Below are 56,571 nucleotides of genomic sequence, written 5' to 3'. Positions count from 1 at the left end.
CGACTGGGTGCGGATGCGCGATCTCTACTCGGTCTACATGCTGTTCCTGGTTGTGGTCGCCGCACGCTATGGCTGGCGCGCGATCAGCGCCTTCCGCCATGGCGCCGACATCGACCAGCCCGGACATGGCGGAGCAGCCAAACCATGACCCTCGAATTCGCCGCCTGTCTGCTGACCCTGTTCTTCCTGGCCGGCATCGGCCTGCCCGTCGCCTATGCCATCCTGATTGCGGCCTTTGCCTATCTGGGCGTCAACGGCCAGGGTGTCGGCATTGCCGGCAAGGTGCTGATGGACGGGCTCTACCAGAGCTTCATCCTGCTTGCGGTGCCGCTGTTCATCGTCGCCGCCAACATCATGAATGCCGGCACCATCTCCGAACGGTTGCTGCAGTTTTGCGTCGCCGCGGTGGGCCGCTTCCGCGGCGGGCTCGGTCACGTCAACATCGTCGCCTCGCTGATCTTTTCCGGCATGTCGGGATCTGCAGTCGCTGACGCCGCCGGCATCGGCAAGATCATCATCGGCATGATGACCAAAAGCGGTCATTATACCCGTGGCTATGCCGCAGCCATCACCGCGGCTTCGGCCACCATCGGACCGATCATTCCGCCTTCGATCCCGATGGTGCTCTACGCACTGGTTTCCAACACCTCGATCGGCTTCCTGTTCCTCGGCGGCATCGTGCCGGGCCTGTTCATGGGCGCGGTGCTGATGGGGATGAACACTCTGATTTCGACGCGGCGGCAATTCGCCATCGAGGAACCGGTGCCGCTCGGGGACCTGCCGCGCCACACGGCCAACGCCTTCCCGGCGCTGCTGATGCCGGCAATCCTGCTTTACGGTATCTATGGCGGCGTTACCACGCCGACGGAAGCCGCGGCGGTCGCCGCAGCCTACGCGCTGCTCCTGGCAAGCCTGTTCTACAGGGCACTGTCCTTGCGTGCGCTCTACGGCATTCTGGTCGAAAGCGCCCGCTCCTCGGCCGCCGTCGGGCTGGTGATCGGCGGCGCGCTGATCCTCAATTACGTGGTCGCGTCGGAGAACATTCCCAACCTCGTCGCCCAGGCGCTGGTCGGGCTCGATGTCTCGCCGCTGGCCTTCCTGGTCGGCGTCAACGTGCTGTTCCTGCTGCTCGGCTGCGTGCTCGACGCGACGACCATCATCCTGGTGATCATTCCGCTGTTCCTGCCGACCTGCCGGGAGATGGGGATCGACCTGGTGCATTTCGGCGTCGTTGCCGTGGTCAACTGCATGATCGGCCTGATCACGCCGCCCTACGGCATCCTGCTGTTTGTCATCAACGCGGTGACGCAGATCCCGCTGCGCGAGATTATCGGCGAAATCTGGGCCTTTCTCGGCGTTCTGATCGCAGCACTCGCTTGCCTGATCCTGTTCCCCGGAATCGTGTTGTGGCTGCCGCGGGTGTTCGGGTATCCGGGATAAGACGAAGATACCCGGCGAGAGCCGGAGAAGAGTTTGGCCAGACCGTCACACAAAGACGGCCGAGGCTGATTGCAAAGTGGACATCAAGGGAGGAACCGATGTTTCGAAAGATTTTTACAACCACAGCCCTGGTCGCGATGATGACCGGTGCCTCATTTGCAGCCGATTTCCCCGAGCGGGAACTTCTCGGCGTCGTGATGTGGGGTGCGGGAGGTGCGACCGACACGGTTGCCCGCGCCGTCAACCCCGCGGCGGAAGAGGCGCTTGGCAAGCCCATCGTCGTGCTCAACAAATCCGGCGGTGCCGGGGCCATTTCGACAGCCTATGTCAACGCGGCGCCGTCTGACGGCTACACCTTCCTGTACGGCGCGGAAAATCCGCAACTGCACCCGGTCATGGGGGTCAGCGAGCTCGACTATTCCTCGTTCTACCCGGTCAACATACTGGGTCGTGGCGTTGCGGTTATCGTGGTGCCCGCCGATTCCAAGTACCAGACCATGACCGAGCTGATGGAAGACATCGCGGCCAATCCGGGTCAGGTGAAGATGGGATCGACCGGCCCCGGCGGTCTGCCCAGCACCATCGGCGCGCTGATCAAGAATTCGGCCGATTTCGAAGTCACCGCCATCCCGTTTGACGGAGAAGGCCCCGGCCTGACCGCGATGCTCGGCAATGAGGTCGACTTCATGCCGTCGGGCATTTCGGCTGCGGCCGAGCAGATCAAGGCCGGCAAGATGCGCGCGCTTGCCGTCGTCAACGGCACATCGGTCGAGACATTGCCTGACGTGCCACCAATCACCGAGGCCCTGCCCAGCATGGAGAAGTTCCTGCCCTGGGGCCCGTTCTATGGCGTCTTCGTCAAGAACGATGTTCCCGAGGACGTCAAGGCAACCCTGGTCTCAGCCTTCGACACCGCCGCCAGGAGCGAGGCATTCACGACGCTGATGGCCAACAAGGGCAACATCATCATGAACATCTCCGGCGACGAGGCATCCGATTTCGTCAAGAAATGGCAGCAGGTCACCGCCTGGGTGCTCCACGACACGGGTGCCGCCAAGGTGAACCCTGAAGAGCTCGGCATCCCGCGGCCCTGACCCTCAAACACCCTGCCCCGGCCTGGTCCGGGGCGGGGCATTCTCATCAGATCAAGGGCATCATTTATCACGGGAGGCATGAATGTCGGGTCAGTCAACGCGCCGGCCGGGAGAGCTGGCCTTCATCTGCCTGCTGACGCTGTTTTCCGCCGCCGCCCTGTGGCAGGCCTACGGCATTTCAGGCTTCAGCGGCCTTTCGCAACCGGGCGTGTTCCCGATGCTCGCGGCGGCGACCATGCTCGCCAGCTGCCTTTTCATCCTGGCCAGCACGCTTCGCACCCGGTCCAGCCGTGAACCAGGTGAAAGCGTCGTTTTCTGGCGCGACGTGCTGCCGGTGCGGCTTCTGGTGATCCTGGCGATGGTCGCGCTCTATCTCTACGCGATGCCGTGGCTCGGCTTCGTCATTGCCTCGGGCTTGTTCCTGTTTGCCAGCTTTGCCTATCTGTGGCGCAAGAATGCCCTGATTTCGCTGGCGCTTTCTGCCGGCAGCCTGGCTGCGGTCTATTTCCTGTTCAGGATCGTTTTCGAAGTGGTGCTGCCGCAAGGCAAACTGCTTCCCGCAGGGGTGTTCTAGCATGCTCGAGGCGTTTTCGAATTTCGGCATTTCCTGGCTGGATCCCTGGCTGCTGCTGCTGACGGCGTCCGGTACGCTGGCCGGAATCTATGTCGGTGCCATCCCAGGCCTGTCGGTGACGATGGCGACCTCGATCCTGATTTCGTTCACTTTCAAATGGCCGGTCAATGACGCTCTGGCGCTGATCGCCGGTGTCTTCATGGGCGGCGTTTACGGCGGGTCGCGCACGGCCATCCTGCTCAACATTCCCGGCGCACCGAGCGCGATTGCGACCGCGATCGACGGCTACCCGATGGCCAGGCGCGGCGAAGCCGGGGAAGCGATCGGGCTGACCACGGTGATGTCGGTGTTTGGCGGTTTTATCGGCATTGCCGCCCTGGCGATGTTTGCGCCGGTGATCTCCAGCTTCGCGCTGATGTTCAATTCCCGTGATTACCTTCTGCTCGGACTGATCGGCATTCTGCTGGTCGGAACCCTGTCGGGCGAGAGCTTTGCCAAGGGTGCTTTTGCCGGCGCGCTCGGCGTGCTGATCGGCATGGTCGGGCTTGACCCGATGACGGCGGAGGGCCGCTTCACCTTCGGCTCGATCTCGCTGATGGGCGGCATTCCCTACATCGCCGCGATGATCGGCTTTTTCGGCGTCGCCGAAGCGCTTGTGCAGCTGCAGACGCTCGATGTGCCGGCCATCAAGCAGAAGATCGACCGGGTGATCCCGCGGCTCTCCGACATCAAGCGCTATTTCTGGCTCGCGGTCCGCGCTTCCGGCATCGGCACGATCATCGGCGCGCTGCCCGGCACCGGCGGCGATATCGCGGCACTTCTGGCCTATGATGATGCGCGGCGCAGCGTCAAGGAGCCGGAGGTTCCGTTTGGCGAAGGCGCCAAGGAAGGCCTCGTCGCACCTGAAGCCGCCAACAATGCAGCCGTGGGCGGCGCGTTCATTCCAATGCTGACGCTCGGCATTCCGGGCGATGCGGTGACCGCCGTGATCATCGGCGCGCTGTTCATCCACGGGCTGAAGCCCGGCCCGCTGATGCTGGTGGAAACGCCGCATCTGTTCTGGTTCACCGTCGGCAATCTGGCGCTTGCCAACATCTTTCTGCTGATCTTCGGGCTGACCGGGACCCGGCTGTTCACCAAGATCGTCGAATGCCCCAAGGCGATCCTGATCCCGCTGATCATCGTGCTCTCGGCTGTCGGCACCTATGCCATCGAGAACAACCCGGTTCACATCTACTGGATGCTCTTGTTCGGCGTGCTGGGCTATTTCCTCAAGACCTACGGCTTCCAGGTCGGGCCGATCATTCTGGGGGTGATTCTCGGGCCGATGATGGATTCCAACTACCGGCGGGCGATGATCGGCGCGCGCGGTGACATCGGCGAATTCTTCTGGAATTTCGTCTCGCATCCGATCTCGCTGATCCTGTCGATCGCTTTCGTCCTGATGATCGTCTCGCAGACCCCGCTCTGGCCATGGCTGCGCAAGTCGATACGGAAGCAGAACTGACGATGAGACCGGTGCGGCCCGAAGAGGATGACTGACCCATGAAAACAGCCATCGCCACAGTCTCTATTGCCGGTGATCTGCGCGAGAAACTCGCGGCAATTGCCGAGGCGGGGTTTCACGGCGTCGAGATTTTCGAGAATGATTTCCTGGCCTATGACGGCAGCCCGCGCGATGTCGGCCAGATGGTGCGCGACCACGGCCTGGAGATCTCGCTGTTCCAGCCATTCCGCGATTTCGAGGGCATGCCTGAGCCGCAGCGAGCCAAGGTGTTTGATCGTGCCGAGCGCAAGTTCGACCTGATGGGCGAACTGGGCACCGACCTCATGCTGATCTGCTCGAATGTCTCGCCCGCCTCGCTCGGCGGCATCGACCGCGCCGCAAGGGATTTTCACGAGCTTGGCGAGCGCGCCGTCAAACGCGGTATCCGCGTCGGCTACGAAGCACTGGCCTGGGGCCGGCATGTCAATGATCACCGCGACGCCTGGGAAATCGTGCGGCGGGCGGACCATGCCAATGTCGGCATCATTCTCGATTCGTTTCACACGCTGGCGCGCAAGATCGATCCGGAGACGATCCGCTCGATCCCGGGCGACAAGATCTTCTTCGTGCAGCTTGCGGACGCGCCGAAGATCGACATGGACCTGCTCTACTGGAGCCGGCATTTCCGCAACATGCCGGGCGAAGGCGATCTGGACGTGCTCGGATTCATGCGCGCGGTTGCCGCCACCGGCTATGACGGGACTCTGTCGCTGGAAATCTTCAACGACCAGTTCCGAGGCGGATCGCCGAAATTCATCTCCGTCGACGGGCACCGTTCGCTGCTCTACCTGATGGACCGGGTGCGCCGCGCCGAACCGGACATCAGGATCGCACCCCCGGACATGCCCGACCGGATCGCGGTCAGCGGCGTCGAATTCGTCGAGTTCGCCGCCGACGAGGAGGAAGCCAGGGAGCTCGGCACATTGTTGCACAGGCTCGGCTTCGAGCGCGCGCGGCGGCATGTGTCCAAGGATGTCGATCTGTGGCGGCAGGGCGAGATCAACATCGTCATCAACACCGAACGGGACGGCTTTGCCCATGCCTCGCATGTGGTTCACGGCATGAATGTCTGCGACATCGGGCTCAGGGTCGAGAATGCGGCGGCCACCGTGGAACGGGCCAAGGCGCTGGATGCCGAACCCTTCGACCAGCCGGTCGGCCCGGGCGAGCTGAAGATTCCGGCGATCCGCGGGCTGGGCGGCGGGCTCATTCATTTCATCGACGAAGAGAGCGATCTGGCCGAGGTCTGGGACATCGAGTTCCGCCCGGTGACCGGTCAGCAGAGCGCCGCTAGTGTCGGGCTGACACGCATCGACCACGTCGCCCAGACCATGAATTACGAGGAGATGCTGACCTCGCTTCTGTTCTACACCTCGATCTTCGAGACCGGGAAAACCCCGATGGTCGATGTGGTCGACCCGGCAGGACTGGTGCGCAGTCAGGCAATCGAAAACGCGGACGGCTCGCTCCGGATCACGCTGAACGGGGCGGAAAACCGCCGTACCCTTGCAGGGCACTTCATCGCCGAGCGGTTCGGATCCGCCGTGCAGCACCTGGCCTTTGAAACCAGGGACATCTTCGCCACCGCCGCGGCACTTACCGCAAACGGGTTTCAGCCGCTTGAGATCTCGGCCAATTATTACGACGATCTCGAGGCCCGGTTCGATCTCGACAGCGCTTTCATCGAGCGGCTGAAACAGGCGCACGCGCTGTATGACCGCGACGAGCACGGCGAGTATTTCCAGCTCTATTCTCCCGGCTTCGGAGAGGGCTTCTTCTTCGAGATCGTCGAGCGGCGCGGCGGCTACCGCGGCTATGGTGCCGCCAATGCCCAGTTCCGCATCGCCGCGCAAAAGCGGCACATGCGGCCCAAGGGCATGCCGAGATTTTGAGGCTTGCGAAAGGCCGACGGGGTTCCGGTTACCGGCTGCGGCAGACTATGTGGAGGTGTACTGCCTGATCCGGGCAATGGTCCTTTCGATCACTTCGTGCGCCTGGGCCTCGGTTTCGGCCTCGCTGTAAACCCGGAGCTCCGGGGCATTGCCCGACGGACGCAGGTGGATGATTTCACCGCCTTCCAGCGTCACCCTGAGACCGTCCGTAAGATCGGTGTTTGCCACTGTGCCGAGCGGCTCGAAGAACGTGTCCCGCGCCGCGGCATCATTGGACAGCCCGGCAACCAGGGCCTGGCTGGTTGCGGTGGGGAAATTTTCGATCCGGTCACTGGCGGCGACCGGCAGCCTGAGATCGGAGACATGGGCCGACAGGGAGTGACCCGCGACACGCGCGGCGGCGAGAGCGCAGAGGATCGGCAAGGCACTGTCGCGTGTCGGCAGCGCGTCAAGTGCCACAGCACCCGCCTTGATGGGGTTGCCGGTCAGCACGCCGCCATTGGCCTCGAAGCCTATCACCCGCTGCCGGCCCTCGGCCAGCGCCTCAGTCATGCCGGCAATGACGAAGGGCGAGCCGACCCTGGTGCGGCTGACCTCGGCCTGGCAGCCGCGCTCGATGCCCGAATTCGAGGTCACCGGGGTCACGACCGCATCGGCACCGAGATAGCGCGCCACGATCAGCCCCAGCGCGTCGCCCCTGATCACCTGGCCTTTCTCGTCGACGACCAAAGGCCGGTCACCATCGCCATCGGCCGACACCAGCGCGTCGAGTTTTTCGGAATCGACCCAGCCTGCAGCCAGTCGCCGTGTCTCATCGGAGACCGCCTCGGTATCGACCGGAATGAAGACATCGGATTTGCCGAGCCGCACCACTTCGGCTTCAGCAGCCTCGAGAATGGCGGCCAGGCACCCGCTCGCCGCAGAGCTGTGCTCATAAAGACCAATGCGCATCCCGCGCAACAAGCCGTCGGGCGCAAAGCCGCGGTAGCGTTCAATGAAGCCGGTCGTGACTTCGCGTGAGCCGTCCCGCATCCGCCGCGGCGTCGCCTGAGCCCTGCGACACTCAGGTGCAAGGTCTGAAATCGCCGCCTCGTCAGTCTTGTCGATCTCGCCGTCCGGGCGGTAGAACTTGACCCCGTTTCGGTCGTCGGGAATGTGCGATCCGGTGACCATCAGCGCCGCCGCGCCCTCGCCCATGGCATGAAGCGCCAGCGCCGGGGTGGGCACAACACCGCAATCCACCGGCTCAAGCCCTTCCGTAAACAGCGCTGCGGCGCACTGGGCGGCAATCTCCGGGCTCGAGGCGCGCATGTCGCGGCCGATGAAGACAGCTGCGCCCTCACCCACAAAACCGGCGGATTTCAGGTGACGGGCAAAGGCGCGGGCATGCGCCGCCGCCGTACCGTCGGTCAGATCGCCGACAAGGCCGCGAAGCCCGCTGGTTCCGAATTTGGCAGCCATGTTCGCCTCTCCCCTAATTGAATGCAGCTGTTCCAACCGTACAACGCGCTACCGCAACGGGCAGCCCCCGCCTCGGTTGACGGTTACGGCAACAGCATTTCCTCATGCCTGAGATACTCCACCAGCGCGCAGAACACATGGTAGAACGTGCTTGTCGGCATGTGTTTGGAGATCACACGGCCGTGGGGGTCGATCTGATCGTACCAGCCGCCCGCGGCGGGAGTCGTCAGGTAGCGGTTGAAGATCACATCGAGCATGCGGATGAACAGGGTCTCGTCGCCCGGCAGGCCTTCCGCCCGTGCCAACAGCCCTGCTTTCAGCGCCTCGGTCTGGCACCAGAGCCGAGCCGTGCCGAGCATCGCCGATCCGTCGGGGGCCATTGAATCGCAGACCGCGTCGGTGCCGCGGGCATGGCCGAAAGCGTGGCTGGTGGCATAGAGTTTGCGGCAGTATTCCTTCAGTTCCGGCTGATCGGCAAAGCGAGCCTGGCGCAACAGGAGCCAGACCCACTCATAGTGGTGCCCCGGCTCGACACGGGACGGCTTGTCCTGACGCACCGACCAGTCGCGCTCGAAGTGCTCGGTGACGCTCCAGCTTTCGGGATTGAAGAACACCGAGGTAAACAGATCCACCGCCGTCTGGGCGCGGTCGAGAAAGGCGCGCTCACCGGTGACTTCGTACCAGGCCTGCATCGCCTCGAGGTAGTGCATGTGCGGATTGGCACGGCGGTAATCGAGCCGCAGGCTGGATTCGTAAAATCCGCCATTGGCGCGGTCGACCAGATGATCGTCCATATAGGCGATGGTGCGTTCGGCCCAGACCCGGGCCTCGGGCCATTTGGTCGCCTTCCACAGCCAGGCCAGCGCCAGCAGCACGAAACACTGGTCATAGGTATCGCGCTGCGGATCCTTGACCGTGCCGTCGGGGTTCCAGAGGTGGATCCATCCGCCATCAGGATGCCAGCCGGTCTCCGTCAGCGTGGTGAAGCAATGGGTAAGCAGCTCGCGCGCATCCCCGTCCCAGCCCAGCAGTTCCGCATTGGCAAAACAGTAGATCTGACGCGCCAGTACCCGGAGCCGCTTGTAGCCCAGATCGGCCGGGGTGCCGTCATGGTTGAGGGCCTCGAAAACCCCGCCATGCTGCCGGTCGACACCGGCACCGGCCCAGAGCGGCAAGGCGGTCTCGAACAGCCATTTGCGGATCACCCGCGGCGAGGGAACCGGACGACCCGAATGCGCCACGGCCAGCGGTGGCCATTCGCCGGTCTGTTTGACCTGGCCGGCGATGTCCTTGACCAGATGCGACTTGTCGCGATGAACGATCAGGAGCGCATCGGGCTGGGAGACCACGATGATGTTGTCGAGACCGGCGACGGCCAGGAGCCGGTCTTCGGAACGCAGATAGCTGTTGTTGACGTCGATGCTCAGCACATCGCCGAAGCGGGCATTGCCCTGAGCATCCAGCGGCGAACCGTCATGCAGCTGGTTCCACGAGCCCAGGTCGTTCCAGTCGAAGCTGGCGGCGACCACGCCGATGCTGGGCGCATTCTCCATCACCGCGTAATCGATCGAGATCTTCGGGCTGGCGGCAAAGGCCTCCTCATCCAGACGGTAGCATTTGCCCTCGACTTCGGCGCGCTCGACGGCCAGTTTTGCCTGGGCCCAGACCTCAGGCTGCTGCCGGGCGAGCTCCGCGCCCATTTCACCGGCGCGGAACATGAAGATGCCGGCATTCCAGAAAAACCGGCCCGAGCGCAAAAAGGTCTCGGCGGTCTCGAGATCGGGCTTTTCACGGAACCGCGACACGCCATAGACCGGCCCGTTGCCATCACCGCGCTCGATATAGCCATACTGGGTTTCAGGCCGGGTCGGCGCAATGCCGATGGTCATGATGCCGCCACGGGCCGACAGCGCCCGGGCGCCGGTCCGGACCACGTCATAAAAGGCGGCAGCGTCGGAAATCTGGTGATCGGACGGCAGCACCAGCACCATCCTGTCGGGATCGGTCTCGGCCAGGTCGGCGATCGCCGCCGCAATCGCCGCCGCCGTGTCGCGGATCAACGGCTCGAGCACATAGCGCTCGACCTCGACACTGCTGGTCTCGCCCTGCTCTGTCAGCAGCGCCTCGAAGGCGATCCCGCCGACAACACGGGTCGGCAGGTAACGCAGACCCTCCCCCCTGTGGTCGACGCGCTCGAGCGTGTTGGTCAGCAGGGTCTTGTCGTTGACCAGCTTGTGGAACTGCTTCGGCTTTGAATCCCGTGACATCGGCCAGAGCCTGGATCCTGCACCGCCGCACAGGATGACGGGCGTGATGCTATGGCTTGAGACCATTGTATTCTCCGAATTGCGCGGCCGCTCGGGCATCGTCGCCGGGCCGTTTACTGGATAAATTCATTGAAACCGGAAAAAGTGAAAATTCCTCTCCTGCGGTTCATTGCATGTCCGGGTCTCCGATATGCCGCGTCCGAGTGCGTGGACACAAGGCTTGATCAACGGGTTTCAGGGTGTTCGGCCTTGATCGGGCGCGACATCAGCGTGGTGCGGGCCTTGTCAGCCGACATCCGGCCAGACAGGACCAGTCCGGCGGTCTGCATCACCGGGCAGGAGATCGCATGCCTGGCGGCAATCTCGTTGGCGATCGACACCGTGTGGACGCCTTCCGCCAGCTTCAGCCCGGACACATCCTGGCCGCGGCCAACCGCGATGCCATAGGCGAAATTGCGTGACAGTTCCGACGAACAGGTCAGCACCAGGTCGCCGAGGCCGGACAGACCCATCAGGGTTTCGGGCCGGGCGCCCATGGCCACACCCAGCCGCACCAGCTCGGCGTAACCCCTGGTGATCAGCGCCGCTTCGGCACTTGCGCCCATGCCGCCGCCACGGCAGATCCCGACCGCAATCGCCATCACGTTCTTGAGCGAACCGCCGATCTGGGCGCCGATGGTGTCATCGGAGGCATAAAGCCGGATGGCGTCGCCCGAAAGCTCCTGCGCCAGGGCCTGCGCCATCTCCTGCTCGGGAAGTGCCAGCGTCAGCGCCGTGGGCAGGCCGCGCACCACGTCGGCGGCAAAGCTCGGGCCAGAAAGCACCCCGACGACGTGATCGGGCAGCTTTTCGCCGATCACCTCGCTCTGGGTCTGGCCGGTGCGGTTGTCGATGCCCTTGGCGCAGGCGATCAGCACCGCGTCTTGCGGCAGATGCGCCGTGGCCTGGGCCGCGACATCGCCGGTCGACTGGGCGGGCGCGACGAATAGAACGATCTCGGCATCTTCCAGCGCCACTGTCATATCGGGCGTTGCCGTCAGGCTTTCGGGAAGCCGGGCATCGCCGAGATAGGCCTGATTGCTGTGCTGCCGGGAGATTTCCTCGCAGGTGGCCGCATTGCGGCCCCACAGGCGCACATCGTGGCCCTGGCGGGTGAAGGCAGCAGCCAGCGCGGTTCCCCAGGCTCCGGTGCCGATGACGGAAATTCGCGACATTGGTCGAGGTCCTTCGTGGTTGGAGCCGGACTCTGGATCAGGCTGACCCGGCTCGGCCTCATCACTTAGTCAGCCGCGGCCATGCTGGCAAGCGGGGCAGCCCGGTTCGCGCAGGGATGGCGACAAGGCGCTTGAGACCCATGAAGGGTATCAGGCGCCGGCGGCCTGCCTGCCGCTCTGCCGGGGTTCCAGCGCCATGGCGGTCCTGCGCCAGAAATCCGACATCAGGGCCGGATCGCGCATAGCTTCCATCTCCCGCCAGTGCGGGAACGAGGCCTCGAACATTCGCGCCGACATTCGCTGGTCCTTGTAGGGGTTGAGCGCGCCACCTGCCGCAATCACGATCTCGTCGAGTGCGTCCAGCATCCTTAGCGTCCGTTCGCCGGAATTGGCGAAATCGAGCGTCAGGGTGAAACCGGGCCTGGGAAACGACATCAGGCCCGGCGACGGAACTTCGCCGAAGCGTTTGAGCACCGTCAGGAAGGACGCCGCCCCGTGGTTCTGGGCACACTCGATCAGCGCCACGGTGGTCTCGCGCGCTGTCCCGGCCGGGTAGACGCTCTGGTGCTGGAACAGGCCGCGCGGACCATAGAGCCGGTTCCAGCCGGTGATCGCATCGAGCGGGTGAAAGTAGGACGACCAGCCGACGACACCGGTCCGAGGCTGCTTCGGCGCACGGCCATAGTACATTTCGTTGAAGGCGGTGAGCGTCAGCCGGTTGAGCAGGTTGACCGGCGGGGAGAACGGTACCGCCAACCGTGGCGCTGAGGGCGGTTTCGCCGGACCGCCGTTCTCGGCATGGTCGCCCGCCATCAGCACGCCGCGGCCGAGCTTGCTGCCACGGGCGAGCTGGTCGATCCAGGCGACGGAATATTCATGCTGAGCATCAATGTCGTCGATCGCATCGAAATATCCGTCGATGCCTGCAAAACGGAACGCGGTCTGGCACACATTCGCGGAGGGCACCCGCATCAGCCGGATCGTTGCCTGTTCGATGACGCCCGTCAGCCCCATGCCACCGATCGTGGCCTCGAACAGGGCCGAATTCCTGTCGCGCGAACAGGTCCGGCGCACCCCGTCACTGCCAAGCAGCGTGAAGCTATCCACCGAGCGGCCAAAGGTGCCGCGCCGGTGGTGGTTCTTGCCGTGAACATCATTGGCAATGGCGCCGCCAAGCGTCACCTGGGCGGTTCCGGGCGTGACTTCGAGAAAGAAACCGTAGGGCATTACCAGGGCCAGGATCTCCGACAGCAGCACGCCAGCATCGGCTCTCAACACTCCGCTGTCCGGGTCAAAGGCGCAGATGGCGGCGCCAGGCCGCATCGGCAGCAGATGGCCGTGGTCATTGTGGCAGCTGTCGCCGTATGAACGGCCATTGCCGAAGGGCAGAAAGCCGTCCGGGCGCACAGCATCGAACTGCTCCACCTGCGCGGCTGCCCGCGGATTTCGCCGTACCCTGCCCCAGCTTTCGAATTGGGACCCCATCGGCGTCACAGCTGAACCGCGGCGAGCAGCACCAGGCCAGCGCCGGCAACGGTGGTCACCTGGCTGCGCCAGTCGCGCATGATGAACACAACCGGATCCTCATGCATCTGCGAGCGACGCGCCAGCACCCAGATCCTCAACAGCATGTAGAGAATCAGCGGGCACAGGGGCCACAGAAGCGCCGGCTGCGCGTACATCGAAGCCACCTCGTTGCTGTCGACATAGAGCGCGAGAACCATGGCGGCAGAAAACGCGGCGGCAATTCCGGCCTGGCCGATCATGTCCTTGTCGCTGCCGAGATAGCTGCGGCCCTTGAGCTGGCCGGCGCTATCCTCGGCAAGCTCGTCGAGTTCGACATAGCGCTTGACCAGCGCCAGGCTGAGGAAGAAGAAGATCGAAAACGCCAGCAGCCAGAACGACAGGTCGACGCCGGTTGCAGCGGCACCGGCGATGATGCGCAGGGTGTAAAGCCCGGCGAGGGTGAAGACATCGACCAGAAGCTTGCGCTTGAGCACAAAGGTATAGACCGTCGTGATCACCGCATAGAGCGCCAGAACGCCCCAGAACATCGGCGGCAGCAGGCTGGCCAGGCCGATGGAGGCCATGAGCAGCGCCATGGCGGTGGCGCTGACTACGGGAATCGACACCGATCCGGCAGCCAGCGGGCGCAGACGCTTGCGCGGGTGCTGGCGATCATTGGCGAGATCGGAAATGTCGTTGACGATGTAGACAGTCGAGGCCAGGAAGCTGAACGAGAAGAAGGCCGCGACCGCTGCCAGCGCAAGATTGAAATCGGCAAATTCGTGGTTGAGAACCAGCGGCACCGCGATCAGGATGTTCTTGAGCCACTGATGCACGCGGATCGACTTGAGAATCGCCAACGGCGAGATCCTGGCCAGCGGCAGCACCTCGGCTTCGTGGGCGGCGGCCCAGCGGCTGGCCGATCGGTCCGGGGCGACGATGATGGCGCGCCGCGCCGCGTCGAAGACCGCCAGATCATCGCGGCTGTTGCCGGCGTAGTCGAACCCGCCATCCCCGCACAGGGAGATCAGCCGTTCGCGCTTGCGGCGCGCGGTCAGGTTCTCGGAATCAGAGGAATGCAGGACGCGGTCGAACAGCCCCAGATGGTCGGCAATGGTCGTTGCGGTGGATTGGGCGGCGCCGGTGACCAGCCACACCGGCTGGCCGGCTTTGCGGGCGATCCTGATTCGTTCGATGACTTCGGCACGGTAGGGCCACTCCCCGCCCTTGCGGACATAGCGGGCCGCGATTTCGCGCTTGAGCACCGCCTTGCCGGCAATGGCCCAGGCAAAAACCGCAAACAAGAGCCATGGGCGGCGGATCAGCACCGCGGCCAGCCCTTCCCAGAGCGTGTCGGTCGCGATCAATGTTCCATCGAGATCAATGCAAAGCGGCACGTGCCGGTTGTCGCTCACTGCATCCATGACTGTTTCCCCACTTCTGTCCCATCAGACAAATGGCGGAAAACACTTCAAGACCTGTAAAAGCGACGGCATTGACGGCCGGTTTTGCACGGTGTGGTTATCAAAAAGTTGCACCCCACACCGAAAATTGCGCCGCAAGACCCCCTATAGGACATACCCGCATCAGATGGCTGTTTCGCCGGCCCCCGCGGTACTCCATCTCTCAAGCCATGGCAGTTAAGACGCAAGGTTTCAGGCAGTCCCTGCTCGTTCCTGGCGCCCGGGGCTCTCGTCATCGTCAGTCGTGGCGGCGTTCCAGCCCTGCACCGAAACGGGCGATCCCCCTTTCAGCCGCGTTACCTCCGGTGCATCTTCTTCCTGCCGATGCCGGCAAGACTGTTTTGCTCTGTCTCATTGGGATCTTCGCCGGCTGCGTCCTTGCCGGCTTCGGGATCTTCAGCCGCCGGCAGGCGGTCTTCAGGGGGCATGTTCTCCGCACCGCTCCGGCGGTTGGATTGATCCTTCGTTTCCTTAGGTCCTGATGCGGGTTTCTCGGTCATTTGCTGTCTCCTGTCTGAAAGAACTTCCGGCTCTTCATCAAGAGTCCAACTACCTGGCTTGCTTCAAGGTTCCAGCCGGTTGGTCATTTGCTGCGCCGCTTTCACGTGGTGTCCGGCTTGTCCGCCGTCCCTTCATCGCCTGCAGGAGATGGCCGGTTCCGTTTCAACGGCTCAAGCAGCAGACGCATCTCGGCCGTGGCAGCGGAGAAGATGGCAAAGCCATTTGCCGGCACCGCTCCGGGATCCTCCTGCGCATCAGCGGGAGGCCAGTTCTCGTTCAGATCGTCGAGCAGCGCGCCGGTGTCGACATCGTGACTGGCCACGTTCAGCAGCAGCCATTGCAGGACGCGGCGTTGCGCGATCAGCCGGCCCTCGATCTCCGCGGCAGACATGTCCGGGGTTTCAAAAATTTCATCCATGATGGTGCACCCTATCTCCGTTAGTGCAGACGGGCGGACCCAGCTGTGGGACCGGCGGCCACGAATGGCGTGACTCCCCGCTGCAATCGTCAATCGCGACAGAGCACCAATGGTTCCCGTGAATTGCTCAGGAGACAGGGTTCACAAGGCGGTTCGGGGCCCTCCCGGTCACGTGTCTGGAACAAATCGACCGCGCGATTGTTGAATTCTCGAAAGGAGATCCGCAACGATGAGACTGAAGGAAAACGAGAAGTCGTTCTCGGCACACAAGGCACGGCAGGGAGAAGTCATCCTCAAGACGCCCACCCGGCGTTTTGTTTTCATTCTGGGACTGGTGGGCCTTACCCTGCTCGCAGTCACATTTGCCATCTACATACCCTGAGCCTGAGCGGTCCGCGGATCTGATTCGCCAGACCCCGGAGCTTCGGCCGGCGGGGTCATGACACCAACGCCGCCCACCCGCGATGTGCAATGACCAACGCCCTCAGACGTGCCGTTGCATGTTTCATGGCTCTGACTTTTCTTGGGATTGGCCAGATCTGCCGGCCGGGCCGGGAACATCGCAATTCTGTCACCGGGATGGGCGTCGATCCGAGCAAGCACCGGCAAACCGGCGCCTTTCCAAAGCCGCCATCCCACACGCTACAAACGAGCAAAGACGGCGTTGCCGGACCCAGCAAAAGGTTGGGCCCTGGGGCGCGGCTTTCAGCGGCAAGACTTACTCGAAAAGGAAATGGTGGAGCCAAGCGGGATCGAACCGCTGACCTCCTGCATGCCATGCAGGCGCTCTCCCAGCTGAGCTATGGCCCCGGGACGCGAAGGATCGAAGTCAAGAACCGATCCCTGCGAGTTGCCAGACACCCGAAAGTGGCGGGCAGGTGCGGCTTCATACTTCTGCTGCCGCACAAGATCAAGATGAAAAATCAATCCTTTTTGCAGTTTTGAAAACCGGCCGGCTTTCAGCGCAAAAAGGACGGCTCATCTCAGTCGTCGTCATCGTCATTGACGCCGATAATGTCGCTGACATCATCATCGTCGTCATCATCGTCATCGGCGAGGAACGTGTCATCATCGTCGTCATCGTCGAGTTCGACGTCGTCATCGATATCGGGCAGATCGTCCGACTTGCCCTTGGCCTTGGTTTCCTCGTCGGCCTCTTCCAGTGACACGACTTCCACGTCAGCCGAATCGTCCTCGACTTCCGTGACTTCCTCTTCTTCCTCTTCCTTCTCGATTACGGCAATCTTGGCCGTCTCTTCGAAGAACGAGACAGGATACGTCTTGCCCGTGTAGGGAGAGACGATCGGATCTTTGTTCAGATCGTAGAATTTGCGCCCGGATTCGGGGCAAGTGCGTTTTGTTCCAAGTTCCGGTTTTGCCACTGTCGAAGCCTCTTGAACTGGCAGGAAGACCTAGGTTGCAAGACCTGCCTTCCCGTTTCGGCGGGTCCGGACCCCTTAATGATGTTGAACGCGGCTGTCAAAGCCATTCTCAGCAAAAAACGTAGCTCTCCGGATGACGCTTTGCCGATGGCTGTGGTAGTTAGCGCTGCGCCCAAGCCACTTAGCTGGCTTTGCATCCCGACCGAATCAGCCGGAAAACTCCCATGGCCCCTGCCACCGTGCCGCTCCGCCCCGCCAAGGCCTCGAAAAGCGCCGCTCTCAAAGGCGATCTTGCGGTTCCCGGGGACAAGTCCATGTCTCACCGGGCGCTTATGCTCGGCGGGCTTGCGGCCGGAGAAACCCGGATCACCGGCCTGCTTGAGGGTGAGGACGTTCTCGCGACCGCAAGGGCAATGCAGGCGATGGGGGCCGCAATCCGCAAGGACGGCGACAGCTTCATCATCAACGGCACCGGCAATGGCTGCCTGCTGGCGCCGGAAGCCGCGCTCGACTTCGGCAATTCCGGCACCGGCTGCCGCCTGATCATGGGGCTGGTGGCGCCTTACGATTTCGAGACCCGTTTCATAGGTGACGCGTCCCTATGCAGCCGGCCGATGGCGCGGGTGCTCGATCCGCTGCGGCTGATGGGCGTTCAGGTTCAGGCAGAGGCCGGCGACCGCCTGCCGGTCACCTTGCGCGGACCGCGGACGCCCGCCCCGATCAGCTTCCGGGTGCCGGTGGCTTCGGCCCAGGTCAAGTCCGCCATACTCCTCGCCGGTCTCAACACGCCCGGCCTCACCACCGTGATCGAACCGGTGCCGACCCGCGATCACAGCGAGAGGATGCTGCAGGCCTTTGGCGCGGCACTGGAAACCGAAACCGGCGCGGACGGTGCACGCACCATAAGGCTGGAAGGCCGCGGCCGCCTGACCGGGCAGGTGATCGACGTTCCCTGCGATCCCTCGTCGGCGGCATTCCCGCTGGTGGCAGCGCTGATCGTGCAGGGTTCCGATCTCACGCTTCGCAATGTGCTGATGAACCCGGCGCGCACCGGCATGATCCTGACATTGCAGGACATGGGCGCCGACATCGAGATTCTCAATCGCCGCAGCACAGGGGGCGAGGATGTTGCCGATCTCAGGGTCCGGGCGTCGGAGCTTTCCGGCGTTGCTGTGCCGGCCGAACGGGCGGCCTCGATGATCGACGAGTATCCGGTGCTCGCCGTGGCCGCGAGTTTCGCCCGCGGCGAAACGGTGATGCAGGGGCTTTCGGAGCTGCGGGTCAAGGAAAGCGACCGATTGGCAACAATGGCGCGCGGGCTCACTCTAAACGGCGTCGACTGCACAGAAGGTGAGGACTGGCTCTCGGTGCGGGGACGGCCGGATGGCAAGGGGCTGGGAGCCCCCGCAGCAGATGGCATTGTCGCCACCCGGCTTGACCACCGCATCGCCATGAGCTTCCTTGTCATGGGCCTTGCCAGCGAACACCCGGTGCGGATCGATGATTGCGCCCTCATCGCCACCAGCTTTCCCGGTTTCATGGCGATGATGAACGGTATCGGGGCGGAGATGGCTGAGTTATGACAGAACGGACAATCGATTTTTGCTACGACCTGATCTCGCCCTTTGCCCATGTGGCGCTGGCGCGGCTTGGCGAATTGCCGGCGGATGTGACGGTGCGGCCGGTCCCGGTGCTGCTCGGTGCGATCCTCAACCACTGGGGCCAGCGCGGGCCGGCGGAGATTTCGGCCAAGCGGCTACACACCTACCGGCAATCGGTGTTCCTCGGCAGGCAGCATGGTGTCGAGATGCGGTTTCCTCCGCGCCACCCGTTCAATCCGCTGAAAGCACTGCGGCTGATGGCCGGCGCGGAGGCCGATCTCGCCACGGTTCGCCGCGGCTTCGACTTCGTGTTCTCCCAGGGCCGCGCGCCCGACACGGACGACGAGTTGCAGGCCTTTGCGGAGTTTGCCGGAATTCCGGTGCAGCTCGCCGCCGACGACACTGCCAAAGCCGCGCTGAGGGCCAATACCGATCAGGCCATCGCACACGGGGTCTTCGGCGTGCCGAGTTTCGTTTGCGACACCGCGTCGGGCCATGAAGTGTTCTGGGGCGTCGACGCCTTCGACATGCTGCGCGCCTGGCTTGACGACGACACGCTGTTTGCACGCGAGCCCTTCCGCCACCTCGACGACGTGACCATCGGAATCGAACGCAAATGAGCGCCTTGCTCTTTTTCATCAATCTCCCGGGCATTGATCTCGCTGACCGCACCGGAACGAGACAAGCCGCCTACGCGCACAGGAGCTTTACCTGATGTATTCACCGCCACAGTTCGAGGAGAAAGACGAGACCGTGCTCAGGGCGCTGATCGAGGCCCATCCGCTCGGTCTGCTGATCTCGACCGCCGGCAGCGAGGCGCTGGCCAATCCGGTGCCGTTTCTGGTGTCTGTCTCCGGTGGCGCAACGACGCTTCGTGCGCATCTGTCGAAAGCCAATCCGCAATGGCGGCATATCCGGGACGGCGCCCAGGTGCTGGTGGTGTTCCAGGGGGCCGAAAGCTATGTGACGCCGTCCTGGTATCAATCCAAGGCCGAGCACGGCAAGGTGGTGCCGACCTGGAACTACGCCATGGTGCAGGCCCGCGGCGCAGCCACCGTTCACGAGGGGGCGGAGTGGCTCGGACCGCAGGTGAGCGAGCTGACTGACCGGCAGGAGGCGCAACGTCCCGAAGCGTGGAAAGTGACTGACGCGCCGGAGAAATTTGTGGCGGCGCAATTGCGCGGTATCGTCGGCATCGAGATCGCTGTCACGGAGCTGAGCGGCAAATGGAAGGTCAGCCAGAACCGTCCGGAAGCCGACCGACGCGGCGTGCAGGCGGGGCTGGCTGCGCAAGGTGACGCGGCCATGGCCGAACTGGTCGGCCGCTATGGTGGCCAGAAGAATGACAAGGTGACGCCATGATCGCTCAAACAGTGCAGCTCGTGATCGCGCTCGACGGACCGGCCGCCGCCGGAAAAGGCACGCTGTCGCGCAAGCTGGCTGAACATTACGGGCTCCGGCACCTTGACACCGGGCTCACCTACCGTGCCACGGCCAAGGCCCTGATCGATCGCGGATTGCCGCTCGATGACGAGGATCTGGCCGCCGGGATCGCCCGCGGGCTCGAACTTTCGGGTCTCGACCGGGCGGTGCTGTCGGCACACAAGATCGGCGAGGCGGCGTCGAAAGTCGCCGTGATGCCCAAGGTGCGGCAGGCGCTGGTGGAGGCGCAGAGGGAGTTTGCCGCAACCCCGCCCGGTGCGGTGCTCGATGGCCGCGATATCGGCACCGTCGTCTGCCCGGATGCGCTGATCAAGTTCTATGTCACGGCTAGCCCGGAAGTGCGGGCCAAACGCCGCTATCAGGAGATCATCGGCCAGGGCGGCACCGCTGAACTGCCGGAAATCCTCGCGGATCTCCAGAAGCGCGACGCACGAGATGCCGGACGCGCCGATTCGCCGCTCAAGCCTGCAGCCGATGCGCACATGGTCGATACCACCGATCAGGGCATCGAGGAGGCCTTCGAGACGGCCAGGACCATCATCGACAAGGCCCTGGCCGCAGGATGAGCCTCGCTGCTACAGCGCCGCGCATCCAGTCGGATGCGCAAAACTCGCTGTAGCCCTTTGAAATGATGCATGTACGTTGTCGTTCGAATGAATCCATTTGAACGCGACATGCATTAGCTCGCAGCATCCGCCATGTCGAGAATGATGCGTCCGCGGCGGCCTTTGGTTCCCAGACGCTCAAACGCCTCACGATAGGCCGCGAGTGGAAATCGCGAATCGATCTCTGCCTTGATGCTTCCTCCGGCCACCAGCGCCGCCGCTTTGGACAGCTTGCCGGTGTCGCCCTCTTGCACGAGAAAATATCCCGTCTTCTGCCGGCGAAGCGGGTTGGCTGCGATGTCGGCAAGGTTCTTCAGCGGGTCCGCGGGAACGAAGACGCCCCTTGGCGACAGCAAATGCCGGACGTGGCGGAATTTCAACCCGTTGGAAAAGTCGAGAACGGCATCGAAAGTGCTCCCAAGCGCATCGAGGGGCTGTGTGGTGTAGTCGTAGACCGCCTCGGCGCCCAGACCTCTGACAAAATCCTGCTGGCCGGGACCTGCGGTGGCAGACACTCTCAGGCCGCGGAACTTCGCATATTGCAGGGCGAAGACCCCGACGCCGCCGCTGGCGCCGTTGATCAGCAATGACTGGCCGGCCGCAAGCCTGGCGATGTCGTCGATCAGTGCGAGGCTGCTGTTGCCGGCAATGGCGATACTGGCCGCCTGTTCGAAGGAGAGACCCTCCGGGATCGCGGCGGTGCAATTCTCATTCACATTGAGAACCTGCTGATGGGTTTTCGGCCCCTTCATCAGGCTCGTGTAGCCGAAGATGCGATCGCCCTTGCGGTAGCGTCCGCTTGCCTCCTCCACGGTGCCGGCAAATTCCAGTCCGGTCTTCACCGGTCCGCGCGCGCCGTAGAGTTTCAAGAACAGATCATAGGCGCCGGCGGCCATGTCCTGATCGGTCGGATTTACCGTGGCTGCGGCCACCCGGACCCGCACCTCTCCGGGCTTCGGTACCCCTGGCTCGGCCAGATCCGCCAGCCGCAGCGCCTTGTTCTCACATATGAGAGCCTTCATTTCGCACTCCATTCAGTCATTGATAGGTCAGTTGACCTATTTAATAGGTCGCTTGACCCAAAATGCAAGTGCTGTATTTGTGTGTGTATAATTTTTGGAGCCAATCGATGTCGAAAGCCGAACTGAAGCGGCAATTCATTCTGGAGCAGACGGAAGCACTGCTCGTCCGTGAGGGAGGCGCCGGCCTGAGCATGCGCAAGGTGGCCGATGCCTGCGGGATCAGCCTGGGCAACCTGCAATATCATTATGCGACCCGTGAGGCCCTGCTCGAGGCGCTGCTTGCATCCTTCATCGCCAGCTATGGTGCGCTCGTCCAGGACCGGCCGTTTCAGCCGAGCGGCGACCTTCGGCGGGATCTGTCCGAACTTGTCAGCAGCGGCCTTGAATTGCTGGACGAGACCCAGGCGTCCCGCGTCTTCAAGGAGCTCTGGGCCGCAGCGCAACAGTCCGGCAGTCTGGCCAGGGAAATGACGCGATACTACCGCGAGCTGGCAGGCTTTTATGCGCAAACTCTCAGATCGCTCGATCCGGCGGCGGACGGGGACAGGATCAACCGGGCGGTGTCGGTATTGATGCCGCTTTTCGAAGGCTTTTGCGTGACCCGCAGCGCGCTGCCGCAGGACAGGAATGAGCTGGCCCAGATCTGGGCCACGGCAATCCATGCGACGCTGATTGACGCAGACCAAGCCCCGCACTTGCGAGAGGCCACCTAAATAGGTATAGAGGCCGCGTCCGAAGCTGCCCGCGTCCCCTGGATGCTGCGCTCGAACACTGAACGAAAGCCAGCGAGCCTGTCCCGCGCCGTACACGTCCCGCCTCCAGGAGGTCTGGGACAGACAGGCATCGCCGGTCCGAACAACACCAGCCAGGCGCATCCGACCGCTTGCCATGGGCACGGTCACCAGGAGAATTCATGTCTAACACTGAAACCATGACAGAGGATTTCGCATCCCTGTTCGCTGAATCCATTGCCACGCAGGACCTCGCCGAAGGCTATGTCGCCAAGGGCACCGTGATGGCCATCGAGAAGGACGTCGCCATCATCGACGTCGGTCTCAAGGTCGAAGGCCGCGTGCCGCTGAAGGAATTCGGCGCCAAGGCAAAGGACGGCACGCTCAAGGTCGGCGACGAAGTCGAAGTCTATGTCGAGCGCATCGAAAACGCCCTGGGCGAAGCCATGCTGTCGCGCGAGAAGGCTCGCCGCGAGGAAAGCTGGGTCCGTCTGGAAGAGAAGTTCAACGCGCAGGAGCGCGTCGAAGGTGTCATCTTCAATCAGGTCAAGGGCGGCTTCACCGTCGATCTGGACGGCGCCGTGGCCTTCCTGCCGCGTTCGCAGGTCGACATCCGTCCGATCCGCGACGTCTCCCCGCTGATGCACATCCCCCAGCCCTTCGAAATCCTCAAGATGGACAAGCGCCGCGGCAACATCGTTGTCTCGCGCCGTACCGTTCTCGAGGAAAGCCGTGCCGAACAGCGTTCGGAAATCGTGCAGAACCTCGAAGAAGGTCAGACCGTCGAAGGCATGGTCAAGAACATCACCGACTACGGTGCGTTCGTTGATCTTGGCGGCATCGACGGCCTGCTGCACGTCACCGACATGGCCTGGCGCCGCGTCAACCATCCGTCGGAAATCCTGTCGATCGGCCAGACCGTCAAGGTCCAGATCATCCGCATCAACCAGGATACACACCGCATCTCGCTGGGCATGAAGCAGCTGGAAAGCGATCCGTGGGATGGCATCGGCGTCAAGTACCCTGCCGGCAAGCGCATCACCGGGACCGTGACCAACATCACCGATTACGGCGCCTTCGTCGAGCTGGAGCCAGGCATCGAAGGCCTGATCCACGTGTCGGAAATGTCCTGGACCAAGAAGAACGTGCACCCCGGCAAGATCCTGTCGACAACGCAGGAAGTCGACGTGGTCGTTCTCGAAGTCGACCCCAACAAGCGCCGCATTTCGCTCGGTCTCAAGCAGACGCTGGAGAATCCGTGGGACGTGTTCGCACAGAGCCACCCTGCCGGCACCGAAGTCGAAGGCGAAGTCAAGAACAAGACCGAATTCGGCCTGTTCATCGGCCTCGAAGGCGATGTCGACGGCATGGTTCACCTCTCCGACCTCGACTGGAACCGTCCGGGCGAGCAGGTCATCGAGGAATACAACAAGGGCGACATGGTCAAGGCCGTCGTGCTTGACGTCGACGTCGACAAGGAACGCATCTCGCTGGGCATCAAGCAGCTCGGCCGTGATGCGATCGGCGATGCAGCCGCCTCCGGCGAACTGCGCAAGAACGCTGTGGTCTCCGCCAAGGTGACTGCGATCACCGACGGTGGCCTCGAAGTGGTTCTGGTTGATCACGAAGACCTGTCTTCGTTCATCCGCCGCTCCGACCTGTCGCGTGACCGTGACGAGCAGCGCCCCGAGCGCTTCTCGGTCGGCCAGACGGTCGACGCCCGCGTCACCAGCTTCTCCAAGAAGGACCGCAAGGTCGGCCTGTCGATCAAGGCGCTGGAAATCGCCGAAGAAAAGCAGGCAGTCGCACAGTTCGGCTCGTCCGACTCGGGCGCATCGCTCGGCGACATTCTCGGTGCTGCGCTCAAGAAGCAGAACAGCGACGACTGATCCTTCCCGGATCTGACGTCTGACACACGAACCCGCCGGAGCGATCCGGCGGGTTTTTTGATGGCTGTCCTTGACGAAGGCAAGGCGCGGGCACACTTCTTTCTCATGCACCTGACCGACAGATTGCGGCTTTCTTTAAAGCAGGGAAACGATCCGCTTGATGCCTTCGCCTACGAGGCCCGGCAGGAAGCCGCCGAAGCGCTCGGCCACATCGGCAGGAAGCTCGAGGAAGCACTGGCCGCGCTCAGGCGCCACGACGAGACCCCGTCACCGAACCGCGACCGCGAAGACCTGCTTCAGGAGGCCGCCGACCGGACCCAGGCGCTGATCATCCAGCGCGAGGCCTTCGGGCTCTACGCCTCCCGCGACGTCCAGACCTTCTACAAAATTCCCCCCGAAGTGATGGCCCGCATCGGCATTGTCAGGCCCGGCCGCTGATATTTCAAACTGCGGCGAGGGGGGAGAAATCACCGGCGTCCCCCATTACCGTCATCCCGGACCTGATCCGGGATCCAGCGGCGCCCGCTTCTGCGGGCGCGCGAAACACTTTGTTAAAAACCGAGATGCGGCAATGGCTTACCGGCTGGCGGACGCTCGCCTGCTGGACGCCGGATCGGGGTCCGGAATGACGGAGCCTCTGGGCATTGATGAGAAACCATCCACCCATTTCATCCCCACCTTCCACACATGTGTCATGATTTTTCTGCTCCCGCTGCCGGATGGATCCTCCAACGTATCGGACCAGGTGGGAGGAATGCCTTTCGGGGTCTGCGGTAACTTGCGGCAGGGCCTTGAAGGAGGCGGTGGCCATCGTGGCTCCGCTGGCAGCCGGTTGCCCGCAAGGAACAACCGGCCAAGCCAGCCACCGGGCCGGGATCGCATCCGGGCCGCGCTTCACGGCGGGGCCGGTTCTGCATCAGGCAGGATCAACGATGCGGCACCGGAACGGGCCTGTGGCGGATTTGCGGTCTCATGACCCCAACCCCGTGCCGGACCACGAAAATCATCTCCCGCGGCCGGTCCAGGCCGCGGCCGGAGCAATCCGGGCGGGGCTCTTGTCCCGGGAATGCGAGGTGCCGCCTGTCGGATGCGGACATCATCCGGCGAAATTCGGGCCGTGCGCAGGCTGCGCCACCGTTTTACTCATTCCAGAGGCAAAGCCCGCGTGCGGCCCTCCGGACTGGCATCTGCAAATCCCGGCGACACCCTCGCGCGGCAATGCACCGGCACATCCGTGCCAGACATGCAGCCGCGCATTCCCGTAGACGGATCAGTAGCCGCCGACGATCGGCAGGATTTCACCCGTGATGTAGCTCGCCGTTTGCGGCGAGGCGAGAAAGACAAAGGCGGGCGCAATTTCCTCAGGCTGCGCCGGGCGCTTCATCGGCGCCTGCGTGCCGAAACTCTCGACCTGGTCGTCGGGCCGGTCCGAGGGGTTGAGCGGGGTCCAGACCGGACCCGGTGCGATGCAATTGACGCGGATGCCGCGCGGCATCAGGTTGGACGCCAGCGCGCGCGTGTAGGCGTGGATGCCGCCCTTGGTCATTGAGTAGTCGACGAGCGCGCCTGAGCCGTCGATCCCGGTTGTCGAACCGGTGTTGAGAATCGCCGCGCCGCGCCCGAGATGAGGCAGCGCCGCCTTGCACATGTTGAAATAGCCGTAGAGATTGGTTTTCAGCGTCTCGTCGAAATGCTCGTGTGTGAGGTCGTCGAAATCGAAGGCGTGAAACTGGAAGGCGGCGTTGTTGACCACGACATCGAGCCGGCCGAACGCCTGCACCGTCTTCTCGATCGCCGCCTCGCACTGGCCGCGATCGCGGACGTCACCGGAAATCGCGATGCAGCGCCGTCCCTCGTTCTCGACCATTGCCCGGGTGGTTTCGGCATCCTCGTGCTCGGAAAGGTAATGGATGGCAACGTCGGCGCCCTCGCGCGCGAACAGGACCGCAACCGCCCGGCCGATGCCCGAATCGCCCCCGGTGACGATCGCGGCGCAGCCTTCGAGCTTGCCCGAACCGCGATAATACGGCGCGTCATACATTGGTGCGGGATCGAGCGCGTGCTCCTGCCCGGGCTTGCGCTGGTGCCGCTGTGGGAAAGGCGGCACGGGATACTCGCGCGCCCCGGCCTGCATGGCTCCGGAACCGCTCTCGCCGGATGCCGCATCAGCGGCATCGACCTGATCCTGCACTGCGCGCTGTGCGCGAACGGCGTCGTCGACAGATTGGTTGTTGGGCATCTCGTTCTCCCGATTGCATGGTTTCGGGCCAACGGTGCAAAGATGAATTGGTTCCGGGCGACAGCGGTCCGCAGCAGACAGGCGGCCCGGACTGGAGCCTAGCTATGAGCAAAAATGTCGGTTTCTTCCCAGCCCAGGAGATCAAGCTTGGCGCGGGTCGGCAGAAACTCGAAACAGGCTTTCGCATGCGCCTCGCGCCCGTCGCGCTTGAGCCGTTCGGTCAGCTTTTCAGTAAGCGCATGCAGGTGCAGCACGTCGGATGCCGCATAGTCGAGCTGCGCCTGTGACAGCGTCTCGGCGGCCCAGTCGGAGGATTGCTGCTGCTTGGAAAGATCCACCTCCAGCAGCTCGCGGGTGACGTCCTTGAGGCCGTGGCGGTCGGTGTAGGTGCGGGTCAGACGCGAGGCGATCTTGGTGCAGAAAACCGGCGTCGTGGTGACGCCGAAGGTGTGAAACAGCACCGCAATGTCGAAACGGCCGTAATGAAACAGCTTGCGCTGCTTCCGGTCCTTGAGCAGGGCCACCAGGTTCGGCGCACGCTTCTGGCCGGCGGCGATCTGGATCACGTCGGCCGAGCCGTCGCCGGGCGAGAGTTGCACCACGCAGAGCCGGTCACGGCGCGGCACCAGGCCCAGGGTTTCGGTATCAACCGCAATGTCGCCCGTGTAAAACGCCATTGCCTGTTCGGAGAGATCGCCCTTGTGGGTGCGGATTTCAGCCATTGCGAGAGCATTCCTGTTGTTGAGGCATTCCGTGGGCTAGGTCCTGTGCACAGTTAGCCCGGGAAAGACCGGGCGGGCAACAAAACGGCCGGGCAATTTTCTGCCCGGCCGCTGAGAGTTTCGCTTTTATCCGAAAGCGTTCCCTGCCTCAGTAGGGGCAGGTGTTGTCGGACATGTAGTCGTGAACCGTGATCTTGCCGGCGATGATGTCGGCCTTGGCGGCTTCGACGGCAGCCTTCATGTCGTCATCGACCAGGGGCGCGTTGTTTTCGTCCATGGCGTAGTCGACGCCGCCTTCGGCCAGACCGAGCGAGCTGAAGCCATAGGTGAACTCGTCGTTCATGGCATCCATGAAAGCGTTGTAGACGGCCACGTCGACGCGCTTGACCATCGAGGTGAGAACCTTGCCCGGCTGCAGCCCGTTCTGGTTCGAATCCACACCGATGCCGAGCTTGCCGGCGTCAGCCGCTGTCTGCAGCACACCGATGCCGGTGCCGCCGGCGGCCGCATAGACGACGTCGGAGCCCTGGTCGATCTGCGACTTGGTGATTTCACCACCCTTGACCGGGTCGTTCCAGGCGTCAGGCGTGGTGCCGGTCATGGCTTCGAGAACCTTGGCGTCGGGATTGGTGGCCATGACGCCGCCCTTGTAGCCGCAGGAAAACTTGCGGATCAGCGGAATGTCCATGCCGCCGATGAAGCTGACGGTGCCGGTCTCGGACGCCTTGGCGGCCATCACGCCGACCAGGTAGGAACCTTCCTGCTCCTTGTAGACCACCGAACGGACATTCGGCGCGTCGACCACCATGTCGATGATGGCGAAATCGGTGTCCGGATAGTCCGCTGCGATCTTTTCAAGCGCAGCACCCCAGGAGAAGCCGGCCATGACGATCGGGTTGTTGCCGTCCTTGGCGAAACGGCGGAGCGCCTGCTCGCGCTGCGCGTCATTGGCGATCTCGAAATCGCGGTAGTCGATGCCGGTCTCGGCCTTGAACTTCTCGGCGCCGTTATAGGCGGCCTCGTTGAAGGATTTGTCGAACTTGCCGCCGAGGTCATAGATGATAGCCGGCTTGATGTCGGCGGCCATGGCGGTCGCCGACATGGCGGCCATAGCGAGGAAGCTCAAAAGCGTGCGTTTCATTGTTTGCAGCCCTGTAGGTTACTTGTTGATCTTGTTTGGTCCTCCCGCATGCCCGGTTGGGCAGACCTGCGGAATGTGCCGGTCCCTGGAAGACCGGAAGGGCGTATCCTTGCATGGCTTTTGCGAAAAATCCAACGCCGATTTGCGCCCCTCGCAGATAACCCTGACTGTCCTTGCGTCAGCTTCCCGGGCCCGGGGCCGGTCGCGGTTCACACCGGCTCGGGGAATTGGACACCGGTGCCCCTGGTTGCCGCCGGGGCGCCGGGATTGCGGGCGGCGTGCTGCTGGTGGCTGGCTTCGGCATAGTAAAACGCCGCGATGGGAGCAATTTCGGTGACGACGGTGCCCGTATGCCCGGCCTGCTTCAGCGCAGCCTGATAGGCCTGCTTCGCCGCGTGCGCCCGGGTCAGCTGCTGCTCATTGCTGGTAAACAGCGCCGAGCGGAAAAAAGTGCCGATGTCATTGCCCTGGCGCATCGACTGGGTCGGATCGTGGCGTTCGAAGAACAGCTTCAGCAAGGCGCCATAGCTGATCCGTTCAGGATCGAAGACCACCATCACCGTCTGTGCATGCCCGGTCAGGCTGGAGAGCACTTCTTGGAGAGTCGGGTTGGGCGTGAAGCCACCGGCATAGCCCGCTGCGGTGACGTGGACACCGGGCAAGGGCCAGAACAGCTTTTCGGCTGCGGTAAACCGGCCCATGGCGAAATAGGCGGTCTCGAACCCAGCTGGGAAAGGCGGCTTGAGCGGAATCTTGCTGACAAGATGCGTGGCCGCGGTCTCCACCGGCTCGCCGCGGCCGGCGAGCGCTTCGGCAGCCGTCGGCATGGTGGTCTTGCGCTCAAACATCTCGACAAGAAACATGGTCTTTTATCCTCACCCGCATCAGGCAGGCTATACTTGCCGGCAAACAGACGAACCGGCTACGCTGCAGCTTGCGAGCTTAGGCACCGGAAGGGTCCGGGGCAACCGACCCTTTTCTCGCCCTGCCGGCCGAAGACCGGGTTGCCCGGCTTTTTGAAGCCGCAGTCTTCAGGCCGCGAACCGGCCCGCCGGGTTCCGCCGGCGGTAGCCGGAAAGGTAGAACAGCAGCGAAAGGCCCAGAAAAACGGCCGCTGCCGGCTGCGCGAGAACCCAGAGCACGCCGTCATCCCAGACCCAGGCCGCAAGATGGCGGGTGAAAAGATCCTCGACGAAATCCAGCGTGTCGGGACTGTTGAGGCTCCAGGTTTCGATCAGCGGCGTCAGCACCACTTCGCCCGCCGCCACTGTCTGGATCGCGTCGACCAGGCCTGCCAGCACCGCAAACACCAGAAAAATCAAACTTATAACGCGCGCGACCAGTCGCATGCAGCCCTCCAGCCAGATAGGTGTGCCTGAGCGGTCCGTTGACCGGAAGCCCTGCCCAGACCCGTGACATAGAGAGGCAAAATCATTGATGCAATGGCCAATGCATGTCGCGTTCAAACGGAACAATTTGGACGGTACCATACATGCATCATTTCATGGTGTTGCAGCAACCTTTGCGCCTCCGATTGGATGCGCGGCGATGTTGTTGGCGGCAACAGCCCGGGCCGGCAGCAAAATAGTCGTCACAAAGCCTGAAATAGCGGTTGCCAAGGCAAGCGTCTTGACTATAGTGCCGCCCGATCCGGACCGGTGAAACCTGATGCGTCGTCATCAGCTTCCAGCGGCAGGGCGACCGCCTTCAAGGCGGCCGGCATGGCCGGGTACTTGCCCGAAACACGGATATGCGGAGAGGTGGCCGAGTGGTCGAAGGCGCACGCCTGGAAAGTGTGTAGGCGGGAAACCGTCTCGAGGGTTCGAATCCCTCTCTCTCCGCCATCACCCCATTTTTGACGATTTGAACGGGTCGCCTTAGCGGCCCTTTTTCTTTGTTTTATTGAGTTTATTTGCAGATTGTGATTACGCTGGATTTCTTTCGATTGCGCTTGTACTCTTTCCTTGTGTGGTACGAAGTGTGGTATATTCAATGGCACTCACGGGCAAGCTGACTAAGAAGCTGGTGGAGAATCTTGGCGCTGGGCGGCACGGAGATGGTGGCGGGCTGTATTTGGTTGTTGATCCATCTGGCGCGCGCCGGTGGATTGTGCGGGTGGTGGTCAAGGGCCAGAGGAATACTAAGGGTGCGCCACTTAGAACGGACTTTGGCTTGGGCGGCTCGGATGTTGTGACGCTTAACCAAGCGCGCGAACGGGCGCTGGAATATCGACGGATGGCAAAGCAGGGCTTGAATCCAAGATTTAATGCCAGCCGTGAGATACCCACTTTTCAGGAAGTTGCTCAACAAGTTCATATTGACAGAATGCCGACTTGGAAGAATGCCAAGCACGGGGCGCAATGGATTAACACCTTACGCGACTATGCCTTTCCCAAGATCGGGCGGATGCCCGTGGATAGCATTGGCCAGCCAGAGGTGCTGATGTGTCTCTCACCAATCTGGACGGAAAAGCAAGAAACCGCGCGACGTTTAGCGCAACGGGTCAAAATCATTTTGGACGTAGCCAAGTCCAAGGGCTTTCGGTCGGGAGAAAACCCGGTAACTGCCATTCACGATGCGCAAGTTTTGCCAAAGGTGAAGCCCAAGCCAAAACACCATAAGGCGATGAAGTGGCAGGACGTACCCACCTTCTATACTGATTTGAAAACTCGCGAAGCAATGGCGGCAAAGGCGCTGATGTTCACTTGCCTGACCGGATCACGCACAGGCGAGGTTTTGGGTATGCGCTGGGAAGAAATAGATTTTGGGGCGCGGCTTTGGCTCTGTCCTGCCGAGCGTATGAAAGGCGGCGTTTTACACCGAGTTCCCTTAACCGATGAAATGCTAGCAATCATCGAACCCTTGCGCGCAATGCAATCTGATTATGTGTTTGAAGGACAGAAACGGCACAAGCCTTTGTCGAATATGGCCATGCTGATGCTTTTGCGCCGAATGCAGGTTGAAGAAGTCACCGTGCATGGGTTCAGGTCCACATTCCGCGATTGGGCCTCAGAAGCAGCAAGCGCCCCGCGCGAGGTTGCAGAAATGAGCTTGGCGCATAAAGTTGGCTCCGATGTGGAGCGAGCCTATGCGCGGTCAGATTTGTTGGAAAAGCGGCGATTGTTGATGGCGCGCTGGTCGGGGTTTGTCTGCGGCGATAGCGGAAAGGTCGTGAGAATTGGTTGAGGAGAGCATTACTTTTCTGACCTCTGTAGAGTTGCCGACACATTGCTTTGTTTCTGAGGCGGTTGAGTGGGCTGCATTGGGGCGCGTACCTCAGGCAGAATGGACAGAAGACCGCCATTCATATGAGCGAGTAGACTACCGTTTTTATTGGCGCGAAATGCCTGATGACCTAGAACCGTCATTTGTAATCCCATGGTTTGAAAGGCCGGAATTTGAATCGCTGGGTATTCCCGTTGACGAAGAATATTTTGGAGCCGCTGAAAAATGCTTCATGCAGGATGTGCGCGAGCTTCCCGCCAAGATCTCAGAATATGAGGCAAAAGAATCCGTCATGGTGGAAAGAGATGACGGCACGTCATTCAATCTCTGGGAAGAAGAAGCCGAAAGATGTCGAAAACTGTTTGCGGAGTTGGAGCCGCTTCAAGCGATTGTCGACAGCACTGAGGCTCAGTTCCGGATCCACTTTGAAGTAGCCTGGGCCAAGCTTTTTCAATTGCTGGCAAACGGTGAAATAGAATGTACCGCGATTGATTTCGACCGCTGGGATAATTGTGTTGAGCGAGAAGAATTTGAAGAGGCTGCACAATTTGAATTGATTATGGCATCGTCCATCCCTCTTAACTTTGACTGGAAACAGAACAAGATCAAAATTGGAGCGAGAAATTTTGCCGCGCTCAGAGTTCGTACGGATCATGTTCTGAAGCACAGGGAGTTCCTGCTCCCAAAGCCGAAACCTGTGACTTTGGGGCAGTTCGGCTCTTTCTTTGTTTCGTCGAACACGGATAGACCAGCCGCTAGACGCAAGCGTGGGCGTCCTCACGAGGTTAACTGGGGTGACCTAAGAGAGCACTTGGCGAATTTGGTTGAAGGTGGCTTGGCTCCAAATACCAAAGAAAGCTGCATCTACGAACTGATTGCATACGCGGAAAAAGAACTAGGAAAGTCTCCAAGCCGCAGCTCTGTCCAACGGAACTTGAACAAAGAACTGAACTTGGTTTATGCCCAAAATTAGATAGCCCTCAATGGGCATTATAGGCGACATATGCGGCGGGCTTTTCGGGCTGATTTCAGCCTTATCCGAACCAAGCGAACGACACATACTTCTCACCTACGCAATCGTACAAGGGTGAAAGTATGGAAAGCATATTCGAGCAAAGCCGGAACTATGTTCTTGGCGACCCTGAGCTTGAAATCATCGGTGACCGCGACAAACTTGCCCAATGGCGGCATAAAAACATGGGGCCAGCGTTTTACCGCCTTGGTCGCAAGATCATCTATCGCGGCGCTGACCTGAACGCTTGGGCAGAGGCAAGCCGGGTTGATCCCGGCAAAGATGGCCGCACCTGATGGTCAAGCGCGCTTCATCGCGCAAAGTCAAAATCCATAGCCAGTACACTTATGAGCAGGCGGCGCATCTGCTGGGCGTTTCAGTGCAGACAATACGGTTGTGGCGGCAATCTGGGCTTGTCGTTTTAGACAGCCAAAAGCCGCATTTGATCTTGGGTTTTGCACTTAAAGATTTTCTCAACAACAGGTCCAAAAAATCCAAACGCCATTTGGCGCGGGATCAATTCCTTTGCATGGCCTGTAACGCCCCCCGGTCGGCCTATGGTGGCATGGCTGACTATCTGCCCTACACCGCAACGCGGGGTAGATTGGAGGCGCTGTGTGAGGTCTGCCAAGGGGCATGTGGCAAGTTCGCCAGCCCGAGCCTTTGCGCAGAATTGACCCCAATCCTGACCATCGAAACACGCGATAGGAAAAGACCCTAAAGGAACCTGTCAAACCTAGCGTGAAGCATAACTTCCACCCACCCTCTGAATCAGGTGGATTTAATGGTCAAAGCGGGCCTATACGCAGCGATACAAGGATGAATGACAATGCCCCGATATCTTGAAGAGAACGAGCGGATCAAGCACGACTACGCCACCTATTTGCGTCATGCAAAAGGCCAGGACGATGCGTCGATTGACAAAGCGCGGGCGGCAATCCGGCGATTTGAGGAAAGCACCAAATTCAAGCCCTTCAAAAAGTTCCATCGGCAACAGGCGGCAGATTTCAAGGATTTTCTGGGCAAGCAGAAGAACGTCAAAACGGGTAAGCCCCTGGGGTTTTCGACCGTGGATTCCACTTTGCGCTTGGTCAAAGGCTTTTTTCACTGGCTAGTCAGCCGTCCTGGGTTCAAACGGGTGCTGACCTATGCCGATGTGGAATATTTCAACAACACCCTAAAGGCGGGGCGGGTGGCGCATACACAGCGCCAAATCCCCTACCCTTCAATGCAGCAAGCCGCCCATGCGTTTCAGGCGATGCCATTCGAGACTGAGTTCCAGAAACGCGACAAGGCGCTGTTTGCGTTCTTTATGTTGACTGGCGCTAGGGATGGTGCCGTGGCATCACTTAAGCTCAAGCATGTGAATATTGACCTTGGCCATGTATTCCAAGACGCCCGCGAGGTGAACACGAAAGCGGCCAAAGCGATCCATTGTCAGTTCTTCCCGGTCGATGCCGCCTATCGCAACTGTCTCGCGGCTTGGGTGACTTATTTAAGCGAGGTCAAACTGTTTGGTCCAGAGGATGCTTTGTTCCCCAAGGCGAAGGTGGGTGTGGTTGACGGGCACGGCTTTGCCAATCTGGGGTTGGCGCGAGAAGGCTATTCCAATGCTGCCAAGCTGAACACGATCATCCGCGCCGCTTTTGCCGCCGTCCAGATGCCGCAATATACCCCCCATGCCTTTCGCAAAACCCTGACGCATTATGGGAGTGACGTTTGTCCGAACCCCGAAGCGTTCAAGGCTTGGTCAATGAATTTGGGGCATGAGAAAGTCGCCACCACCATTAATTCATACCTGCCTGTCACAACCGAGCGGCAAATGGAATTGATCCGCAATATGAGGCGCTAGAGGAAAGCGGATCGACAGGTCTATGCAAGAGGACCTCCAATGGACTAAAGGTAAAACAAGCGAATCCACTGACGCCAAAAATCCGCCAGACCCGAGTTGGCGACGCAGCGACGGTTAGGCCGTGCCGCACAAGGCCTTGATCGAACCCCTTGTGGTTGCCAAGGTCACGCAATGGGCGCTCTAATTGGGACATGTCGGTTAAGAACAGATTTGGCCGCAGGCCGCTCCCCAGACTAGGTAACGCACCGTTGAAAATGACCATGATAATGCCCAGCTCAAAGCTCAATACCGTGATAGCGATGACGATCGCATTCACCTTGAGCTTTGCCGCCGTGCCGCCGACCTACTCGGCCGAACCGGTTCCTAAGGGCAACCGCAACGCCCGCCAGCCCGACATACCGGGTGCATCCAAGCGCCGCACCGAGGCGACCAAGTCGACGTTCGATGCGAAATACGAAAAGATCCGCGATCTGATCGCCGACGACGCCAAGCTCCGGCGGAAAATCCGGTCGGTTTCGAAGGCGTACAAGATCGACCCGATTCACATCGTCGGGGCACTGGTCGGCGAGCACACCTACAATGTCGATGCCTATGACCGGCTTCAAACCTATTACGTCAAGGCCATCTCCTATGCCGGAGAGAGGTTTCGCTTCGAGTATGATGGCGAAAGCGTTCTCGATTTCGTCAAACGTCCCGAGTTCGAGAACTGCAAGGAAAATTTAGGCTCGGCCGAGCTGTGGACCTGCCGCGAGGAAGTCTGGGAAAAGACCTTTCGCGGCAAGAAGGTATCCGGCGACTCCTTCCCGGACGACCGGTTCGGCGCGGTGTTCTTCCAGCCATTCTATGCCGGGCAGACCTTCGGGCTGGGCCAGCTCAACCCGCTGACGGCCCTCATGCACACGGATCGCGTCAACAAGGTTTCAAGGCTGAGAAAACTCGATGCCGGCAATGCCGCCGAAGTCTACAAGGCGATCATGGAGCCGGATTCCACCTTGGCCTACATGGCGGCGTCGATTGCCGAATCGATCGAGAACTACCGGGACCTGGCCGGATTCGACATTTCCGGAAATCCCGGGCTGACAGCGACCTTGTACAATGTCGGCAACAGCCTGCGCCGGGCCGAGGCACTGGGCGCGGAGAACGAAAAGCGGAAGAAGCGCGGCCTGAAACCGAAGCCTCCGACCGAAAATTACTATGGCTGGCTGGTCAACCAGCATGAAGACGAGCTGCGCGAGATCATAGAGCGTTGACCAGGTCACGCTGCAGCAGCTGGCCTTTCAAGCTTACTAAGACGGCTTTTGATTACGCAAGGTTCCTTTTGGAAATTGCTAGACCCCATCCCGAAGCTGGCTGTATCAATCGATCTGCTTGTCCGACGGAGATTAGTAACTTTGGATCGCTGATCGCTGGACCAGACCGCCATCTATTTGAGGAGCGAGGGCCATTGCGGTGCAGCGTGCTGTCGAGTGAGAGGTTACTCCGCTGCTAAGGGAAGTGCGAAGCCACCGCTCAGGCCTTGGGCCACAACACGGGCAACGGCCTCTGCTAAATTGGGCGGCACAGCGTTTCCAAGTTGCCGGTATTGAGCACTACGCGATCCTGCCAAGCTGTACTGCTCCGGGAACGTCTGTATTGCTATACACTCATCAACTGTCAGGCGTCTAAGACGAGCAGGCGCATTGCCAGTGCGCGGCTTTCCGCCTGCCATGAGGTGTCGGTGGTACTCCTCAACATAGCTCGGTTGGCCATCAAAAATCTCCGCCTCATCGACTATGGGGGTTTTATTGCCCCCCATTGAGGCTGGGAGTGTCGTTGCCCATTTGTTAGATGGCAGCGGCCGACCGGCACCATTAAACAGCATTCCTGCGTACGGCGACTTCCGCATAATTGGGCTACGGGCGAACGTAATCTTTGCTGCGCACGTACGGGAGTTTGATTTCGACCCTGCAGGTCCCAAAGAACGCACAACCTCTGCAATTGTCTTAGGGGTCGATTTCTGCGCGAGTAGTTCAGCCTCAATGAAAGACCGGAGGTTATCATCACTGCCCAAGAATTCATTCTTGCGCAGGCCAACCAAAAACATCCTTTCCCTGATTTGCGGAACGCCAAACTCCGTTGCATTTAGTACGACGATTGCAACACGGTAAGATTCCCGTGCGCGTGCAAGAAGGGCTTCTCGCACACCACCCCACTTCGTGAGTACCGCGAGTGCTTTGACATTTTCGCAAACGAATGCCCTTGGCTTCAATACGTCAACCACGTCCATGAAGGAGTGGATGAGTTGACTACGCACGTCATCGGGGTCCATCTTCCCAGCCACTGAGAAGCCTTGACAGGGCGGACCACCAAAAACAAGATCGATTGGTGTTTCGCCTGTCCTCTTCCGTGTATCAAGGTCAAGCAGGTTGCCCCTTGCGATCTCTCCTGGATGATTGAGTCTATATGTAGCACAGGCGTCTGCATCGATGTCGTTTGCCAAGAGGATGTTGAATCCCGCCCGTGCAAATCCAACATCCATGCCCCCGGCACCAGAGAACAGCGATACAGCAGAAAATGCGTTGCGACGGTCCTGCATATGTATCCTCTCGGTGGTTCGGCAAAGTCGGAATGTCACGGATAGCCCAATGAGCAAGACAAATCTAGCCTCATGTGACTCATAGTCCGTAGACTTATAGTCTGCAAAGACACTACCGATCGACGCATGGAGTCATTGGATTCATTTCTTGTGCAGACATTTGCCCGCAACCTCAAACGGCTGCGATCTAAGGCCGGCATGTCGCAGGAGGAGCTTGCGCTTAAGAGTGGCCTCGACCGAACGTACGTAAGCGGGTGCGAGCGCGGAGTTAGAAACCCTTCACTAGTATCCGTTGAAAAAGTTGCTTCTGCTCTGGGTGTCAGGGTGGAAGAACTGTTCGTAGGTGCCTCATGAGTTATGAAGTACGCGCAGCGATTCGAAGTATGCTGTTACCGGTTGTCTCTGCTCGCGAGATAGAGTTTCTAGCCGAAGTGAGCCGCAGTCTTGACGCAATTGGTGTAGCGGATGGTAAGGCAAATTGGATTAACCTCCAACTTCGTCAATGGAAGAGATCTGGTTCGCCAACGCCCGTGTTCAACAACTTCGTTCGCAACTTGCTCTTTGACCCGACCCGTGACCCCGTCACCTACATGTTCGACAGCGTTGTTGGCCCGAACGGCTCAGCTTATAGCGACGCCGCAAGGCTCGCCTCAGTGAATTTCTTCGACCTTCAATCCACCTTGATCAACAATCACCTCCTACCGCATGATGCGGCCCGTCAGATTCTATCTCACGTTGGTATGATTGCTCGCCTGGCGGTGGAAGAGAAGATGACCGCGTCTGAGATAAGTCGTCTCATTACAGTTAGAGACAATCGCTTCTCACTCAACTGGAGAGCTGTGCATGCCATCCTGACGAAGATAGGCACTGCGCCTGTCCTTGATCTGCCTACGGCTAGCGGCATATATGCAGAAGATACAGAGGCTGAGCCTGAGCTTCTTGGTGACCTGAGCATAGTAGGAAGCATAGACCGTGTAGCCGAAATTGCTGATAGTCTTGGATGCAAAGGCGAATTCACCGTCTGGCTTAATGACCTTTTCGTCAACGATATTCATGCTCCCTACCTTCTTCTGCTTCACTACCAACTTATTATACAGGCCAAATTCGATCACGCGGTCACCTACGCTTACGAATTTAAGCCGCGTGGCCAAATAGCAGACTGGCTTACGGAGCAGTATATTGCAGCGGGAATACCTGTGGCCCGAAATGCATTCTTGAACAATGCAAAGGCTACGCTTAGATTTGATAGTGTATGGGTAACAGGCAGGACAGATCATCTCCGGTCGGCAACAGCCCTTGCTAACATTCTCGAAACGATTGAAAACCTTGGATCTCTGGTAAAGGACGAACTGGCCGCTCAGATCAGAGGCCTACTGCATCGTTACATTCGAGTGGAATCGGAGCGGAATGACGGTGTACTTCCTCTACTCATACCCGCACTTTCCCACGCCCAAGCCGTCAGCCTCCTCACGGCAATCGGTGCAGGGAATAGCTCTACTACAGGCATACTTGAGCAAAGGCTGGTGGACTGTTTTGGCCTAAAACTCCATCCTACGGCTGCTCACTGGTCTGCGAAAGGGATAGGAGACTCCGTTTTCGCCGCAAACACGTTTCGGAAGAAGCTTGGCGACATCGAGTTTGAGCTTCCGGTACGTCCGCATCCTCAGATCATTGCTTACGAATCTCATGGGGGACGCTTATCCAGACCATACGTTATGGACCATCTTGACTCATTTGCGTACGTACTGGCGGCACGGGAAGAGGAACTACAAACAATAGCGCCACTGGCCGACTGGTCCTTTACTGTCGTGTTCGTCGCGCATGCATTTGAAGGCAATCTGCCGGCGGTGGTAGTCGTCAAGGGATGTAACGTAAATTTGCGGTACGAGACGTTTGCCGACGTTGCAAATCAGCTGAGCGACGCCCAAGATCTTGTCATAATCAACTCATATTTGATCTCACCGCTGAACAGTGGGTTTGTACACCCCAACGTCCGTCGTCAAGCGCATAGATTTATTTAGCTGGAATTTGCCCTAGCGGGCAGAATTGCATGCGGAGCGAGTTCCAGTGCCGACAGAGAATTGTCGACAATTAGGTGGTGGGTCAACTTTAAGGTTGGTGTGGTATTTTTTGTGGTACAATTTTGTTTGCAGATATTTTTTTCGTTATATATCAAATAATTAATTAGATAATTCTAAAGACTCTCTCTCCGCCATTTGTTTCTTTATGACCTCCAGCAACCGTTCTGTGTTCATGGCTTGGCCAACTCCTCAAACGAAGGGCCATTCTTCAGGCGGAACACCACCTCGCAGGAACGGAACGACGCCGCGGGCAGGACCTTGAGCGCCTGGTGCAACTGTGGGTCGCCTTTGGTGGCGACCACAAGGCCCCGGCGGATGGATATCTTGCGGCGGAGCGCACGGCGTTCGCGAGCGTGAAGGTCGGGAGATTCGCCTTGTTTGACAGCCGGGAGAGTGAGGCCTTCCCGATCCTTGCCGGATTGTCCGTCGGTTATCGAGGGGTTCATTTTGCCGGGGGCGGATTGTCTTCGCGGGCAGCATCAGCTGCCGCTCTAGGGGACGCAAATCACTCCGCCCGGAACTAAATCGGCGGATCATGCGTTGAAAAGTTACTTTCATTGAATTCCTGACTTTACATAGGAGCGCTCCCTCATGTCACAGCCCTCCGACGCCCGGTCTCCTTCAAGGCGCGATCTTCTCAAGATGATCGGACTCGCCGCTGGTTCCACCACGATGTTGCATGCGATGTCGTCACTCGGTCACGCGAGGCAAAGCCCCTACAAAGGGCCCATCGATCTCCAAGGTGCCCCGCAGGGGCGCAAGGTCGTGGTACTGGGAGCGGGCCTCGCGGGAATGTGCGCCGCGCTGGAGCTGCGCAACGCAGGTTACGAGGTAAGCATTCTCGAGTATCAGAAACGGGCCGGAGGCCGCTGCTGGACGCTCAAGGGCGGTGATGTGATCGAGGAACTCGGCGGTTACAGGCAAAAGGTCGAATTCTCGAAGGGTCAGTATATCAACATCGGTCCCTGGCGCATTCCGCATCACCACCTGGCGCTGCTGGACTATTGCCACCGGCTGAACGTCCCGCTCGAAGTTTTTGTCCAGGAAAATCAAAACGCCTACCTGCATTCGCAGACTGCCTTTGACGGCAAGCCGATCCGGTACGGCCACGCATGGGCCGATTACGTGGGCCAGATCACCGAACTGCTGGCCAAATCGGTGAACAAGGGGCAGCTCGACAATGCGCTGACCAGGGAAGACACCGAAATCCTGCTGGAATCGCTGAAATCCTTCGGTATCCTGAACAATGACTACAGCTACGAAGCCAGCCTCGACACTGCCGAATACCGTGGCTATCCCGACGCCGGGGCGCCGGGCGGCGGGCTTTACGATGCGGCTCCCGAACCCTCGCAGCCGATTGCGCTGGAGGACCTGCTGAAATCCCGGTTCTGGGAGAAGATGCGCAACCACACGACCTATCGCCACCATGCCCCGATGTTCCAGCCGGTGGGCGGCATGGAGGAAATCGCCCATGCCTTCGCCCGCGAGGTAGAGGATCTGATCACCTATAACGCCAAGGTCGACCGTATCAGACAGACCGAGAGTAGTGTCGAGGTCGCATACTCCGCCGCCGATGGCGAGGGCGAGGGCGGAGTGGAGACGGGCGATTACTGCGTCTGCACCATTCCCTTTACCATCCTCAGCCAGCTCGACGTCGATGTTTCCGCCGACATGCGCCGCGTCATGCGGTCGTTGCATTACCATGAGGCGGTGAAGGCCGGGCTGGAGATGAAGCGCCGCTTCTGGGAGCGGGACGAACAGATCTACGGTGGGATTACCCTCACCGACCTGCCGATTGCCGAGATCAGCTATCCTTCGGCAGAGATGCACTCCGACGGACCGGGCGTGCTGCTAGGCGCGTATGTCTACGGCCCCCATGCCTATGCTTTCAATTCGATGTCGCCCGAAGAACGGCTGGAAACCGTGCTTGAGCAGGGCGCGCGCATCCACCCCCAGTACCGGGACGAGTTCAGCAACGGGGTGGTGCTGAGCTGGCACCGGGTGCCGTGGATGCTCGGGTGTTACTCCAACTGGGATGACCGTGGACGAGATTACGAAATCGCGGCGACGATGGACAACCGGCTGGTCTGCGCAGGGGAACACATCAGCTATCTCCCCGGCTGGCAGGAAGGCTCGCTGCTCTCGGCTCTGGATGCGGTACGGCAAATCCATGACCGCGCGGTGAAGGAGGGTTGAATGATGCGTTTCCTGATCGCACCCCTGTTACTGGTTTTCGCGCTCCCCAGCCTTGCGCAGGAGGACAACTCGCAGGTCGATGCCGGGCGGCGCGACCTCGGGTCCACCACCGAGAAGTTCACCGACGAGGACGGCGCAGAGCTCTACCGTCGCGCCTGTTCAGGCTGCCACGGCCCCGAGGGCAAAGGGGCTTACGGTGCGGGCAGGTACCCGGCTCTGGCAGACAATCCCCGGCTTGGCCACGCACGCTTTCCGGTCAATCTGATCCTCGAAGGCAACGGGGCCATGCCGTCCTTTGCCGACTGGCTTGACGACGCCCAAGTGGCGGCGATCGTGTCCTTCCTGCAAACCAACCTCGGCAATGACTACGACGCTGACGTTTCGGCCGAAGACGTGAAACGCATGCGCGCCAAGTTTGCAGACCTGAAGGAGGGCTGAGCCATGAGAGTTTCCGTACTTCCCCTCGTCACGGTCTTCATGGCCTTTGCGGCCGGGGCCGAGACCCCGCCCGCACTGTTTGATGGCGACGAGGCCAACACCGAACGTACCCCTGCCACAGCCCTGGGCCGCGTCATCGCCTCTGGCGGCGCACAGCGCGGTGGCGTCGGGATGAAATGCATGGCGTGCCACGGGCTCGATGACGCCGGGGCCGGCCTGGGCGATATTCCCGGGCTCGCCGGCCAGCCCGCGAAATACCTGGTCGATCAGCTCAAGGCCTTCATGTCGGGCGACCGCATCTCGCCAATAATGGTGCCGATCGCCATGCAATTGGGCGACGCGGAGCGGGAGGCCGTGTCGGATTACTACGCCTCGGCTGCACCCAAGATGTCGAAGTTCGAGCATGGCGCTCCTGCCGAAAAGGTGCAACTCGGCGGCGCCCTGGCTGCGTCAGGCAGCGACACGGTGACGGCCTGCAGCCAATGCCACGGTGGCGACGAGACCAGCGGTGCGGCCATTCCCCGGCTGTCGGGGCAATCGGCACAGTACATCGCAGATCAGCTGATCGCATGGCGTGAGGGAGAGCGGGCGAACGGGCCCCTCAACGTCATGGAACAGATCGCCAAGTCGCTGAGCCCCGACGAGATAGAGGCCGTCGCGCTCTACTACCAGCAAACGCCGCCCGATGTGCAGTGACCCGCGCACCAATCGCGGCCCGGCGACCGCGGTCTGATGGCGATCCGCCCGGCGTCTTTCTTTCGGTCGGGGGCGACTGCCGTCATGACCGTGGCCCGGCCCAGCGTGATTGCACTCACGATCGGAAAACATGCCCCCATCTTCGCCATCCTCTGTCTGCCGCCTGGCGTCTGGGCACTGGTCGAGGGGGACTGGTACTACGCGGCAGCGCTGTTGATCCCGACACTCTTTGCGGCAGGCCTGTATCTGGCATTGCGCAGCCACCCCCTTCCGGACGACCTGCGCGGGTTAGAGGCGATGATGACAGTCGCGCTGGTATTCCTGACCGCTGCAGTTCTGACCACCCCGGCTTTCTACGTGCTGGGAATGCCGCCCGTTGACGCCTTTTTCGAGGCGGTCAGCGGCATCACCACGACCGGACTAACGGTCGCACAGAATACAGAAAGCTGGCCATTTGCGGGCCATGTCCTGCGCGGCTGGATGCAATGGTGTGGCGGCTTGGTGATCGCGACCGCAGTGCTGGCGCTGCTTCTGCCGCGCGGACGCTCCGCGCGCCAGCTGGGGCATGTCGATATCCAGCAGGGTGACCGCATCTCCTCGACCCGCCAACAGGCGCAGCAGCTGCTCTCGGTCTACGGCGCGCTGACGCTGGTGATGACTCTATTGACCATGCTGGTGATCCCCGACTGGCGTGAGGCGCTGGTGTTGACGCTGTCTGCCATTTCCACCGCCGGGTTCAGCCCGCGGGCCGACAGTCTGGCCAGCTATTCGCCTCTCGGGCAGGGAATGGTGATCCTCTCTTGCGTGCTGGGGGCCATTTCGCTGCTGGTCTTCGTTTTCGTTGGCCAGGGGCGGCACCGCGACGCATGGCGGCTTGGCTCGGTGCAGCGGGTCCTTGCGGCGGTTGCCGTCATGCTGGTGGTCTATCTGGTGGCGGTCGTGGCCACCTCCCAGAGCGTGGAACTCACGCTCTACGAACATGCGTTGAACCTGATTTCGGGGCTGACGACCGCCGGTTTTTCGACCGGGCCGGTCTATGATGCAGGGCCGGCACTGATCATCCTGCTGGCGGCAATGCTCTGGGGCGGCGATGCGGGTTCGACGGCGGGAGGGCTGAAGCTCAGTCGTCTGCACGTCTGCATCGGAGCGGTGGTCCATGCCGTGCGCCATGTGCGAATGACCGAACACGCCGTGGCTCCACTGCGCCATGAAGGAGAACCGGTGTCGACCTTGGCCCTGGTACAGCTGTTGGCCCTGGTGCTGATCTACCTCGGCTTTGCCGGGCTCTTGTGGTTTCATTTCGTGGCCCATGGCTACACCCCGCTGTCTGCGCTTTTCGACACCATCTCCGCGTTGTCCACCGTTGGCCTATCCACCGGGGCCGTTGGACCGGACATGCCAACCGACTTGAAACTCTCCGTCGCCTTCGCGATGTGGTTAGGGCGACTGGAGTTCATAGCCGTACTTGCGCTGCTGCTGCCACGCAGCTGGGTCAGAGCAACATAGGAGACCACCATGCGTATCGTCATCGTCGGCGCGTCGAGCTTCGGCCTCGCCATCGCGGAGCAGTTAATCGGGATCGACAAGGAGGTGGTTCTGATCGACAAGTCGCGCGATCTGCTGGAACAGGCGGCAGAACAGATCGACTGCGGAATGATAGAAGGCGGCGGCACGTCCCCGGACGTGCTTCGTGAGGCATTTCGCAGCGAAGAAGATGTCTGTATCGCGGTGACCGATGCCTCGGAGATCAACATACTCTCGGCGCTGATAGCCCGTTCGATCGGTTATTGCCGGGTGATTCCACAAATCACGTCCAATGATTTGTTGCGGGTATGCCATGAGTTGGGACTGGATGATGTCATCAACCCGCATGCCCGCGTCGCAGAAGACATCGTCGAGGCGCTGACCCAGGGCGGTGACCCGTCTCAGCAGCCTTTGCTGCAGGATAGTTTGGCGCTGACCCGCGTGACCGTCCCCGAACAGCTGGCCCAGCAGGATCTGGATCTGCCGGGCGAGGGGCGCGTTGTCGCGCTGATCCGCGACGGAGAGGAGTTTCTGCCGGAGCAAAACGCCTCCTTCCAGGAAGGAGACATTCTGGTGGTGCTATTGAAACGCGATGCGCTGGGCGATCTTGAGGACCTGTTCGCACCGGAGTGAGGTCTGCTCAATTCGCATTGTTGGCGATCGCCTCGTACCGTAGCAGTCTTCGAACCTGCAGCGCCACCAAAACCATGAAGAGTCCGCCACCCGCGACCCACATGAGCGCACCGGCCAGTTGCTGGTCACCCAGGGCCGAAAGGCCGTAAGGCGGAGCGGTGAAGGCGTGCCAGTCATGCCATGCCGAGGGCGCGAGGGTGAGCACCACGGCGAAGGCGGTGAGCTGTGCTGCAGTAAAGACCGCCGGCACCGCCGCCAGCGCGCCGGCTGCGCGGAACGCCACGAAAAGCGCGACGGCGGTGCCGGTCAACGACAGATGCATAACCCAATAGGTCAGGTCCGCCTTAAGTGTCGCGGCGTAAGGTATCGGCATATGCCAGCCCCAGAACAGCAAAGCAAAGGCCAGCGACACGGGCCAAACCGGCAGCCTCAACCGTGGCAGGGCGGCGGCCAGGAGCGGCGCGGCGACCAGCGTCAGCAGGATGTGCTGACCAACTCGCGCCGAGAACAGCGCCATCGAGGCCGCGCAGAGCGGTGAGACGAAGAGCAACGTCACCAGCACGGCCCCGCCCAGCGCCGTTCCGCGGCGTTCTGCCTGCCACCAGAGCAGGGCGGAAAAAATGGCGAGGCCGAAGAGCAGGAAGGGGTCGAGAGTCCAGCTTGTGAGCAATTGCTCGGGGAGAGGCGGAGTGCCGCAAAAAGGGATATACGCGTCTTCTTGCATGATCGGTCCTTTCTAACCCTGACAGCCGGGCAGGATCAGCACCGGCATGAGGTTGGCGAGGGTGGCGATGAGTGAGATCAGTGCCGTCCACCATGCTGCACGCCGCAGCAGAAGCTCATCACTGCTTTGCGGCTCCGAATCTCCGTTGCTGGACGTCCGCCACAACCAGAAAATTTGCAGGGTTGCCGCCGTCAAGGTCAGCACGGCCGCGGTGACAACCAGAACTTCCTGCGTCAGCAGCGCGCGGGGGGCGCAGGCCGCCGAGATCAGCGCGTAGATCAACGCAAAATGCAGGGCCCAGAGCAGGACGGGCTTGGCGATGGCATAGGTCAGCCGCGTCATGCCGCACCTCCCGCCAGCAGATAGGCCGCCGCAGTCATTCCGCCCATGATCGCCACGACCTTCGCGTAGGTCGCTATCAACAGGTTTGGCAGCATCTGTCCCGGTTTCACCGCTCCCACGGCTTTGCGCAGCGCATTGACGAGGGACCAGTATATCGCCACGGCAAGATAGCCCGCGACGAAGGCAAAGAGCGCCCAGCCGACTGCCGCATAGGCAGAGCCGTAGGGATCGACCGTGCGGATCGACATGAAAAGCAAAGCGCCAAGCGCTGCGGACCCCAGGGCCAAACCCAGGTCAATGACGATCACCGGCGTGACTTTCGCGGTAAACGCCGCACGATGGCTGGCCAAACCGAGCAGAAAAACCACGATCGAAACGCCCAGCGCCAGGCCGGCCTCCAGCGGTGCTGCAGGGGGCGTGGTCTCGGCCCAATGCGGTTGTGTGTTCCAAAGGTAGAGCCCGGCAAAAAGCAGCGAGGCAAAGAGCGCGGCAGAGATCATCATGGTGCCGACCACGGCGAAATGCAGATGGCTGCGCGGATCGACGACATTGACCGGCAGGCGCAGGTCACCCAAACCGCTGTCCCGCAGAACGCCACTGTCAGACGGCTCCCAGACCCAAGCCGTGAACCCGGCCAGCGCGATGGCGAAGCCGACCGCCACCAGCCAGTAAAGCGACGCCAGAGTCGCCCCGAACCCAAGCGCCAGCCCGAAGGCCGTGATCAGCGGTACCCAGGTGGGATGCGGCAGCCGGACGATCTGCAGAGGCGCGCCGGTGATCGGGTCGTTGCCCATTGTCTCGCGCCGATGATCGGTGCAGGGTCGAAGCGCGCCATCTATCTCGGGAGCCGGGCGGTCCATCAACTCGGGCTGGTCCCACAAAGGCTCGCGGGAGCGGATTTCGGGAATGGCATGGAAATTGAAACCGGGCGGGATCGGCGGATAGAGCCACTCCAGCGTGGCCGCCCCCCAGGGGTTGCGCGGGGCCTGGGTGCCGTGGCGCCGATGCCGGAAGAAGTCGAAGACGAACAGCAAAACTCCGGCGGCCAGGATATAGGAGCCCAGCGTCGAGAGCATGTTCAGCCGATCCCAGCCAAGGCCCTCAGGATAGCTGGCGATGCGACGCGGCATGCCCCGCAGCCCGGTCAAATGCATCATGAAGAAGGCCAGGTTGAAGCCGATGAACATCAGCCAGAAGACCCATCGGCCCAGGGTCTCGGACATCATGCGCCCGGTGAACTGCGGCATCCAATAATAGAGAGCGCCGAACATCGGGAAGACGAAACCGCCGATCAGCACGTAATGCAGATGGGCCACCACGAAGTAGCTATCGTGAGCCTGCAGGTTGAACGGCACGGCGGCGACCATGACACCGGTCAGGCCGCCCAGCACGAAGATGAAGAGAAAGCCCAGGATAAACAGCATCGGCACGCTCATCCGCGGCCGCCCCTCCGCCAGCGTGGCGAGAAAGCAGAAGATCTGCACGCCTGTCGGGATTGCCACCATGGTGGAGGCTGCCGAAAACAGCGTCAGCGACATTACCGGCAGGCCGGTGGCAAACATGTGGTGTGCCCAGAGGCCGAAGCTGAGGAATCCCATGGACACCACAGCCGCCACGGCGAAACCATATCCAAAGAGCGGCTTGCCCACAAAGGTCGGCAGCATCGTCGCCACCATCCCGGCGGCGGGGAGGAAGATGATGTAGACTTCCGGGTGACCGAAGAGCCAGAACAGGTGCTGCCAGAGCAGAGGGTCGCCGCCCAGGGCAACTTCAAAGAACGGCAGACCCAACAAACGCTCCGCCTCGAGCAGGATCGAGCCGATGATCAGCGGCGGAAAGCCCACGGCGATCATGAAGGCGGTGACCAGAAGGTACCACATCAGGATGGGCATCTTGGCCAGGCTCATTCCCGGCGCGCGCGTGCAGAGGATGGCGGCGATGATCTCGACGGCAGCAGTGACTGAGGCGATCTCGGCAAATGTGATGCCGATAAGCCAGAAATCCGCCGACAGGTCCTGCGTATAGGTGCTTGTCGACAGCGGCACATACATGAACCAGCCCCCTGCCGGCGCCGCGTCGAACAGGAACGAGGACAGCACGATGATGCCGCCGAACAGATAGCAGTAGTAACCAAAGGCGCCGAGCCTGGGAAACACCAGGTCGCGGGCGCCGACCATCAGCGGGATCAAGTGAACCGCGAACCCCTCCAGCATGGGGATCGCGAAGAGGAACATCATGATCGTGCCATGCATCGTGAAGACCTGGTTGTAGGTCTCTGAATCCAGGAAGGTATTGTCCGGCACGATCAGCTGGGTGCGGACCAGCAGGGCCAAGAACCCGGCGATAAGGAAGAATACGAAACCGGTGACCAGAAAGCGTTTACCGACCACGCGGTGGCTGACCGAAGACAGGTGGCGGACTCCCTGCGGGGCGTCCCAGATGCGCTCGAAGCTTTTCCCGGGCTCACCCTTGGCGCTGCCGGAATAGCTTTCATCCTCGGGGAGATCGACGACGTATGCTTGGCGTTCAGTCATTTAAGGCTCGCCAGATAGGCCGAGAGCGCACGCAGGTCGGGCCCCGGCAAGTGGTTGTAGGATGGCATCTCGGCGCCAGGTTTCATCGCACTCGGATCCGCGATCCAGCCCGCCAGCGTGCCCTGGTTCATCCGCCACATGCCCGCGCCGAGACTGCCGCGCCCGCCGACCCGAGTGAGGTCCGGCCCCAGGGTACCGCCGTCGGCCACGCCGCGGATAGTGTGACAGGCAGGGCAGCCCGCCTCGACAAAGACATCGCGCCCGCGCAGGAGTTCGCTGCGGGCGGCATCGCGGGCCTCGCCGCTGTTGCGCTGCATCCAGGCGTCGAACTCTGCGGGCTCCAGCACCACGACCTCGAAGGCCATTTTTGGGTGCGACAGCCCGCAGAACTCGGCGCATTGGCCGCGAAAGCGCCCGGTCTCGGTGGCCAGCACCGGCAGGGTATTCACCCGGCCCGGGATCATGTCCATCTTGCCAGTAAGCTTGGGCACCCAGAAGGAATGGATCACGTTGTCGGATTTCAGCCGGAAGGTCACCGGGCGGCCCTTAGGGATGACGATCTCGTTGGCGTCTCGCAGGGCCCAGCCCTCAGGGTCATAAAGCACGTCCCACCAGAACTGTTTACCGGTGACCTCAATGACCAGCGCATCAGGCTCCTCCCGGGTGATCTTTTGCAGGATCCCGGTCGAGACCACCACCAGCGCCAGCACCGAGACCAGCGGCAGCGCGATGCCACCGGCCCAGATCCACCAGCGCCGCGGGGCCAGGCGTCCCGCCAGCACGGCCCAGGCAAAGAGCACCAGGAGAACGAAGATCACGCCAAAGGCGATGGTCATGCCGATGGTCAGCCCATTGATCGCCGTGGCCCCGGCACCCTCAGGCGCAAGGGCCGACTGCACGCCGAACTCGCCCAGGGCGGACTGAGAGGTGCCGCTCATCGGCGCACCTCCGATCCCAGCAAGTAGGCGGCGATGTCACGCGCCTCGTCCTGTTTCAGCCCGAGGTCCGGCATGGCGGTGGCGGGGCTGTGGGCCGGCGGGTTCAACAGCCAGCGGGTCAGATCGCCCGGCCGGTTCGGCAGCACCCCGGCGACATAGGACTGCTGCGCAAAATCGTGCAGGTCTGGCCCGACGGTGCCCTGCGCCGCACGGATGCCCGGAATGTCGTGGCAGGCGCCGCAGCCATATTGCACGATCAGCTCCGCGCCCCGCTGCGGATCGGCGTCGAGAAAGCGACGCGAGGCGGCCTCGTAATCCGGCGTCTTCTCTGCCAACCCCTGCCGGATGTGGATGCGGTACCAGTCGGACAGCTGACGACCGGCTTGCCGGAACGGCTCGGCTGCTGCGCCGGCGACGCTGTGCTGGGGCGGCATGGCCGACCAGGCCATCGCAAAAGCGATCACCAACAGCAGCGATATCGCGACAAACATCCGCATTCTCCGGCTCACTGCGTCGACGCCGCTGCGGGCTCCGGCAGCGGCCCGGCACCCGGCGGTATCGGCAGGGGCGGGCGCACGCGGTTGTAGTATTCGCTGACGGCGTCGATGTCCTTCTGGGTCATCTTCCTGGCAATGGCAGACATGACGTTGTCGATGTCATTGTCGCGTTTGCCTTGCTTCCACATCTCCAGCTGGTGCGCGAGGTAGCTGGCATACTGCCCGGCGAGATAAGGCACCGAGGGCGGATTGCCGAGGCCGCTTGGCCCGTGGCAGTTCACGCAGGCCGGCACACCGCGCTCGGCCGAGCCCACCGCGCCCAACTGCCCGCCCCACTGCAGGGTCATGCCATCGACGTCGCCCAAGGGCGGAGTATAGGGCGCGGAAATCGTTGCGTAATAGGCCGCGACCGCCTCCATCTCTTCGTCGGTGAGTTTCTTGGCGATCCCCGACATCACGCGGTTCTGCCTGTCGCCAGAAGCATAATCCTTGAGCTGCTTGTAGGTGTACCAGCCTGCCTGACCGGCCAGCCGGGGGAAGGCACCAGACCCGTCGCCGGTGCCATCGGCGCCGTGGCAGGTAATACAGGCCATGCCGCTGTCGCCTGCCTCGGACCCGCCCATGGCCACCAGGCGCCCCAGCTCCAGCACATCGTCGTCGACCTCGGTGTTCACCGTGGCATTGAAGCGCAGGAAATCGTCCCTAAGCCGGTCCTCCATCGCCGCGATTCCGGGTGCTGCCTCGTAATTCTGCGCCCGGATGAAGCTTGCCGAGATGCTCAGGACCGCAACGGCAGTGAAGAAAATCAGAACGGTGCGGAATGTCATGGGGCGGTCCTTTCGATCGGTCTTGTCTCTTTCTCAGGCGTCCATCAGAGGGGCAGGGTTGGGCAGGTAGTCGCGTTTCATGTGATCCAGCGTCCAGTACGCGAGCCCCATAAGCGGACCCGTGGGGTTGTATCCGAGGTTCTGCGGGAACAGGCATGCGCCGAAGACAAAGACGTTGTGATGATCCCACATCTGGCCATAGCGGTTGACCACGCTGGTTTGCGGATTGGTGCCGATCACCGCACCGCCGACGTTGTGCGTGGTCTGGTAGGGGACGATGTCATAGTGCTTGTCCACCGCGGCGAGATTGGTGCCGCTGACAGAGGTCACGTTGTCCATCTCGCGGGCCACCTCCATGGCGCGCTGCATCATGAAATCCGACATCTTGCGGTCGTTCTCGGGGAAGTCGAAGGTCATACGCAACAGCGGCCGGCCATAGGCGTCGGTCCAGGTGGGGTCGAGGTCGAGATAATTTTCTGGCGTCGACACCGACGAGCCATGCACCACCAGGTCGGCGTGGTGGTTGTAATTCTCGCGCACCGCGCGTTTCCACTCCGCCCCCCATTTTGGCGTGCCCTCGGGCACCGGCTGATACCCGATCGGCCGGCCATGGTATTGCTTGCAGGCGATATAGCCGCCGCCCACGAAGCCCAGCTCGCTGTGGTCGAAATTGTCGCCGTTGAAGTCGTCGATTACCACCCCGAGCGCGCCGGCGCCCATATAGGGATCGGTCTCCACCGTCCGGTCGAAGAAGGCATCGACCCCGGCCACGGTCTGGTAGCTGTAGTTGCGCCCGACTACGCCGGTGCGGGTCTTGGGGTCATAGGGTTTTCCCAGGCCCGAGACCAGCATCAAGTGCACGTTCCACAGCGCATAGGCGCACATGCAGATGGTGTTGGCGGGCTGGAACATTTCCTCGCCGTTCTCATCAAGGTAGATCGCCCCGGTCGCGGTCTTTCCATCAGCACTTTTCTCGATGCGCAGCACCTGCGCGTCGAAGCGGATCTCGAAGTTCTCGTGATCCTTGATCCGGTCGTAGACGCAAATGATCGGGTCGGCCTTGGCGTAATATCCGCAGCCGAACCGCTCGCAGAACCCGCAATAGGTGCAGGGATGCAACTGTGCGCCGTAGGGGTTCTCATAGGCGCGGGTGACATTGGCTGAAGGCATCGGGAAAGGGTTCAGACCCATGCGTGCGGCGGCCTCACCGAAGAGCGTGTTGGATACGGGCTGGCGCATCGGCGGATTGGGGTAATCCGCACTGCGCGGTCCTTCAAAGACATTGCCCCCGGGTCGGGCCTCGCCACCCAGGTTACCCGCCTGACCGGCCGCTCCGCAAATCCGCTCGAAGAAATCGAGGTGCGGCTCAAGCTCCTCATAGGTCACCCCCCAGTCCTGTACGCTGAGCTCGGGGCCGATGAAGTCCTTTCCGTAACGCTCTTCATAGTGGCTGCGCATTTGCAGGTCGGACGGCAGGGGCCGCCATAACTGGCCATTCCAGTGGATGCCGGCGCCTCCGAGCCCGGATCCAGGCAGAAAAGACCCAAGGCGGCGCATCGGCAGCGCCTGCTGGTCGCGGTTATTGCGGATGGTCAGGGTCTCTTTCTTGACGTCCATCATGTGCGCGTAGCGATGCGCGTATTTCAGTTCGTCATGCTCCTCCGGTGCTGAAAAGGACGTGGCGGTGTGGCGCTTCCTGCCACGTTCCAGCACGACACAGCGCTGGCCGGCATGGGCCAGTTCGTAGGCTGCCGTAAGGCCCGTCCAACCAGCGCCGATAATGAGCACGTCCGTCCTGGGCAGAGTTTTGACCATCATTCAGCCCCTCCGCGGATTGCGCGCGGCGGGAAAGGCGAGCCGCCCCTGTCATGCGCGATACCACGCGGCGGGGGCGTGACGGAGCGCCGATGCTCGTCTACCCGTTCGGTGTAATAGGCATGCGCTCCGGGAAAACCGACCATACGCCAGCCGGCGTAATCGTGGTTGCCCAGGTAGATCGGGTCGGCGAAATAGCCCTGCCTGGTCAGTTTCCAGATCTCCGCTATCAAGACGCTGGTGATGCCTTCGCGCTGGTGCAATTCCTCGACATGCGCGGCGCGGGCAGTGGCGTCCATGGTCGCGATCTCGCCCAGTTGGCGCGCTTGTTCGATGCCTTGGCGCAAGAGTTGCGCAGGCGTGAATTCCAGCTGGTAGCCCTGTTCCGGCACTCCGGCGGGAAAGGGCGGCTCGAGGTAGAGCCCGTCACCCTCACCGTATTGGGTGGCCATCTGATTGTCTATGAAATCCACGACCCCGGCCTGCGAGGCGGATGGGAACTCGTCCTGGGGGATGAAAACGTCGACCACCGCGGCGATCCAGCGGGCCTCGTCGTCGGTGAAGAAAGCCCACGGCCGATCGTCGCTAGCGGAATAAGCGTGCGGGATTGGAAAACCAAACCCGGCGACGCCGGCGCCTACGGCAATCTGGGCCAAAACGGCCCGGCGAGAAAAGCGTTTTGCCATAGCTTTCCGCTCCGGCTGTGTTCTTTCACGTGATGCGATCTCAACGGAAAACTTTCCGTATGGTTCCCCAAGTTTCGTAAACAATTCAGTTTCCTCCGAACAAACCGGTGCCGGTCCGCGTTAAGCAAGCATGTTCGCAAGCCTTTCCACCTCGGTCCTCTTCGCGCTCGGCGGCCTCGCCGGGCTAGTCATTCTTGTCTCCGGCTACCGGATGACCGGGCTCAGCGACCAGATCGCCGACCGCACGGGGCTGGGTGAAGCTCTGGTTGGAGCGGCACTCCTCGGCGCGGCCACGTCGATGTCGGGAACGGTGGTCTCGCTGACATCGGCACTGGACGGGCGGGCCTCTCTTGCCTTTTCAAATGGCATCGGCGGGATCGCTGCGCAAACAGCATTCCTGGCCGTGGCGGACATGATCTACCGCCGGGCCAATCTGGAACATGCGGCGGCGGATCTAGCGAATGTTTTCCAGGCCGGGTTACTGTTGCTTTTGCTGACCGTGCCGCTGATGGCTTTCACCGCTCCCGAGATTGCTGTCTGGGGCATTCACCCGGCCAGCATCGCGCTTTTCATCATTTACGTGCTTGGGATGCGGGCCACGGCCCGGTTGCGCGAGGAACCGATGTGGCACCCGGTGACCACCCCCGACACGCGCGCCGACAGGCCCGAGGACGACCGCGAGGCCGAGAAATCCGCATACAGCCTGGTTCTACCGTTCCTTGCCCTGCTGGTGCTCATGGCTCTGGCCGGCTGGAGTGTGGCCCGGATCGCGGCGGAAATCTCGGACCGGCTGGAGTTGTCCGACACCGTGGTAGGAGCGACGATGACTGCCGTGCTGACCTCCTTGCCGGAACTGGTGACGACGCTGGTCGCGGTGCGACGCGGGGCGTTGCAACTGGCGGTCGGCGGGATCATCGGCGGCAATACCTTCGACACGCTTTTCCTGACGCTCTCGGACATCGGCTACAGGGACGGCTCGCTCTATCACGCGATCACCGCGGATGACCTGTTCTGGTTGACCGTGGCCATGCTGATGACCGCAATCCTGAGCCTCGGGCTGATCTACCGGGAACGCCGGGGCATCGGCTGGGAAAGCACTGGCCTGCTGGTGGTCTATATTGGGGCACTCGGGTTGCAGGTCATGTGAAATCAGCGCGTCCGACGGAACCAAATCCTCACGGTTTCGTTAGCTTCGCGATGCTTCCGGCTTTGGCCGACCGATCCGCGCAGCAGGAGACAGACCTATGAAACACGCACCGAGCCTGGCTTTCACCCTGTTTTCGAGCCTAGCCGCCACTGCGTTGTCCGCTCAGGCGGAAACCCCGCAATTCACCCCCGACCACACGAAGATCGCTGTCACCAGCCTGTCCGGCCATAAACTATTCCTGCCGGGCAAGGAACCCTTGGCGGACATAGACCTCGAAGAGCTCGCCGAGCCGTCGGAGGAATGGAAGATGGTCGGCAATGTCGCCGAGATCGTGATCACCCGTGATGGAACCCTGCACGGTGTGGTCGTCGATGTCGGCGGTTTTCTTGGCAAGGGCGCGCGGCGCGTTGTGTCGCTGGACGACCTGAGGTTCCTGCCGGACGCGGATGAAGAGAACGAGTTCTTCCTGCTCTACGCCGGGCAGAAGGCAGACCTGCAAGCCGCGCCCGAATATGACGAGAACGACGTGCACCTCCGCGCCGCGGACAAGAGGATGGACGGCGAGAAGGTCGAGATCCTCAAGGTGAGCGAGGTCGGTTCAGACCAGTTCATCGGGATGGCCGCCTTTGGCGAGAACAACAACTGGATCGGTGAAGTTTCGCAAGTGACCTTTGCCGAGGGCGGCAAAATCGACCAGGTCATCCTCGATATCGGCGGTTTCCTCGGTCTCGGCGAAACCCAGGTTGCCGTGCCGCTCGACATGATCGAGCTGCGCCGTCTCGGCGGCGACGATCTGCGCGCCTACGTCTCGGCCACCGAGGAGGAGTTGCAGGAGATGGAGCCCTGGGAAGACGACGGCTGACCCGCCCCGGCCTCAGCGGCGCGCCACATACGCAATAAGTGCCCCAGGGAGACCGCAATGGAAACCAAGTTTGACCTTCACCTGATCGATTACGCGATCGTTGTCGTCTATTTCGTTGGCGTGGTCGCGCATGGCATTTACGTCTCGCGCAAACAGTCAGGGGGGGCAGAAGACTACTTCCTCGCCGGGCGATCCCTGCCCTGGTACCTCATCGGGTTCTCGCTCTTTGCCTCGAACATGTCAGGCTCCAGCTTTGTCGGCCTGATGGGCGGCGCCTATGCCAATGGTGTCGTTATCTTCAACTACGAGTGGACGGCGGCCCTTGTACTGATCCTGTTCGCGATCTTCATCCTGCCCTCCTACCTGCGGGCCAGGATTTCCACGGTGCCCGGTTTCCTCGAAGAACGATATGACGTGCGCTCGCGCCGGGCGTTTTCACTGTTCACGATCCTTGCCATCCTTTTCATCGATACCGCCGGTGCGCTTTATGCGGGCGGTCTGGTGATTTCCAATGTAACCGGCTATCTCAACCTCTGGGCGGCGGTAGCCATGCTGGCGCTGGTGGCAGGAATCTATACTATCCTGGGCGGTCTCTCGGCAGTGGTCGTCACAGACACGGTGCAGGCGATCCTGCTGATCATCGCGGCCGCCGTGCTGTTTTGGCTGGGGCTCGATGAGATCGGCGGCTGGCAGGAATTGTTTGTCGGCACACCGGACGAGATGACCCAAATGATCTTGCCGGCGGATGATGACTTTCTGCCCTGGACAGGCCTTTTGGGGGTGATCCTACTGGGCTTCTACTACTGGACGATCAACCAGTTCGTGGTGCAGCGGACCCTTGGAGCAAAGGATCTGAAAGAAGGCCAGATCGGCGCGCTCTTTGCCGGTTTCCTCAAGCTGCCCAACATCTTCCTCATGGTGCTGCCCGGGATAATCGCGCTCAAGCTTTATCCCGATCTGGAAACGCCCGACCTTGCCTTTCCGACCCTGGCCTTCGAGTTGATGCCGATCGGCGTGCGGGGTCTCATCATGGCGGCCCTGATAGCGGCAATCATGTCCTCTCTCGATTCCGCGCTGAACTCGGCCTCGACCCTGGTGGTCAAGGATTTCGCCGAGCCGGTTTTCGACGTCGAAGAGAAGAAGCAGGTTTGGCTGGGCAAACTGGTGACTGCAGCAATCATGATCTTCGGCGCCATCTACGCGCCGATGATCGCCGGTTTCGAGAGCCTGTTCAGCTACTTCCAGTCTTCGCTGTCCTATGTCGTGCCCACGATCGTCGTGGTCTATATTCTCGGTCTGGTGTTCAAGCGGCTGAACGGCAATGGCGCCTTCTGGACGATCATGTTCGGACTGGTGGTCGGCATCCCGCTCTTCGTGCTCAAGGAGGTGACCAACTACTGGGCCTACATTGGGCTGCCGGAAATCCACTACACCGTCATGTCGTCGATCATGATGGCCATGGGCATCTTGCTGCACTTCGGCATTTCCTATGCCACCTCGCGGCACGACAAGGAGAACCTCGATGACCTGGTCTGGCGGGCGGGTGAAACCAAGAAAATCTTCACGCAATGGGAAAAGCCGCTTTGGCAGGACCGCACGCTTTGGGCCGGACTGTTGGTGCTTGCGACCTCGGCCATGGTGATCTGGTGGGCCTGAATGTTGGAGACACTGAATCGAATCGGCGAAGACATCGGGCGGCGGATTGCGGACGCACCTGATTTCCTCGGGCCGTTACTCATCGTGTTGGGAACCTGTGCTGCGGCTATTGTTCTGCACTGGCTGCTCTATCGGCTCCTGCGTCGCACAGTTTCGCGTC

53 protein-coding genes and 2 tRNA genes (1 of these 55 only partly in view) are annotated in these 56,571 nt (G+C 61.4%); 31 read left to right on the top strand and 24 right to left on the bottom strand.

The window, feature by feature from the left end; genetic code table 11:
- The 6 genes from CRO46_RS10345 to CRO46_RS10320 form a co-directional block, all read left to right on the top strand.
- A protein-coding gene (locus tag CRO46_RS10345) for a TRAP transporter small permease (RefSeq protein ID WP_097107552.1) crosses the window boundary here: on the top strand, window positions 1–148 show its 3' end. It extends 416 nt beyond the left edge of the window; only the last 148 of its 564 coding nucleotides appear in the window; the start codon falls outside the window, past its left edge; its stop codon occupies window positions 146–148.
- Window positions 145–1,440 (top strand): TRAP transporter large permease, encoded by a 1,296-nt coding sequence (locus CRO46_RS10340; RefSeq protein WP_097107550.1) that lies wholly within the window; start codon window positions 145–147, stop codon window positions 1,438–1,440. Before CRO46_RS10345 ends, CRO46_RS10340 begins: the two co-directional genes overlap by 4 nt.
- Window positions 1,441–1,538: 98 nt before the next feature.
- Window positions 1,539–2,534 (top strand): tripartite tricarboxylate transporter substrate binding protein, encoded by a 996-nt coding sequence (locus CRO46_RS10335; protein ID WP_097107549.1) that lies wholly within the window; start codon window positions 1,539–1,541, stop codon window positions 2,532–2,534.
- An 82-nt stretch (window positions 2,535–2,616) separates the two neighbouring features.
- Entirely contained in the window at window positions 2,617–3,108 is a 492-nt protein-coding gene (locus CRO46_RS10330; RefSeq protein ID WP_097107547.1) for a tripartite tricarboxylate transporter TctB family protein, read from the top strand.
- 1 nt (window position 3,109) lies between these two features.
- On the top strand, window positions 3,110–4,615 hold the full coding sequence (locus CRO46_RS10325) for a tripartite tricarboxylate transporter permease (protein WP_097107545.1): 1,506 nt from the start codon (window positions 3,110–3,112) through the stop codon (window positions 4,613–4,615).
- 38 nt (window positions 4,616–4,653) lie between these two features.
- On the top strand, window positions 4,654–6,546 hold the full coding sequence (locus tag CRO46_RS10320; RefSeq protein WP_097107543.1) for a bifunctional sugar phosphate isomerase/epimerase/4-hydroxyphenylpyruvate dioxygenase family protein: 1,893 nt from the start codon (window positions 4,654–4,656) through the stop codon (window positions 6,544–6,546).
- A gap of 45 nt (window positions 6,547–6,591) precedes the next feature.
- Here CRO46_RS10320 and CRO46_RS10315 read toward each other — a convergent pair whose 3' ends face one another.
- From CRO46_RS10315 to CRO46_RS10285, 7 genes are all read right to left on the bottom strand, one after another.
- A complete protein-coding gene (locus CRO46_RS10315; protein WP_097107541.1) occupies window positions 6,592–8,007 on the bottom strand; it encodes a phosphomannomutase in 1,416 nt (471 codons plus the stop codon).
- Window positions 8,008–8,090: 83 nt separating this feature from the next.
- Window positions 8,091–10,340, bottom strand: coding sequence for an AGE family epimerase/isomerase (locus CRO46_RS10310; RefSeq protein ID WP_244577842.1), 2,250 nt, complete (start codon window positions 10,338–10,340; stop codon window positions 8,091–8,093).
- A gap of 158 nt (window positions 10,341–10,498) precedes the next feature.
- Window positions 10,499–11,488 (bottom strand): NAD(P)H-dependent glycerol-3-phosphate dehydrogenase, encoded by a 990-nt coding sequence (locus CRO46_RS10305; protein WP_097107539.1) that lies wholly within the window; start codon window positions 11,486–11,488, stop codon window positions 10,499–10,501.
- Window positions 11,489–11,638: 150 nt separating this feature from the next.
- A complete protein-coding gene (locus CRO46_RS10300; RefSeq protein WP_179759012.1) occupies window positions 11,639–12,973 on the bottom strand; it encodes an FAD-binding protein in 1,335 nt (444 codons plus the stop codon).
- 5 nt (window positions 12,974–12,978) lie between these two features.
- Entirely contained in the window at window positions 12,979–14,418 is a 1,440-nt protein-coding gene (locus CRO46_RS10295; RefSeq protein WP_097107536.1) for a UbiA family prenyltransferase, read from the bottom strand.
- Between the two features lie 335 nt (window positions 14,419–14,753).
- Entirely contained in the window at window positions 14,754–14,957 is a 204-nt protein-coding gene (locus CRO46_RS10290; RefSeq protein ID WP_097107535.1) for a hypothetical protein, read from the bottom strand.
- A 101-nt stretch (window positions 14,958–15,058) separates the two neighbouring features.
- On the bottom strand, window positions 15,059–15,376 hold the full coding sequence (locus CRO46_RS10285) for a hypothetical protein (RefSeq protein ID WP_097107533.1): 318 nt from the start codon (window positions 15,374–15,376) through the stop codon (window positions 15,059–15,061).
- 229 nt (window positions 15,377–15,605) lie between these two features.
- Here CRO46_RS10285 and CRO46_RS19955 point away from each other — a divergent pair, with 229 nt between their 5' ends.
- A complete protein-coding gene (locus CRO46_RS19955; RefSeq protein ID WP_097107531.1) occupies window positions 15,606–15,758 on the top strand; it encodes a hypothetical protein in 153 nt (50 codons plus the stop codon).
- A 352-nt stretch (window positions 15,759–16,110) separates the two neighbouring features.
- On the opposite strand, the gene CRO46_RS10270 is transcribed toward CRO46_RS19955, so the two are convergent.
- Window positions 16,111–16,186 (bottom strand) — tRNA-Ala (locus CRO46_RS10270).
- Window positions 16,187–16,359: 173 nt separating this feature from the next.
- Window positions 16,360–16,758, bottom strand: coding sequence for a TIGR02300 family protein (locus CRO46_RS10265; RefSeq protein ID WP_097107528.1), 399 nt, complete (start codon window positions 16,756–16,758; stop codon window positions 16,360–16,362).
- 224 nt (window positions 16,759–16,982) lie between these two features.
- On the opposite strand from CRO46_RS10265, the gene aroA reads away from it, so the two are divergent.
- From aroA to cmk, 4 genes are all read left to right on the top strand, one after another.
- Window positions 16,983–18,341 carry a 3-phosphoshikimate 1-carboxyvinyltransferase gene (aroA, locus tag CRO46_RS10260; RefSeq protein ID WP_097107526.1) on the top strand — a complete coding sequence of 453 codons (1,359 nt, stop codon included), beginning with the start codon at window positions 16,983–16,985 and terminating at the stop codon, window positions 18,339–18,341.
- Window positions 18,338–18,979, top strand: coding sequence for a 2-hydroxychromene-2-carboxylate isomerase (locus CRO46_RS10255; protein WP_097107524.1), 642 nt, complete (start codon window positions 18,338–18,340; stop codon window positions 18,977–18,979). Before aroA ends, CRO46_RS10255 begins: the two co-directional genes overlap by 4 nt.
- Window positions 18,980–19,073: 94 nt before the next feature.
- Entirely contained in the window at window positions 19,074–19,721 is a 648-nt protein-coding gene (locus CRO46_RS10250; RefSeq protein ID WP_097107522.1) for an FMN-binding negative transcriptional regulator, read from the top strand.
- Window positions 19,718–20,368: a (d)CMP kinase gene (cmk, locus tag CRO46_RS10245; protein ID WP_097107521.1), complete on the top strand. Its 651-nt coding sequence runs from the start codon at window positions 19,718–19,720 to the stop codon at window positions 20,366–20,368. Before CRO46_RS10250 ends, cmk begins: the two co-directional genes overlap by 4 nt.
- A gap of 113 nt (window positions 20,369–20,481) precedes the next feature.
- On the opposite strand, the gene CRO46_RS10240 is transcribed toward cmk, so the two are convergent.
- The gene (locus CRO46_RS10240; protein ID WP_179759011.1) at window positions 20,482–21,429 is read right to left on the bottom strand and encodes an NAD(P)-dependent alcohol dehydrogenase; all 948 of its coding nucleotides are present in this window, start codon (window positions 21,427–21,429) and stop codon (window positions 20,482–20,484) included.
- Between the two features lie 107 nt (window positions 21,430–21,536).
- On the opposite strand from CRO46_RS10240, the gene CRO46_RS10235 reads away from it, so the two are divergent.
- From CRO46_RS10235 to CRO46_RS10225, 3 genes are all read left to right on the top strand, one after another.
- Window positions 21,537–22,142: a TetR/AcrR family transcriptional regulator gene (locus tag CRO46_RS10235; protein WP_179759010.1), complete on the top strand. Its 606-nt coding sequence runs from the start codon at window positions 21,537–21,539 to the stop codon at window positions 22,140–22,142.
- A 200-nt stretch (window positions 22,143–22,342) separates the two neighbouring features.
- Window positions 22,343–24,049 (top strand): 30S ribosomal protein S1, encoded by a 1,707-nt coding sequence (gene rpsA / locus CRO46_RS10230; protein WP_097107510.1) that lies wholly within the window; start codon window positions 22,343–22,345, stop codon window positions 24,047–24,049.
- A 60-nt stretch (window positions 24,050–24,109) separates the two neighbouring features.
- Window positions 24,110–24,487: a DUF6665 family protein gene (locus CRO46_RS10225; protein ID WP_244577841.1), complete on the top strand. Its 378-nt coding sequence runs from the start codon at window positions 24,110–24,112 to the stop codon at window positions 24,485–24,487.
- Between the two features lie 832 nt (window positions 24,488–25,319).
- Here CRO46_RS10225 and CRO46_RS10215 read toward each other — a convergent pair.
- The 5 genes from CRO46_RS10215 to CRO46_RS10195 form a co-directional block, all read right to left on the bottom strand.
- Window positions 25,320–26,288 (bottom strand): SDR family oxidoreductase, encoded by a 969-nt coding sequence (locus CRO46_RS10215; RefSeq protein ID WP_097107501.1) that lies wholly within the window; start codon window positions 26,286–26,288, stop codon window positions 25,320–25,322.
- Window positions 26,289–26,386: 98 nt separating this feature from the next.
- Window positions 26,387–27,010, bottom strand: a complete 624-nt coding sequence (locus CRO46_RS10210; protein WP_097107497.1) for a ribonuclease D — start codon at window positions 27,008–27,010, stop codon at window positions 26,387–26,389.
- Window positions 27,011–27,158: 148 nt separating this feature from the next.
- A complete protein-coding gene (locus CRO46_RS10205) occupies window positions 27,159–28,151 on the bottom strand; it encodes a BMP family lipoprotein (RefSeq protein ID WP_097107493.1) in 993 nt (330 codons plus the stop codon).
- A 209-nt stretch (window positions 28,152–28,360) separates the two neighbouring features.
- On the bottom strand, window positions 28,361–29,014 hold the full coding sequence (msrA, locus tag CRO46_RS10200; protein ID WP_097107487.1) for a peptide-methionine (S)-S-oxide reductase MsrA: 654 nt from the start codon (window positions 29,012–29,014) through the stop codon (window positions 28,361–28,363).
- A gap of 168 nt (window positions 29,015–29,182) precedes the next feature.
- Window positions 29,183–29,500 (bottom strand): hypothetical protein, encoded by a 318-nt coding sequence (locus tag CRO46_RS10195; protein WP_097107484.1) that lies wholly within the window; start codon window positions 29,498–29,500, stop codon window positions 29,183–29,185.
- A gap of 405 nt (window positions 29,501–29,905) precedes the next feature.
- On the opposite strand from CRO46_RS10195, the gene CRO46_RS10190 reads away from it, so the two are divergent.
- The 7 genes from CRO46_RS10190 (at window position 29,906) to CRO46_RS10160 (ending at window position 35,490) form a co-directional block, all read left to right on the top strand.
- Window positions 29,906–29,995, top strand: a tRNA-Ser gene (locus CRO46_RS10190).
- Window positions 29,996–30,143: 148 nt separating this feature from the next.
- Window positions 30,144–31,337: a tyrosine-type recombinase/integrase gene (locus tag CRO46_RS10185; protein ID WP_097107481.1), complete on the top strand. Its 1,194-nt coding sequence runs from the start codon at window positions 30,144–30,146 to the stop codon at window positions 31,335–31,337.
- Window positions 31,330–32,349, top strand: coding sequence for a hypothetical protein (locus CRO46_RS10180; protein ID WP_143438986.1), 1,020 nt, complete (start codon window positions 31,330–31,332; stop codon window positions 32,347–32,349). The genes CRO46_RS10185 and CRO46_RS10180 overlap by 8 nt, the downstream gene beginning before the upstream one ends.
- Before the next feature lie 122 nt (window positions 32,350–32,471).
- A complete protein-coding gene (locus CRO46_RS10175) occupies window positions 32,472–32,684 on the top strand; it encodes a MerR family transcriptional regulator (protein WP_097107476.1) in 213 nt (70 codons plus the stop codon).
- A complete protein-coding gene (locus tag CRO46_RS10170) occupies window positions 32,684–33,109 on the top strand; it encodes a helix-turn-helix domain-containing protein (protein ID WP_097107475.1) in 426 nt (141 codons plus the stop codon). Before CRO46_RS10175 ends, CRO46_RS10170 begins: the two co-directional genes overlap by 1 nt.
- A 108-nt stretch (window positions 33,110–33,217) precedes the next feature.
- Window positions 33,218–34,240 carry a site-specific integrase gene (locus CRO46_RS10165; RefSeq protein ID WP_097107472.1) on the top strand — a complete coding sequence of 341 codons (1,023 nt, stop codon included), beginning with the start codon at window positions 33,218–33,220 and terminating at the stop codon, window positions 34,238–34,240.
- A 299-nt stretch (window positions 34,241–34,539) separates the two neighbouring features.
- On the top strand, window positions 34,540–35,490 hold the full coding sequence (locus tag CRO46_RS10160) for a DUF1402 family protein (protein ID WP_244577857.1): 951 nt from the start codon (window positions 34,540–34,542) through the stop codon (window positions 35,488–35,490).
- A 224-nt stretch (window positions 35,491–35,714) separates the two neighbouring features.
- Here CRO46_RS10160 and CRO46_RS10155 read toward each other — a convergent pair whose 3' ends face one another.
- Window positions 35,715–36,815 (bottom strand): DNA cytosine methyltransferase, encoded by a 1,101-nt coding sequence (locus CRO46_RS10155; protein WP_097107466.1) that lies wholly within the window; start codon window positions 36,813–36,815, stop codon window positions 35,715–35,717.
- Window positions 36,816–36,941: 126 nt separating this feature from the next.
- Here CRO46_RS10155 and CRO46_RS10150 point away from each other — a divergent pair, with 126 nt between their 5' ends.
- The 7 genes from CRO46_RS10150 to CRO46_RS10115 all read left to right on the top strand — a co-directional run bounded on the left by CRO46_RS10150 (window position 36,942) and on the right by CRO46_RS10115 (window position 44,383).
- Window positions 36,942–37,169 carry a helix-turn-helix domain-containing protein gene (locus tag CRO46_RS10150; protein WP_097107462.1) on the top strand — a complete coding sequence of 76 codons (228 nt, stop codon included), beginning with the start codon at window positions 36,942–36,944 and terminating at the stop codon, window positions 37,167–37,169.
- Window positions 37,166–38,836 (top strand): hypothetical protein, encoded by a 1,671-nt coding sequence (locus CRO46_RS10145; RefSeq protein WP_097107460.1) that lies wholly within the window; start codon window positions 37,166–37,168, stop codon window positions 38,834–38,836. Before CRO46_RS10150 ends, CRO46_RS10145 begins: the two co-directional genes overlap by 4 nt.
- A gap of 651 nt (window positions 38,837–39,487) precedes the next feature.
- On the top strand, window positions 39,488–41,092 hold the full coding sequence (locus CRO46_RS10135) for a flavin monoamine oxidase family protein (RefSeq protein WP_179759009.1): 1,605 nt from the start codon (window positions 39,488–39,490) through the stop codon (window positions 41,090–41,092).
- Window positions 41,093–41,530 carry a c-type cytochrome gene (locus tag CRO46_RS10130; RefSeq protein ID WP_097107454.1) on the top strand — a complete coding sequence of 146 codons (438 nt, stop codon included), beginning with the start codon at window positions 41,093–41,095 and terminating at the stop codon, window positions 41,528–41,530.
- Between the two features lie 3 nt (window positions 41,531–41,533).
- A complete protein-coding gene (locus tag CRO46_RS10125) occupies window positions 41,534–42,226 on the top strand; it encodes a c-type cytochrome (RefSeq protein ID WP_097107451.1) in 693 nt (230 codons plus the stop codon).
- An 84-nt stretch (window positions 42,227–42,310) separates the two neighbouring features.
- Window positions 42,311–43,732, top strand: a complete 1,422-nt coding sequence (locus tag CRO46_RS10120; RefSeq protein WP_210421514.1) for a TrkH family potassium uptake protein — start codon at window positions 42,311–42,313, stop codon at window positions 43,730–43,732.
- Window positions 43,733–43,741: 9 nt separating this feature from the next.
- Window positions 43,742–44,383 (top strand): potassium channel family protein, encoded by a 642-nt coding sequence (locus tag CRO46_RS10115; protein WP_097107445.1) that lies wholly within the window; start codon window positions 43,742–43,744, stop codon window positions 44,381–44,383.
- Between the two features lie 7 nt (window positions 44,384–44,390).
- Here CRO46_RS10115 and CRO46_RS10110 read toward each other — a convergent pair whose 3' ends face one another.
- From CRO46_RS10110 to CRO46_RS10075, 8 genes are read right to left on the bottom strand one after another with little or no spacing between them, the layout of a single operon-like run.
- Window positions 44,391–45,107: a cytochrome c oxidase assembly protein gene (locus CRO46_RS10110; RefSeq protein ID WP_097107442.1), complete on the bottom strand. Its 717-nt coding sequence runs from the start codon at window positions 45,105–45,107 to the stop codon at window positions 44,391–44,393.
- A 12-nt stretch (window positions 45,108–45,119) separates the two neighbouring features.
- Entirely contained in the window at window positions 45,120–45,449 is a 330-nt protein-coding gene (locus CRO46_RS10105) for a hypothetical protein (protein ID WP_097107439.1), read from the bottom strand.
- Window positions 45,446–47,983: a cytochrome c oxidase subunit I gene (gene ctaD, locus CRO46_RS10100; protein ID WP_097107435.1), complete on the bottom strand. Its 2,538-nt coding sequence runs from the start codon at window positions 47,981–47,983 to the stop codon at window positions 45,446–45,448. Before ctaD ends, CRO46_RS10105 begins: the two co-directional genes overlap by 4 nt.
- The gene (gene coxB / locus CRO46_RS10095) at window positions 47,980–48,921 is read right to left on the bottom strand and encodes a cytochrome c oxidase subunit II (protein WP_097107432.1); all 942 of its coding nucleotides are present in this window, start codon (window positions 48,919–48,921) and stop codon (window positions 47,980–47,982) included. Before coxB ends, ctaD begins: the two co-directional genes overlap by 4 nt.
- Window positions 48,918–49,412 (bottom strand): c-type cytochrome, encoded by a 495-nt coding sequence (locus CRO46_RS10090; protein ID WP_097107429.1) that lies wholly within the window; start codon window positions 49,410–49,412, stop codon window positions 48,918–48,920. The genes coxB and CRO46_RS10090 overlap by 4 nt, the downstream gene beginning before the upstream one ends.
- 14 nt (window positions 49,413–49,426) lie before the next feature.
- Window positions 49,427–50,245: a c-type cytochrome gene (locus tag CRO46_RS10085; RefSeq protein ID WP_097107426.1), complete on the bottom strand. Its 819-nt coding sequence runs from the start codon at window positions 50,243–50,245 to the stop codon at window positions 49,427–49,429.
- Between the two features lie 33 nt (window positions 50,246–50,278).
- Window positions 50,279–52,063 carry a GMC family oxidoreductase gene (locus tag CRO46_RS10080; RefSeq protein ID WP_342170869.1) on the bottom strand — a complete coding sequence of 595 codons (1,785 nt, stop codon included), beginning with the start codon at window positions 52,061–52,063 and terminating at the stop codon, window positions 50,279–50,281.
- Window positions 52,060–52,746 (bottom strand): gluconate 2-dehydrogenase subunit 3 family protein, encoded by a 687-nt coding sequence (locus tag CRO46_RS10075; protein WP_097107423.1) that lies wholly within the window; start codon window positions 52,744–52,746, stop codon window positions 52,060–52,062. Before CRO46_RS10075 ends, CRO46_RS10080 begins: the two co-directional genes overlap by 4 nt.
- Window positions 52,747–52,876: 130 nt before the next feature.
- On the opposite strand from CRO46_RS10075, the gene CRO46_RS10070 reads away from it, so the two are divergent.
- The 3 genes from CRO46_RS10070 (at window position 52,877) to CRO46_RS10060 (ending at window position 56,411) form a co-directional block, all read left to right on the top strand.
- Window positions 52,877–53,893 carry a sodium:calcium antiporter gene (locus tag CRO46_RS10070; protein ID WP_097107419.1) on the top strand — a complete coding sequence of 339 codons (1,017 nt, stop codon included), beginning with the start codon at window positions 52,877–52,879 and terminating at the stop codon, window positions 53,891–53,893.
- A gap of 97 nt (window positions 53,894–53,990) precedes the next feature.
- On the top strand, window positions 53,991–54,755 hold the full coding sequence (locus tag CRO46_RS10065; protein WP_097107416.1) for a PRC-barrel domain-containing protein: 765 nt from the start codon (window positions 53,991–53,993) through the stop codon (window positions 54,753–54,755).
- Window positions 54,756–54,812: 57 nt separating this feature from the next.
- The gene (locus tag CRO46_RS10060; protein ID WP_097107412.1) at window positions 54,813–56,411 is read left to right on the top strand and encodes a sodium:solute symporter; all 1,599 of its coding nucleotides are present in this window, start codon (window positions 54,813–54,815) and stop codon (window positions 56,409–56,411) included.
- Window positions 56,412–56,571: the final 160 nt, after the last annotated feature.

This window comes from Parahoeflea halophila (genome assembly GCF_900220985.1).
GTDB classification, from domain to species: domain Bacteria; phylum Pseudomonadota; class Alphaproteobacteria; order Rhizobiales; family Rhizobiaceae; genus Hoeflea; species Hoeflea halophila.
The sequence above is the reverse complement of the archived record's forward strand: the minus strand, read 5'-3'. Positions and strand labels throughout refer to the sequence as shown.

Bases quoted from the DNA above. Each gene is read 5' to 3' on its own strand.
- CRO46_RS10340 (WP_097107550.1), top strand. From the start codon at position 145: ATGACCCTCGAATTCGCCGCCTGTCTGCTGACCCTGTTCTTCCTGGCC.
- CRO46_RS10335 (WP_097107549.1), top strand. From the start codon at position 1,539: ATGTTTCGAAAGATTTTTACAACCACAGCCCTGGTCGCGATGATGACC.
- CRO46_RS10330 (WP_097107547.1), top strand. From the start codon at position 2,617: ATGTCGGGTCAGTCAACGCGCCGGCCGGGAGAGCTGGCCTTCATCTGC.
- CRO46_RS10325 (WP_097107545.1), top strand. From the start codon at position 3,110: ATGCTCGAGGCGTTTTCGAATTTCGGCATTTCCTGGCTGGATCCCTGG.
- CRO46_RS10320 (WP_097107543.1), top strand. From the start codon at position 4,654: ATGAAAACAGCCATCGCCACAGTCTCTATTGCCGGTGATCTGCGCGAG.
- CRO46_RS10315 (WP_097107541.1), bottom strand. From the start codon at position 8,007: ATGGCTGCCAAATTCGGAACCAGCGGGCTTCGCGGCCTTGTCGGCGAT.
- CRO46_RS10310 (WP_244577842.1), bottom strand. From the start codon at position 10,340: ATGGTCTCAAGCCATAGCATCACGCCCGTCATCCTGTGCGGCGGTGCA.
- CRO46_RS10305 (WP_097107539.1), bottom strand. From the start codon at position 11,488: ATGTCGCGAATTTCCGTCATCGGCACCGGAGCCTGGGGAACCGCGCTG.
- CRO46_RS10300 (WP_179759012.1), bottom strand. From the start codon at position 12,973: ATGGGGTCCCAATTCGAAAGCTGGGGCAGGGTACGGCGAAATCCGCGG.
- CRO46_RS10295 (WP_097107536.1), bottom strand. From the start codon at position 14,418: ATGGATGCAGTGAGCGACAACCGGCACGTGCCGCTTTGCATTGATCTC.
- CRO46_RS10290 (WP_097107535.1), bottom strand. From the start codon at position 14,957: ATGACCGAGAAACCCGCATCAGGACCTAAGGAAACGAAGGATCAATCC.
- CRO46_RS10285 (WP_097107533.1), bottom strand. From the start codon at position 15,376: ATGGATGAAATTTTTGAAACCCCGGACATGTCTGCCGCGGAGATCGAG.
- CRO46_RS19955 (WP_097107531.1), top strand. From the start codon at position 15,606: ATGAGACTGAAGGAAAACGAGAAGTCGTTCTCGGCACACAAGGCACGG.
- aroA (WP_097107526.1), top strand. From the start codon at position 16,983: ATGGCCCCTGCCACCGTGCCGCTCCGCCCCGCCAAGGCCTCGAAAAGC.
- CRO46_RS10255 (WP_097107524.1), top strand. From the start codon at position 18,338: ATGACAGAACGGACAATCGATTTTTGCTACGACCTGATCTCGCCCTTT.
- CRO46_RS10250 (WP_097107522.1), top strand. From the start codon at position 19,074: ATGTATTCACCGCCACAGTTCGAGGAGAAAGACGAGACCGTGCTCAGG.
- cmk (WP_097107521.1), top strand. From the start codon at position 19,718: ATGATCGCTCAAACAGTGCAGCTCGTGATCGCGCTCGACGGACCGGCC.
- CRO46_RS10240 (WP_179759011.1), bottom strand. From the start codon at position 21,429: ATGAAGGCTCTCATATGTGAGAACAAGGCGCTGCGGCTGGCGGATCTG.
- CRO46_RS10235 (WP_179759010.1), top strand. From the start codon at position 21,537: ATGTCGAAAGCCGAACTGAAGCGGCAATTCATTCTGGAGCAGACGGAA.
- rpsA (WP_097107510.1), top strand. From the start codon at position 22,343: ATGTCTAACACTGAAACCATGACAGAGGATTTCGCATCCCTGTTCGCT.
- CRO46_RS10225 (WP_244577841.1), top strand. From the start codon at position 24,110: ATGGCTGTCCTTGACGAAGGCAAGGCGCGGGCACACTTCTTTCTCATG.
- CRO46_RS10215 (WP_097107501.1), bottom strand. From the start codon at position 26,288: ATGCCCAACAACCAATCTGTCGACGACGCCGTTCGCGCACAGCGCGCA.
- CRO46_RS10210 (WP_097107497.1), bottom strand. From the start codon at position 27,010: ATGGCTGAAATCCGCACCCACAAGGGCGATCTCTCCGAACAGGCAATG.
- CRO46_RS10205 (WP_097107493.1), bottom strand. From the start codon at position 28,151: ATGAAACGCACGCTTTTGAGCTTCCTCGCTATGGCCGCCATGTCGGCG.
- msrA (WP_097107487.1), bottom strand. From the start codon at position 29,014: ATGTTTCTTGTCGAGATGTTTGAGCGCAAGACCACCATGCCGACGGCT.
- CRO46_RS10195 (WP_097107484.1), bottom strand. From the start codon at position 29,500: ATGCGACTGGTCGCGCGCGTTATAAGTTTGATTTTTCTGGTGTTTGCG.
- CRO46_RS10185 (WP_097107481.1), top strand. From the start codon at position 30,144: ATGGCACTCACGGGCAAGCTGACTAAGAAGCTGGTGGAGAATCTTGGC.
- CRO46_RS10175 (WP_097107476.1), top strand. From the start codon at position 32,472: ATGGAAAGCATATTCGAGCAAAGCCGGAACTATGTTCTTGGCGACCCT.
- CRO46_RS10170 (WP_097107475.1), top strand. From the start codon at position 32,684: ATGGTCAAGCGCGCTTCATCGCGCAAAGTCAAAATCCATAGCCAGTAC.
- CRO46_RS10165 (WP_097107472.1), top strand. From the start codon at position 33,218: ATGCCCCGATATCTTGAAGAGAACGAGCGGATCAAGCACGACTACGCC.
- CRO46_RS10160 (WP_244577857.1), top strand. From the start codon at position 34,540: ATGACGATCGCATTCACCTTGAGCTTTGCCGCCGTGCCGCCGACCTAC.
- CRO46_RS10155 (WP_097107466.1), bottom strand. From the start codon at position 36,815: ATGCAGGACCGTCGCAACGCATTTTCTGCTGTATCGCTGTTCTCTGGT.
- CRO46_RS10150 (WP_097107462.1), top strand. From the start codon at position 36,942: ATGGAGTCATTGGATTCATTTCTTGTGCAGACATTTGCCCGCAACCTC.
- CRO46_RS10145 (WP_097107460.1), top strand. From the start codon at position 37,166: ATGAGTTATGAAGTACGCGCAGCGATTCGAAGTATGCTGTTACCGGTT.
- CRO46_RS10135 (WP_179759009.1), top strand. From the start codon at position 39,488: ATGTCACAGCCCTCCGACGCCCGGTCTCCTTCAAGGCGCGATCTTCTC.
- CRO46_RS10130 (WP_097107454.1), top strand. From the start codon at position 41,093: ATGATGCGTTTCCTGATCGCACCCCTGTTACTGGTTTTCGCGCTCCCC.
- CRO46_RS10125 (WP_097107451.1), top strand. From the start codon at position 41,534: ATGAGAGTTTCCGTACTTCCCCTCGTCACGGTCTTCATGGCCTTTGCG.
- CRO46_RS10120 (WP_210421514.1), top strand. From the start codon at position 42,311: ATGACCGTGGCCCGGCCCAGCGTGATTGCACTCACGATCGGAAAACAT.
- CRO46_RS10115 (WP_097107445.1), top strand. From the start codon at position 43,742: ATGCGTATCGTCATCGTCGGCGCGTCGAGCTTCGGCCTCGCCATCGCG.
- CRO46_RS10110 (WP_097107442.1), bottom strand. From the start codon at position 45,107: ATGCAAGAAGACGCGTATATCCCTTTTTGCGGCACTCCGCCTCTCCCC.
- CRO46_RS10105 (WP_097107439.1), bottom strand. From the start codon at position 45,449: ATGACGCGGCTGACCTATGCCATCGCCAAGCCCGTCCTGCTCTGGGCC.
- ctaD (WP_097107435.1), bottom strand. From the start codon at position 47,983: ATGACTGAACGCCAAGCATACGTCGTCGATCTCCCCGAGGATGAAAGC.
- coxB (WP_097107432.1), bottom strand. From the start codon at position 48,921: ATGAGCGGCACCTCTCAGTCCGCCCTGGGCGAGTTCGGCGTGCAGTCG.
- CRO46_RS10090 (WP_097107429.1), bottom strand. From the start codon at position 49,412: ATGTTTGTCGCGATATCGCTGCTGTTGGTGATCGCTTTTGCGATGGCC.
- CRO46_RS10085 (WP_097107426.1), bottom strand. From the start codon at position 50,245: ATGACATTCCGCACCGTTCTGATTTTCTTCACTGCCGTTGCGGTCCTG.
- CRO46_RS10080 (WP_342170869.1), bottom strand. From the start codon at position 52,063: ATGATGGTCAAAACTCTGCCCAGGACGGACGTGCTCATTATCGGCGCT.
- CRO46_RS10075 (WP_097107423.1), bottom strand. From the start codon at position 52,746: ATGGCAAAACGCTTTTCTCGCCGGGCCGTTTTGGCCCAGATTGCCGTA.
- CRO46_RS10070 (WP_097107419.1), top strand. From the start codon at position 52,877: ATGTTCGCAAGCCTTTCCACCTCGGTCCTCTTCGCGCTCGGCGGCCTC.
- CRO46_RS10065 (WP_097107416.1), top strand. From the start codon at position 53,991: ATGAAACACGCACCGAGCCTGGCTTTCACCCTGTTTTCGAGCCTAGCC.
- CRO46_RS10060 (WP_097107412.1), top strand. From the start codon at position 54,813: ATGGAAACCAAGTTTGACCTTCACCTGATCGATTACGCGATCGTTGTC.